Raw genomic sequence first — 57,671 nt, 5'->3', positions numbered from 1 at the left:
AAAAATTAGAACAAAATTTCAGCGGAACAGGAGATTTGTTTACTAGTTTGCTTATAGGATACTTGGAAAAATTCGAAATAGAAAAAGCCCTAGAAAAAACAACAAAAGCTATTCACTTAATAATAAAAGATTCAATTAAAGAAAATGCTTTAAAAAAAGAAGGGGTTCAGATTGAAAAATTTTTAAAAAATACATTTTGAATTTAAATTTCATTAAATTCAATTTTAAAGAATGAGTCGATTTTTAGTACAAAGGAAATATTTGAATTGAAACATATTGCTAAAATAAAATGTACAAAAAATTTATTACAAAGCGTATGCTTTATTATTTTTATGAGTAAAAAAATATATGTCAAATAAAAAAATAATATTTTTTACAGGAGGGGGAACTGGGGGTCACGTATTTCCAGGAATATCCATAATACAGACATTAAAAGAACTTGACAATGAAATTGAATTTTTTTGGATAGGCAAAAAAAAATCTATAGAAGAAAAATTAATAAAAGAACAAAATAATATTAAATTTATTTCGATTCCATGTGGCAAACTTAGGCGGTATTTTTCTTTTCAAAACTTTACTGACTTTTTCAAAGTAATACTTGGAATAATAAAAAGCTTCTATATTTTACAAAAATATAAACCTCAGATTATCTATGCAACTGGGGGATTTGTTTCAACCCCTGCAATTATTGCATCTAGCTTGCTAAAAATAAAAAGAATAACCCACGAAATGGATCTAGACCCCGGACTTGCAACAAAAATTAATTCTAAATTCGCAAATAAAATACACATAAGCTTTAAAGAAAGCGAAAAATACTTCAAAAGCCACAAAAACATTGTCTACACAGGATCTCCCATAAGAAGAGAATTTTTAACTCCAAACCCCAAAATCATCAAACAATTAACACAAAACACTGACAAGCCAATTATTAGCATACTTGGGGGATCTCTTGGGGCTAATGCTTTAAACACCATTGCACTCTGTATTAAAAGGGACATTGGAATATATTTCATTCATCAATCGGGGAAAAACTTAAATGACTTAAGAGAAGACAATTATCTGAGAAGACAATTTTTTGGCGCAGAAGAAATGGCAAGCATAGTTAAATTTTCCAATATAATAATAAGCAGAGCTGGAGCCGGAGCAATAAAAGAATTTGCAAATGCTGGCACATGTGTAATTTTGATTCCATTTAAAAAAGGTTCTAGAGGAGACCAAATTAAAAATGCAAAACTACTAGAAAATCAAAATGCTTGCATTTATATAGATGAAGATGAAATTTTAAATACAAATATTTTAAAAATCATAAAAGAAACTTTAAAAGATAAAGAAAAAATCAACTCTCTCAAAGAAAATATCAAAAAATTCAACAATAAGCATTCTTCAACTTTAATAGCCAAATTACTAATAAAAGATATTAAGGAGACAAAATCTAAATGATAACAAACGATCCTGTAAAAATAACCGGAATAGTAGACATACTAATAATAATAATTTTTACATCTTTAGGATTTAGAGGATTTTTAAGAGGATTTATTAAAGAAATTAGTGGATTTGCTGAAGTTTTTGTTTTAATACTACTGCTTTACAAAAAAACCGAAGAGTTTAGAAAGCTGATTGAGCCTATTGTTGAACTATCCTACATTCAAGCACTACTTGTATTTTTTCTGCTCATACATATAGGATTTTTAATCCTACAGGCATTAATAGAGTCAATAATAAGTCAACTTAAATTATTATTCTTTAATAGAATACTGGGCCTAGTACTTGGCCTACTTGAAGCTTTTGGAATAATTGCAATAGTGGTTTACATAATACACTCACAACAAATATTTAAACCCGAATATTTCCTAAAAGAAAGCAAGCTACTTGATTATTTAAATCCTGGAATAAACTATCTCTTTAAAATTTCAAAAACAAACTAAGGAGCCAAAAATGACAATGCTTCCAAAAATTGCTCAAGACATAATAAACGCATATGATCAAAAACTATTGCCAAATGCAATTCTTTTATTAGGAGAAAAATTTTCATCAAAAAAAATCAGCGCTATTGAGATTGCAAAAAAAATATTAAACGGGAAAAACTTAACAAACCCCAATTTACTCATTTTCTCAAATTTAGATACAGTAGAAGCAAAAGCGCATCTTTCTACAAATTCACACCAAATAGCAAATAAATACTTAGAGTACATTAAAACTGTAATCTTTACCAAATGTAATTTCAGTAATGAAAAAAATTTGAAAAAAATAGAGAAAAATATCAACTATATTAATTCTGTTTATTATGAAAAAGAATACAATGAAAACATAAAAAATGGGCTTATAAAAAATATAGAAAATATAAACAAAGAAATAAATCATAGTATTACTGTTCATGATGTAAAAAAAATTCAAACTTGGATTTTTTCTGAAAAAGAAAAACCAAAGGTAATATACATAAACGAAATCGAAAATTTATCATTCAACGTACATAATTCACTTTTAAAAATACTAGAAGAGCCACCTTCAAATATTTACTTTATCTTAGCAGCAAGAAATAAAAACAAAATACCAAAAACAATACTTTCAAGACTTAGAGTTTACAATTTCACAAAATCAGAAAGAAACTTAGAAATTCAAAAATTCAAGGAAAGCTTTCTAATAAATAAAGATATAACAATTGAGGAGTATTTTGCCTCATTTTACAAAGAAGAAAGCAAAAAAATAAAAAAAGAATTGATAAAAATTCTAAATATAATAAAAGAAAAAAAATCCATATTTAATCTTGAAGAAAGCGAATTTATAAAAGATGATCAAAGCTTTAAAATATTTTTAAACGAACTTGCATTTAACATTAGAAAAGATTTTTTAGAAAAAAAAATAAACATAAATCAATATCTCAAATATACACAGCATTTGAAAAATATTTACAAATATCGCCCTTATAATCAAAATAAAAAATTAATAATAGAAAACTTGATGCTAAATTATGAGGAGATATGAATAATTTTTTCAAAAAAGCTTTAACAAAGCTAAACAAATTATCTAATGAAGAAAAAACTAAATTTATTGAACAAATTTACAAAAAAATAGAAATATATGACGGAATATTTGCATCAATTAATGAAGGCATCATTGTGCTTGACAAACAAAACAATATAATCTACTCAAACAAGATTTTATACCAAATTTTAGCTTTAACGTCTAAATTAAAAATAGAAATTCTTGATGATATTCAAATTCCAATCTTAATAAATTTAATAAAAGAACTAGTTAGAACAGAAGATAAAATAATAGGATTAGAAGTTCCAATCTCAAGCAGCATATATATTAAAATTTCATTTATGCCCTATGTAAAAGAAAAAAAACTTGAAGGCAATATTATTTTAATCGAAGACATTAAAGAAAAAAAAAAGAAAGAAGAACTGTTTAGAAGAGTTGAGGCTTTAGCCTCTTTTACAAGACATGCAAGAAATATTGCCCATGAAATCAAAAACCCACTTGGAGCAATAGATATAAATTTACAACTACTAAAAAAGGAAATTGAAAAAGAAAAAATAAAAAATAGCAAAGCTGAAAATTATTTTAAAGTAATAAAAGAAGAAATAAACAGAGTAGATAAAATAGTAACAGAATTTTTATTAACCGTAAGGCCAATAAAAATTAACTTACAAGAAAAAGACATTAAACAAGTAATAGGCGGTGTGTGTGAATTGTTAAATCCTGGATTAGAAAACAAAAACATAAAACTATTGCTTAATTTAAACAAAACAAGCAATATTCTCATTGATGAGAAACTGTTAAAACAAGTTATTATAAATATAGTTAAAAATGCAGAAGAAGCACTACTTGAAACAAAAAAAGAAATAAAAAAAATAGAAATTTTTCTCTTCGAAAAAGACAATAAAATACATATCAACATAAAAGATAATGGAAATGGAATAAAAGATGATGTAAAAGAGGAAATATTTAAACCTCAATTTAGCACAAAAGAAAAAGGAAGTGGAATAGGCCTTACTATTTCCTATAAAATAATAAAAGAGCTTGGGGGTGAAATTTTTGTGGAAAGCAAAGAAGGCAAAGGCACTATTTTTACAATTACACTTCCTAAACTAAATAAAAAAAATATTTTAATTGAAGGGTATTGAAAATGAGCAAAATACTTGTAGCTGATGACGAAAAGAATATTAGAGAAGGAATTGCCACTTATCTTGAGGATGAGGGTTATTTTGTTTTCACTGCTAGTGACGGAGAAGAAGCTCTTGAAACAATTGAAAATGAAAATCTTGATGTAATAATATCTGACCTGAGAATGCCTCAGATATCTGGAGAAAAATTGCTCAAAATAGTTAAAGAAAAAAACCTGGGAATCCCTTTTATTATTCTAACTGCCCACGGAACAGTTGATTCTGCCGTGGATGCCATGAGAGAAGGTGCTTACGATTTTTTAACAAAACCCTTAGACCTTGAAAGACTTTTACTAATAATAAAAAGATCACTAAATAAAAAAGAAAATAACGCTGATAAAAATGCCAATTTACAAAATATACTAATAAGAAAAGACCTAAAATACTATGAAAAAATTATGGGAAAATCACTATTAATGCAAAAAATTTTTGAACTTGTAATAAAAATAGCAAAATCAAATGCATCTATTCTTATAACAGGCGAAAGCGGTGTTGGCAAAGAAATAATAGCGGATGCTATTTTCGATCTTTCAAATAGAAATGACAAACCATTTATAAAAGTAAATTGCGCTGCACTTTCTGAAAGCATTCTTGAAAGCGAACTTTTTGGCCATGAAAAAGGAGCATTCACTGGAGCAATTTCCCAAAAAAAGGGTAGATTTGAACTTGCAAACAAAGGCACAATTTTCCTTGATGAGATAGCAGAAATTTCGCCTGAAATTCAAGTTAAACTTTTAAGAGTGCTGCAAAACAAAACCTTTGAACGTGTCGGGGGGGAAACTACAATTAAAGTTGATATCAGACTTCTGGCTGCAACAAACAAAAACATTGAAGAGGAAATTAAAAAGGGAAAATTTAGAGAAGATTTATTTTATAGATTAAATATTATTAATATAAACATACCACCTTTAAGAGAGAGAAAAGATGATATATCTTATTTGACAAACATACTAATAAAAGACGTTGCAAAAGAAAACAACAGAGAAGAAAAAACTCTTTCTAATGATGCAATGAAAGCTCTCTATTATTACGATTGGCCAGGAAATATTAGAGAATTAAAAAATGTACTTGAAAGCGCATTAATATTATCAAAAGGTAAACAAATCACTAAAGAAGATTTACCAGTAAAAATCAAAAATAATGAAAATCTTATATTTAAAATAACACTACCAATAGGAATTAGCCTAAAAGAGGCAGAAAAAGAAATAATAAAACAAACGCTTTTTCATTCTAAAAATAACAAGAGCAAATGCGCTAAAATACTAAAAATAGGAAGAAAAACTTTACACAATAAAATAATCGAATATAACATTGATCAATAATATTTCTTTTAAACGATTATTATATTATTAAATTATAATAAATACAAAAAAATAATATTGCTTTAAATTAAATGTATAGTTTTGAAACCAAAAAATTTTTTAATACCAATAATTATATTAAAATGAAACACTTTCTTTTAAAATCTTGGTATAAAAGTGTAAAAATATTTTTATCAAACAAATAATTATACATCATTATTTATTAATAATCAATACAATTTGATAATATCATATATTTAGCTGGCTTGCAACCAGCTTTACTTTAAAACCTTCAAGGGATTAATGGGAATATTTTTTTTTAATATTTCAAAGTGTAAATGGGGCCCCGTTGAACGCCCTGTTTGCCCTACTCTTCCAAGAAATTCACCCGATTTAACAAAATCCCCTATCTTTACAGAATATGAATTTAAATGCCCATAAAGAGATTTAATATTATTTTTATGACCAACTACAACAAAATTACCATAAAGATCATTGTATCCAGCTTCAATGACTACTCCAGAAGAAGAAGAATACACTTCCGTATTCATTGGAGCTGCAAGATCTATTCCCGTATGAAAACTTTTATTACCGGTGAAAGGATCATTTCTAAATCCAAAATCAGAACTAACAATAAATTTTTTTAAAGGAAAAATAAAGTTGGCATTTAAGAAAAAAAGCAACTCTGTGCCTGAAAAAAGTCCAAAATCCGGATTCTTGACAAAATCAAAAAAATAAAATTCATAAACTCTGTCATTCCTTTTAATTTTTACCTTTTCAGCTTTAGTAAGATCTCTTGTTGCTAAAAGTAAATTATTAAACCTGTAATCCTTACTATCAAAAACAAAAACTCCCTTTTTGCTAGGAATAATAATCTCTTGTCCAACACTCACAACGGGGGAATCTAATAAATTAACAGTAGCAATGCCAGACTGCCATCCATTTATTTTATTGGCAATTTTAAAAAAAGTATCTCCTTTTTTAACTTTATACAAGTAAAAAAACAAGGGAATATGCTGTTTTTTGTTATATTTTAAAACTTTAATTTTAAGATCAGAAAAAACAGGATCTTTTCTTGAAAAATTCTTTATTTCTGGATAAGAAAAAACACAAATTATATTTAAAAAAATGAAACCTATTTTAAATATTAAAAAAGTTTTACTCATTCATACCAAATTCTTTTACTATTAATTAATCAAATATAATAAAAAACAAAAAAAAAATAAATCATGTTTGGACTTGCAAATAATACTAAACTGTAATAAACTTTCTCTCAACATGGAGCTAAACGAATACCAAGAAAAAGCAAAAAAAACTGCTAAATATAAAAATAAAAAAGAAGAATTAATTTTAACAACACTTGGTCTTGCTGGTGAAACTGGAGAAGTTGTTGAAAAAATAAAAAAATTAGGAAGAGACAAAAATTACATTATTGATGATGAGTATTTAATATCAATTAAAAAAGAACTTGGGGACGTATTATGGTACTTATCAAGTTTAAGCAATAATTTGGGCATTACGCTTGAAGATGTTGCTCTTACAAACCTAAGAAAAATACAAAAGCGACATGAAAATGGAACAATAAATGGCGAAGGCGACGACAGAGAAGACATTTAAATTAAAAATATTAAAAACCTAAAATAAAAATGCTTAATATTTATATCAAGGGAATCTTGCTTGGAATTGCAAACATAATTCCGGGGGTTTCTGGGGGAACACTGGCCTTAATATTAAAAATTTATTACAAAATAATAAACTCTATCTCAGAAATCTTAAAGCTCAAAGAAATTAAAAAAAATTTAATGTTTTTAACTATTTTGGCAACAGGAATGCTAACCTCAATATTATTAACTGCAAAAATATTTAAAGCTTATGCTTTTGATAATGGAATAATGGAAGCGCTGCTAATAACATTTTTCATAGGATTAACATTTGGGAATATAATAACACTAAAAACAGAAATATCTATAGAGATAAATAGTAATACAAAAATATTAAATAATTTATTGTTTTTTATTGGCATGAGCATTATTGTACTCTTGTTAATAATCAAAGAATCAAATATACAATTGCAAAGTACAATACCTAAAGACAAAAGCTCAATAAAATATTACTTATTATTGATATCTTCTGGAACAATAAGCGGAGCATCAATGATCTTACCGGGGATCTCGGGATCTGCAATGCTTTTGCTACTTGGCTTTTATAAAGAAATAATACTTATTATATCTGAATTTAACATTACACTTATTACAATATTTGCAACAGCTGCAACAATAGGAATAATTACATCAATATTAATAATAAAGAAAATAATAGATAATAACTTAAATAAGTTTATTTATTTATCAAAAGGCTTAATTTTTGGATCAGTTCTACAAATGATATTAATTGTATTAAAATTGAACTTTAAAATCGACTTTGCATCTTTTACATCTTTAGGAGCATTATTTACACTGGGAATCTTTATAAACAAAAAATTGGCTGAAAAATATCAATAAAAAATTTAAAAATACCGAAGACCGGACTTGAACCGGTACGGAGCTTCCTCCTCAGGATTTTAAGTCCTGTGTGTCTACCAATTCCACCACTTCGGCATAGAATAATATATTAAATAATAATATATTGCAATGTCAAGCTAAATAATAAAATAAATATAAAAATTCAATTGATAACTATTTTTTGAGGAAAATTTTCAATAACATAATTGCTGTGCAAATAATCTTCAATTACAAACATAAATGAATATAAAGAAACCCTAGCAAAAAAATTAGAAAAAACTCTAAAATCAATTTTATTTGCTAACATTGAAATATTGTTTGAATCATTTATTAAGCTAAAAAATCCATTTTTGATCAATAAATCAAAAATAACAAATTCAGATTCATCTAAAATAAAAATTAATTTATCTATTTGGGCTTTTAAATATAAAATTTGCTCATTAATTTGCAAACTAACGGGATTTTTAATAAAATCCTTGCTTAAATTATAAATAACAATACCATAGTGATTGCTCTTAAATTTAAAATCCACAAGCAATCCTAATTTTAAATTACAAGAATCTTGAATTACACTTAAAACTTTAATATTTATTTGGTGCTTAGAAAGAATGCTAACAGAAAGTCCCTTGCCTTGATCAATAAAATAAGCATTCTTAAAAGTTCCAAATAAAACTCTATTATTAATTAAATCAAGCACATTTTTATTCTCAAGATTCTTAATAATTATTAAATCAAAACTTTGATTTAAAATATTATAAGCAGAATCGAGCAACCCTTGAGAAGGGTCATCATTTAAATCAAAATTTGCAACCTTAAGCTCCAAAACACTAAAATCTGTATCTACAAAATTGCAGGAAAAAAATAAAACATTAAGAAGAAATAAACTCTTCAAGTTGGCATTTTGTCTCAACAACTTCAAATACAAGTCCATACTTTTTTGCAGCGTCACTGTCTAACCAAAAATCTCTATCGGTATCCTTTTCTATTTTAGAAATTTTTTGACCTGTTTCTTTTGAAATAATATTATTAAGTTCTTTTTTAACTTTATTTAACTCATTAGTGTAAATCTCAATATCTGTAGCAACTCCTTTAAATCCACTCAAAGGCTGGTGCAATAAATACCTGGCAAAAGGTAGTGAAAATCTATTTTCTAATTTTGCAGCCAAAAAAATTAAAGCGGCAGCACTGGCTACAAGCCCTACTCCAACTGTAAAAACTTTAGGCTTAACAAAACGAATCATATTAAAAATAGCAAATCCAGCATCAATATCGCCTCCTTCTGAATCAATGTACACAAATATGGGCTTTTTAAAATCCAAAGTCTCTAACAATAATATTTTTTCCTGGAAAAGCCTAGAAACATCCTTAGTAATCTCACCAGCAATAACTATTGATCTACTCTTTAAAACTAATTTCAATGATTTATCATGCAAAATACAAGCATCATTATCTTCTTTCCCGGTCATAAAACATCCCTTATACAAAAACATAATGATATATTATAATTGAAAATAAAAGGTTTTTAAATGATAAAAAAGCACAAAAATTAAACAATTGCACTTACTTTATAAAAAGAAAAAGACTAATAAATCTTTAATCAAACTTCATCAAAGCCAAAAAATACTCTAAATTTTACAAATAAGTAAAATTCAAAAAGGAGTTTATAATGCATTATGAATTTGCAGTTATTGGGGGAGGAATAGCAGGAAGCACTGTTACTTACGAACTGCTTAAAAGAAATAAAAAAGTAATTCTTTTTGACAATGAAGATACAAAAGCAACAATAGTAGCGGGCGGACTTATTAATCCTATTATGGGTAGGAAAATGAACATTGCCTGGAGAGAGCCAAATATTTTTGAATTTGCAAAAAACTACTATCAAGAAATTGAAAAAACCATTAAATCTAATTTTTTTATAGAAAAAAATATTTTTAGACCTTTTACTACTGAAAATCAAAAAAATGAACTGATTGATAAACTTCAAAATGATAAAAACATAAAAAACTTTATTTTAAAAATACAAGATGGAAAAATTTACAATTTCTCAAACGACTCTAACGGCGGAATGATAATAAAAGGCGCCAGAATTAATACAAAAATCTACATAAAAAATATTAAAAAATATATAATCAAAAAAAATTCATATATAAACAAAAATATAGACGAAAATCAAATTAATCTTGAAGAAAGTTCTTTCAAAATAGAAGATTTCAAATTTGAAAAATTAATATTTGCAAAAGGATATAAAGAAAAACTCAAAGGATTTTTTTCTTATCTCCCATTTGAGCCTGCAAAAGGAGAAATCATTATATTAGAATGTAACAAATTAAATTTTAAAGAGGTTTACAATAGACACGTATCTTTAATTCACTTAAAGGGCAATAAATTTTACCTTGGGGGCACTTACGAATGGAACACTTGGAATACGCTTACAAATGAATGGGCAAAATTAGAATTATTGGGAAAATTTAAAAAAATAACAAATCTAAAATGCAAAGTTATTGATCAAAAAGCCCACATAAGACCTTCAACCCTTGACAGAGAGCCTTTCTTAGGAGAACACCCCAAGTATAAAAATATCTTCATATTAAATGGGTTTGGAACAAGGGGCATATCAATGGCACCATACTTATCTAATTTATTGATTAATAATATTGAAAAAATTGACAAAATTCCAAATCATTATAATATTAAAAGATATGAAAAATACTATAATATTTTGGATCATTCTTAAAATCAAAATTTTCAAATTTATGCTAATACACGATTATATCTCTTAATATTTCTAAATTCAAAAAAAAATAATATAATGTTTAAGTTAAGCTAAAATAATTCTTATCCAAAGAGAAACTAGAAAGTGAGGCAAAATTTAACAAACCAATTAAAATTAATTAATACTTTCAGAACAAACCAGGAGAATAATCTTTGGGATTCAATATTAATATTATAGGGACTGGGGGAACAAGGCCGCTCCATAACAGATATTTGTCGTCCGTGCTAATCGAATACAATGGGGATAATTTTTTATTCGATTGTGGAGAAGGAGCTCAAATGTCTTTAAGAAAGCAAAAAATATCTTGGCAAAAAATAAAAATGATTTGTATTACACATTTGCATGCTGATCACATCACAGGACTACTCGGAATAGTGATGCTGATGTCACAAAGTGGAGAAACAAGAAAAGACCCATTAATAATTGCTGGGCCTGTTGGAATAAAAAACTATACAAAAGCCAATATAAATATGCTTAAAATATATAAAAACTATGAAATAATTTATAAAGAAATAATCATAGATAAAACCGACAAAATAATATATGAGGATAAAACAAAAAAAATTGAATACACCAAACTAAAACATTCAATAGAATGTGTTGGATATTTATTCATAGAAAAAGATAAACCTGGGAAATTCAATACAGAAAAAGCAGAAGAGTTAAATATTCCTAAAGGGCCTATTAGAAAAGCCCTGCAAGATGGAAAAGAAATATTGGTAAACGGAAAAATTATAAAGCCATTAGAAATACTTGGGAAATCTAAAAAAGGACTAAAAGTTGCATACCTTACAGATACTGGTTATTTTAAAGAACTAATACAACAAATCAAAAATTTTAACCTTGTAATAATTGAGAGCACATTTAAAAATGAGCTAAAAAAAGAAGCAGATAAAAAACTTCACTTAACAGCTGGTGAAGCTGCAAATATTGTCAAGCAAGCAAAAGTTTTACAAACAGGCCTTATTCATTTTAGCGAAAGATATACATTAAGAAAAGATCTTGAAAACTTACTAAAGGAGGCAAAATTGGAATATCCAGACGGAGAAATTTTTTTAACAAGAGATGGGATGAGACTTGAAGCAAACAAAAATAACTTTATTATTAAATAGGAGGATATATGATAAATGTAGAAAAAGTTACTAAAATGTATGGGCCATTTACAGCACTATTTAATGTTAGCTTTAGGGTTGAAGAAGGCGAAGTACTTGGCATACTTGGCCCAAACGGAGCCGGAAAGTCCACATTAATCAAAATCTTAACATCATTTCATTATCCAAGCAAAGGTAATGTAAAAATTTTTGGGAAAGACATTGTAGAGCATTCAAAAGAAATACTACAACAAATAGGATATGTTCCTGAAAAACTAGCTCTTTATCCAGAACTTTCTGTTAAGGAATATTTAAAGTTCATATCAGAAATAAAAGGTGTTAAAAAATTAAAAAAAGAAATTGATAAAGTAGTAAGCATATTCAAATTAAAAGAAGTTGAAGATAAGCTGATTTCTCAACTCTCAAAAGGATTTAAACAAAGAGTAGGAATAGCTGGCGCTTTAATAAACAATCCTAAACTTGTAATACTTGATGAGCCAACAAATGGTCTTGATCCAAATCAAATAATTGAATTTAAAGAATTTTTAAGAGAACTTGCAAAAGAAAGTACAATATTATTCTCTTCACACATACTAAGTGAAGTAGAATCTATTTGTAAAAGAATAATTATTGTCAACAACGGAGTAATTGTTGCTGATGACACAAAAGAAAATATTATTAAAAATAAACTTAAAGAGATTGAAATAGAATTAATAGTTTTAAAAAAATCTGAAAATGAAAAAAAAATTTTCAATAACAAAAATGATATTTTTACATTAATAAAGCTTGAAGAACACGAAAAAGACTTAAATATTTCATTAAAAATATCTCAAGGCAAAACAGAAGAAGATCTCTTTAGCTACATAGTAAAAAATAATATAATCTTAAAAGCAATGATCCCAAAACATGAAAGCCTTGAAAAGATATTTAGCAAATTAACCAAGGAGAGAGAAAAATGAAAATAGATTTAAAGAAATCTTTATCGCTTTCTAAAAAAGAACTAAAAATATTATTTGGAACTCCAACTGCATACGTTGTGATGCTATTTTTTTTAATATTCATAAACTTTTCATTTATTTTTTTATCAGGATTTTTTATTAAAGACAATGCGTCTCTTACCTCTTATTTCTCTTCAATGCCTATTATTTTAATGTTGGTACTGCCAGCACTTAGCATGGGAGTATTCTCAGAAGAACACAAAACAGGAAGCATTGAACTTCTTTATGCTTTACCGCTAAGCCCTCAAGAGATAGTCTTAGGTAAATTTATTACTCTTAAAATATTTACCTTAATATTATTCTCACTTACCTTACCTCTTACAATAATGACAATTTTCATGGGCGAATTTGATCTTGGGATAATATTTCTTCAATACCTAGGAATAATTCTTTATTCTCTCTCAGTGCTAAGCATGGGAACATTTATATCCTCTATTACAAAAAGCCAAATAGTCTCTTACATTCTAACCGTATTTACACTGATATTAGTACTATTTTCTGGAAAATTGGTTATGATCTTTGGAAAAGAAAATATAATAGGAGAAATGCTTAATTTTGTTTCAATAACTAATCACTTTAGCTATTTTAATATGGGCATATTAAACTTATCAGACTTTATTTATTTTATTACATTCACAATCACATTTCTAATACTAAGCACACACAGCATAACGCTAAAAAAATGGAGATAAATTTATGAAAAATAAAGAAAATGAAGTTTTAAACCTAACACTGAACCTTACAATAATCTTTTTGATTTTTTGTAATATATCTATTTTCATTTTTAAAATAGACTTTACAAAACACAAAGCTTTTACAATATCTAAAGTTACAAAAAATTTGTTCTCAAGTGCAAATGAAACAATATATATAACATATTACAATTCGGGAAGCCTTGAAAACTATTTTGCTTTTCCAAGCCAAATAAAAAATTTTTTAATAAGTTTTTCTGATGCTTCAAAAGGTAAGGTAATTTATAAAGAACTTGACGCTGATAAAATTTCAACGCCATTAGAGCACATTGGCATTCCTTCTCAGCAAATCGATTTAAGAGATATTAATCAGCTCTCAATACTTAAAATATACTCAGGAATTGAGATTATTTACGAGGGAAAAAGAGAAGTAATACCGGTTGTAACAGAAATTAGTAATTTAGAATATGACCTTGCAAATGTACTTGACAAGCTAATAAACAATACAAAAAAAGTTCTAGGGCTTGCTTTTGGAGACAGCACTTTAAAAGAAGCACACAAAAACTTTTCAGAAATAATGAAAAAAGCATTTGGAATTGAAATAAAAGAAATAGATTTAAAAACTGAAAAATTAGAAGACATTAGAAAAGATATAAATGGATTATTCATTATTGGCGCTAAAGAAATTGATAAAGAAATTGCAAAAAAAATTGACGATTTTGTTGTCAATGATGGAAAAATATTTGTTGCAACAAGCTCAATTGACTACAATCCTCAAAATCCATATGGCATAACTCCTATTAAATCCAGCCTATTTGATCTATTTGAAAGTTATGGTATAAAATACAACGAAAATATTATTCTTGATAAAAGAGCTCCCACAATCTTTTTGGGCGGCAATTTCCAAACTTACTATCCATGGATTTTAATAGATAAAAGCAATATTGTAAAAAAAGATATGCCATTACTTAAAAATTTTTATACAGCTACAATTCCTTGGAGCAGCTCATTAGAACTTATAAAAAAGGACGAAACAGAAGTAAAATTTTTACCTCTATTTGCAAGCTCCAAACAATCATGGCAAGTTAAAGAGCCTAATCTTTCAAACATATCTTTGAATGCATTTGAAATTCCAAATAAATTTGAAGAGAATAAAATTAAAATACTAGGATATGCAATTGAAGGGAAAATTAAAAGTCCTTATAAAGATCAATATTCCAAAAATTCTAAAATAATCCTAACAGGATCAAGCATGATATTTAGTGATTATATGTACAACGGTTCTCCATCAAACTTTGAACTATCAGGAAGAATTTCAGATTATTTAATGCAAAAGGAAGAATTTTTTAATATTAAGTCCAGAGAAGTACGAGCTAAATTAAAATTTGCAAGCTCTTCAAACGAAATGGTCAATGCAAAGTTTTCATTAATAGTTGTTAACTTAATTATTCTTCCAACAATAATATTAATATTTGGACTTGTTAGATTTACTAGAAAAAGAAAAGCAAATTAATAAGAACAAAGGAGTATTTATGACAAAACCAAAAATATTCTCAGTCAATAAAGAAAAAATAAAAATATTAATAATAGTAGTGTTAACATCTACATTCTTATTGGGAATAATTTTTTCAAATGAAAATAAAGTAGCAAGAATCCTGGAAGAAAAATTTTTTGATTTTGACTTTAATTCAATTTCTAAAATTGAAACAGAGCTTGAAGGAACACTAACAAAACTTGGCAAAGATTGGATGCTAACATACAATAAACAAAATATTCCTGTTGACAATAAAAAAGTTAACTCTCTAATCAAAGCATTAGACGAGCTTCAAAAAAACAAACTTGTAAGCAGAGATCAAAAAAAACACAAAGAACTGGGCATTGGAGAAAACCCAAGTTTTAAATTATTTGACAATAATAATAAACTGTTAACAGAAATTTTTGTTGGAAAATCAGGAGAAGGCGATTCAAGACTAGCATACATTAAAGGCAGCGATGAAAATGTTTACTTAACAAAAAACATTTTCTTATCATATAAAGGAAATTCTTACAATACATTCTCAGATACTACATTATTCCAAGAAAAAAACACAAAATTAGAAACTTTATCATTTGAAATAATAAGAAAATTAAACAAAGAAAATGAAAATAATATAAATAATAACTATGAAATTACCACTAAAGATGGTCTTTATTTTTTAAATAACCAAAAAATGGTAAAGGAAAGACCTTTAAATATTATTGCTGAATTTAAAGCTGATGGACTTGAAATTGATAAATCTAAAATAGATGACTATAATCTTCAATACAAGATTCAAGCCCAATGGAGCAATAAAAGTGTCAATAATATTGAAGTTTATTTTAATAAAAAAGAAGAAAATGACAAAGACATATTAATCAAAAAAGATAAAGATGAATATTACTACACTACTAGCAAATGGACTTTTTTTGATGTATTTGACTTAGAAAAAAAATTATTAGAAAAAGACAATACTTCTAGCAATGATAATCAAGAAGATCATCATGAACATCACGAAAATGCAGATTGATCTTGCTATATATAAAAAATATAAAAATAAATAGAATTAAAATGTAACCATAACAAAAACAACATTTTATCTTTTTTGATAAAATGTTGTTTGGCTTTGCTGATAATATCTTTTAAATTTAACTTAATAAGTTAGAACAAAAACATCCCGATATCAAAAATTAATTTAAAAATTAAGAATTTTTGTAAAAAATAGAATTTAAACGAATAGATTTTTAACCTTTGGCAAGCAAAAATTTAACTTTTTTTAAAACTTCATACTCTTGTTTAATTTTAAAAATATTTCTATTAGGATTTAATTCAAGCTCACTTTCTACTCTATCAATAAAATTTATTAATATAGCTTTTTCATCACTACTTAGCGCAACATTATTTAAAGATTCTTGAGCATTAAATTTACTCACAACCTTTTCAACATCATTAAAATTAAAATTAGAAGGATCCTTGGTTATGCTTTGAGAGCTGGGCTTTTCATAATTAGCAAAATCATTGCTTTGGTTTTGATTTACTTCATCACTCAAATTATCATACAAATTTTTCTCCCCATCATTAGGGAAAGAACCCTCGGCAACCTTAGAATCTAAGTCCTCTTTTAAAATATTTTCAAAGTCATCAAATTCTTTTAGCTCAAAACGTTCACCAGAGCTCTCAAGAATCGCACAATTGCTACCATTTTCATCAATCAAATCTAAACGTTGCTTATTATCTACAAAGCTCTCCAATTTTTCACTGTGATCGTTATTATTATTTAAATCAATATTTTCTGTGGACACATTATCACTGCCAACATCAATATCTTCTTTTTTTAAAATATTATTATTAGACAAATTATCAGCCACATGAAAATTGCTAATCAAGCTTAAATCTTTATCTCTATTAAAGTTAACATCGTGCTGAACTTCTTCATTTTCTTTTGGGGCATAATTGATACCTTCAAGAAGCGCATCTAATTCTTCCTGACCAATAGAAATATTGGGCAAATTATCTTCTTTTTTGGAAAAAAAGTCATCTGAGACAGATGACTTTTTTTCCAAAGCCTTCGAATCATAAGAAATAAAATCCCTTTGAACAGGCTTAAGACTATTATCAAGCATTTCTTTTTCAACTCTCTCAACACGAAGCTCAACGTCCTTTAAGCAATTAATCAACTCGCCATGTCTTTCTTTTAATATTTTATCGAGTTTTAACAGCTTTTCGTCTAAAAAAGTTTTAAGATTATCTGAAGTTGTGGGAATAATATCAACAGACTCACCTCTTAAAAATACCTTTTCAATATCAAAATTAACTTCCTTGGGACCTTCCTTGATAAAAAAAATACTTTCCTTCATGCCAAATTTGCTCTCCAAAACTACTAACAAAACTACAATCTAAACCAACTTTAACTACTTGTAAATATAGTATATTAAGAATATAATTACAAGCTATATGACCGTTTATAAAAAAATTGCAATGTCTTTTTACTCGGGAATACTGAGCTATTTTATAATAGCTCCCATATTTGGAGAAAGAGGATTTGTTAATTATCAAAAATTGGATAACAACTTAATATTAATAAAAAATCACATCGAAAAACTAAAAGAAATTCAAAAAGAATTAAAAGCAAGATATATTAACCTGCAGGTATCTAAATCAGAAATTCTAAAAGAAGCTAAAAAATTGGGCTACTACCCAAAAAACTCAACAGTAATAAAAACTAACAACAATAAAGATCAATATAACCAAGGGCAAATATTAACCTTACAAAAACCCCTTTCCAAGAATCAAAATTTTTACCTTATATCAATCGCAATAGGTTTAATTTATTATTTTTTATCAAGCTGCATTATCCAAACCAAAAAAAATACAAAAAGCAATAAATGTGCTTCCAACAACCCTAAGGATTAGTCTTTATTGAAAATATTTATTTTAAATAATACAATATATTTATTAATTAATTTAATTTTTGCATCATTTTTTTGCGTATCCTTAGTAAATTTTTTTTCAAATGAACATCAGTATAATCCTTTTGTTAAAACAAATATCCTAAAAAATTACTTACAATATATTGGAATATATAAAAGCATAGAAAGATACTACCTGATACATAACCTTAATCCTAAATCAAAATTAGCAAAAGATTGCTTTTTAAGGCATATAGCCGGCAATTCATATATAATATACAAAACAAAAAATCAAGGAATACTATGGGGTGATCATCGATACTCTTTGCTGAGCAAAGGAAAGCCAACTACTAAAATAATTTTTCAAAAAATATTCAATACTTTAAAAGTTTCAATTCCGGGCGCCCTGCTCTCTTATATTGCAGCAATAGTCCTTATTATAATTTGGAAAATTTACATAAAAAACACCCTAATAAATAATATTCTAGAATATTTAATGTTATTACTCCACTCCATGCCAAGAAACTTAACAGTATTTTTAATATTGTCTTTAATATATTACCTTAATTTAAATCCAAAAAATTTAATAATAGGTGGATTTGCATGGTTTTTTTCATTCTTTATATTTAATTCTGTAATCTTTAAACAATCTCTTGACAAAACTTTATCAGAATTTTACATAAAAGCCGCAAAATCAAGGGGAATAAATAAACTTCAAATAATCTTAAAACATGCGTTAATTCCATCAATAACGCCACTGCTCACTAACATGAGACCTATTCTTACAACCGCTTTTTTTGGGGCCTCAATGATTGAATCAATGTTTGAAATTGATGGAGTTGGAGCCTTATATTTAAATGCTTTGAAATTCAATGATTACGCTATTTCTAAAGATTTGATTTTTATTGGCGTTTTCATTATGCTCATTCCAAATATAATAACAGATATTCTAATTTACAAAATCAACCCATATAAGGACACTCTAAGCTAATGAAACCAGATACAATAATAAAAAAAATTTATATCGCACTCTTTACAATATTTATTGTATTGCTAATTATTACTCCATCACTGGTTAATGAAAATTCAAAAATTGCAATCTATAAAAAAGATCCAAATAAAGTTTATTTAAAACCCATTAAAAACATGCCTATGACACCCACAAAAGACAACCCACTGGGAATCGACAAAATGGGAAGAGATATTATGGCAAGACTAATACTTGCAACCAGAAATTCTATTTTACTTTCACTAAGCTACGCAACAATTTCTGCAATAATTGGAATCTTTATTGGGACAATAATTGGCATGTTTAGTTTTGAAATTTGCATGCTAATTTCAAAACCAATCGAAACATTGCAAACATTACCTTTTTTTTACATTGTGTCTCTGGTTTTTTATTACTTTTTAAAACAAAAAACTTACAATATGCTTCAAACAGCAACACTATTGGCCTTGATTCATGGATGGATTAGATTTGCTTTCATTGCAAGAAACAATACATTAATAATAAAAAATTTGGATTATGTCAAAGCCAGTGAAGCTATGGGAGCAAGCAAAATTCGAATAATATTGCATCATATTTTTCCAGAAGTATTCTCATCAATATCATCTATAATCCCACTGCAAATGGGCAGAAGTCTTACTACTTTTGAAGTAGTAAGCTTTCTGCAAAAACAAGACAAAAATCTATATCCGAGTCTTGGAGAACTACTAAACTATATGCAAATGGGCAATGAATATCTATGGATATGGATCAATCCCCTACTCATATTAATAGGCATTAACATAATACTAGCAATGATAAATTTTCAGCTGAGAAAAAAAATGAAACATTTAATATCATCTTAAATAAAAAATTAACAAACTCTTGGGGCAAATTTTTCTAAAAAACAATTATTACAACTTACACTCCTAGAAGTACAAATTTCTCTTGCATGCTTATTAATAGCCATAGAAAATCTATACTGCTTACAAGGATTTATTCTTCTCTTTAGATCCAACTCAATCTTAATAGGAGAATTTTCCAAAGAAAGAGCATGTCTTGTAACAACTCTACTAAAATGAGTATCTACAATAATTGCAGGTTTATTGTAAACAGATCCAAGAATAACATTTGCTGTTTTTCGACCTACTCCAGGCAGCTTAACAAGATCAAAAATATTATTTGGAATAACACCATTAAATTTTTCTAAAATATCAATAGAGCAATTTATAATATTTTTAGCTTTCCTTGAATAAAAACCAGTCTTATAAATTAATTTTTCAACATCTCTCACATTTGCTCTTGATAAACTTTCAAAATTCTCATACCTTTCAAAAAGGTGTGGAGAAATTTTATTCACCAAATTATCTGTTGTTCTTGCACTTAAAATAACCATTATTAAAAGTTCATAATTGTTTTTATAATTTAAAAAAGGTTTAACATCAGGATATCTAAGCAAAGCTTCATCAACAATCAAATCAAGATTAATCATAAAAAAATTATAAAACATTATAACCAAAACAAAAATAAAAAATATACAAAGTAAAGGTATCTAGACTTTATTGACAAGGATTTTTCAAAATGATATACTCATCATTAGATTTTAAAATGCACCAATAGCTCAATTGGATAGAGCAACAGACTTCTAATCTGTAGGTTTTAGGTTCGAGTCCTAATTGGTGCGCTTTATTCGGGATGTGGCCTAGTGGCTAAGGCACCTGCTTTGGGAGCAGGGGATCGTGAGTTCGAATCCCACCATCCCGAAAAAATGTTAAAGAAGCTAAAAACAAAAGTTTTTAGCTTCTTTAGTTTTTTAACAATTTACAAAAATTAAATCAACCTGTAAAATTATTTAACTTTCTTTAAAGTATTTAAATCTAAAATAACTAAATTTTTAAGCTCATCTTGCAAATAAATAAAATTTTTTCTCACAGAAAAGCTAGTAAAAGGCAAAATTTTATTCTCTGAAAGAATAAACTCATCTAAATTTTTAGGAGAAAATTTAGCCAATCTCCAAGCATTGCTATCATCCTTATCCTTAACAGCTACTAAAATCATTTTAGAGTCAACATAAAGAGATGAATTTTTATTTATCTCAAAATTAGACTCTGATACCACTTTCAAATTTTCAAGCTTATTAAGTATCTGAAGCTTGGCTTTTCCTGAATCCATTTTAATAACGACCAAATCTTTTTCACGTTCATAAATTCCATACCGCTGAATGCCTTGCTGAGTGCTTTCTTTAAGCCTAATACCGGTATTTAAATCAATAAGCTGCAAGGTTCCTAAATTTGTAATAGGATCAATAACCTCTAGAAATACAGGTCTGCTGGAATCTATAGACGTAGTAGACAAATCTTCATTCAAAGAAGTAAAAGCGGTTTGATCTTTAACTTGGAGCTCAGTCTTTTGCAAATCAACATCTTTATTATCTACCCCCTCTTTTGAATCAATGTCATCATAAGAAGGCTTATCTAACGGTGATAATTTGTCAACCTCATTGTTATTAGACTTGGAAATCTTATCTAATTTTTTAACCTCAGAAACAGGTTTAAATTCTTTTTTACTATCTAATTTGCTATCCAATTTTTTATCTTCAGGTAATTTTTGATCTTCTGGCAACATAAGGTTTTTATCATTATTCAAATCGCCTAATCTTGCCCGTGATTTACCTTTGGTTATTTCTTCTTCCTTGACCTTACTTTTTTCTTTACTAGAAGCTTTGGATAATTCTCGATCAAGATCTAATGCTTCATAATCTTTACTTACTTTGCCATCTTTACTTTTTAAAAGTTCTTTGTCCCTTTTTTTGATTTCAATTTGCTTTTCAATTTCTTTTTTTTGATTTTCATCACCAGCTTCTTTAAGCTGCTCCTGCAAATCTTCTAGACTCTCTTTTATTTGCAATTGCTTATCAACTTTAGGAGAACTCACATCACCAGGTTTTGGTAAATTCTTTTCTTTATTAATCTCGTTAATATCCTCTTGAATTTTCTCTCTAACAGTATCTCTTTGAACATCTAAATTATCTTCAGCAGAATCTAATTTTTGCTGAGCTTTATCAAGATTAATTGCCTTTTTATCTAGCTCTTCCTTTTCTTTCTTTTTAGCATCCACCTGACTTTCAATCTCTTTTTTATGCTCTTCATCTGTAGCTTTTTCAAGCTGATCCCTTAAATTTTCAATAGTTTCTGTTATATTGGAATCGCTTTCATGGATATTGTCTAATTCAGTATCAATCTTATCTTGATCTACCTTATGAGTTTCACCTTGAATATCTGTAATATCTCTTGCAAAGTTAACACCTGCTTCATTTTCACTTAAAAGAGCTGCTATCACCTTATCTGTAACCAAACTGTCAATATCAATGTCAGATTCAATATTTCCAGACAAAATATCCTTTTTAAGAGGAATAAATATTTGTGTCTTTCCAGCCCACTGACTGTAAACTCTAGAAAGACCTGCGTTTTCTTTAGTTAAAGACTTCAAAGCAGGCTCAATATAAAACCCTTTATAATAATCCAAATCTCCCCTATAAACAGCATTATATATTGTAATAACCTTAGCAATTAATTCTGCACTAGACCTGTCATAATCGAAAGACTTTATTATATACCCTGTAAGAATTCTTCTTAAATTCAATATACTGTCAAGCTCTGATTTGCTGCTTATAGAAAAAACATCAACACTTGCTTTTTTATCTTGATCATCAATAAATCTATTAATAAAATATTTACCATAATAACTTGAGTTGCTATTGGAATTGGTTAGCGGTCTTGCTAAAAACTCTCCAATACCAACTATTTGTTCATACGTATTTGTAGAATCATAAGGACCTTTATAATTTACAAACTCAAGATCCATATTAACAAAATCCTTTAATTTTTCCTTATCAACTTTCCTTGCATTAAGAGGAAATCCATTCAAAAAAATAAGAAAAAAACTAAAGATTAGTAACATTTTTTTCATAAAAGAAATTCTCCTATATTTAATTATAATCTACCTTACCAACTAAATTCACCAATTTAAACCTAATTTTAACACAATCAGATTTATATGCAAAACAGCTAATTCAATCTTGCGGCGTGCTTGAAATATCTTGAATGCTTGAAATAATTTCATTAATGTACTTGTTAATATTTTCAGAAAAATTTTGACGCTTCATAAACATTAATAGCTTTATATACTTATGCTTACAAAGGCTAAGAAGTTCGGCTGTTGAATTTAAAATTATATTTCTCAAATTTAAAATCACAGAATAAGCTATTTCTAAATTGCCTTGATAATTTAACACTATATTTTGGATGTAATTGTATATAATACAGTCTTGCCCATAATAACTTTCAAATTTAGTAATAGTTTGTACTATGGTAATTATATTATTAATATCTCTCTCTCTCATTGCCAAATTAATAAAACTCTTAATTGAAGCCTCATCATTAACATATACAAAATATCTATAAAGTTTGCCTCTTGAAGCAATTCTATCAAACTTCTTTTCTGACAAAAGCCACACATTAAAAGCTTTTTCATATAAATTTAAATATTTTGGGGGAAAATTTCCATGTTTAGCTGCAAGAAAATCCAAAATCTCTAAAAATTTATTATAAGCAACATCACTATAATTGGAATTAAGGATCTCCTCAAGAAGTAAATAATTTTTATCATAATCTACAAAACGTTTTTCTTTTAAATCTATTCTGCCTTGATTATATTTATTACCTTCAAAATGGTTCCAAACACTAACATCAAGCTCTTTCTCGTATTCGTAATAATAAGTACTAAGAACCCAATCACCTCCCCCTAAGACAATAATACCTGAATTAGCACTAAGCCCTGACAAGCCCTTAAGTTTAGCATCTGAAAAAGATATATTAAAATCTTCTTCAAAAGACAAAATTCCATTTGATTTTGTTGAAATTAAAAGATTTCTATTATTATAAAGAACAGCTTTCTCAATCTCAAATTTCATTTTTTTTTTGTTTTTAAGCTTGAAGTTTCTATTCAAATCAAAAAACATCCCAACACTTGAAATTGCAACATATTCACCATTAAACTTTTCAAACAAAAAATTAATAGGAAAGTCTAACTTAATAGAGTCAACAATTTCCCCAAAATCTCTCCCATAAGCAACAATATGGCCCGACTTATGCCCAACAACTATCTCTTTTTTTGTATTTATAATTAACAAAAAAGGGAAAGCAACCAGCCTGGAAAACCATTTCTTATTGCCCAAAGAATCAAACAAAAATATTTCATCATTTTCACTTGCAATACAAAAATCTCCATTATCAAAAACTACAGGAGAAGTAGCAGGCCTGCCGCCTATGTCAACCTCAAACATTTTTTTCCCACTATTTAAATCAATAGAAACAACCTTTTCATTAACAAGGGGAACTAAAATGCTATCATTTCCTATAGCAGGAGAGATCAAAGGTGAAAAATCAAGCTTGTGCTTCCAAACAAGCTTTCCTCTTCTAATCTTTTGGACTTCATTTCTAACTGTAATAACATAATACCCATTATCAAAATCTTTCAAAAGAAAAGAATATGGCATTCTATTTAGTCTATAAGAATATTTTTTCTCAAGTGACATTGTATAAGTAGTTAGCCATCTATCTTTTGTTAAAACCGTAATAGTATCACGTTTTTCATCAATAATTGGATTGCCTGCAACTTTACCAGTTAATGCTTTTTGAAAATATAAATTAATGCCAGGATATAGCCTTGAAAAAGAAGCTGAAAACACAAATATGAAAAGTAGACCTCTCAAAATAAAAAACCTTTTGAGCTTCTAAAAACCTGTTACTAAAGCCTAAAGCCAGCATTATTACCATAAAGATTGTTTCTCAGATCTCTAATCTTAGCATCATCAACATACTCAGAAAAAGTCATATATCGATCAATTATTCCGATTGGAGTAAACTCGATAATTCTATTAGCAACAGTATCTATAAATTGATGATCATGTGATGTAAAAAGAACAACCCCTTTAAACTCTTTAAGACCAGCATTTAAAGATGTAATTGCTTCAAGATCTAAGTGATTTGTGGGCTGGTCCAGTATTAAAACATTAGCTCCACTAAGCATAGCCTTAGCAAGCATGCATCTTACTTTTTCTCCTCCTGAGAGAACATTTACCTTCTTTAAAGCCTCATCTTGACTGAAAAGCATTCGACCTAAAAATCCTCTAATATAAGTTTCATCTTGTTCTTTTGAATACTGGCGCAACCAATCAACCAAATTTAAATCTAAATCAAAGTATTTCCCATTATCTTTATTAAAATATGAAAAATTAACAGTAGATCCCCATTCATAATGACCTTTATAATTTCTATCTTCATTTGTAATAATATCAAACAAAAAAGTTGCAAACATGGGATTTCCCAAAAACACAATCTTTTGCTGAGGTTCAATAATAATACTAAATTTATTTAAAATTAAATTGCCTTCAAATTCTTTTATTAAATTTTTAATTGTAAGAACATTCTTGCCAAGTTCTCTTTCGATTTTAAAATTAACATAAGGGAACTTCCTTGAAGAAGGTTTTAAATCTTCAACCCTTATTTTTTCAATTAACTTTTTCCTTGATGTTGCTTGCCTAGACTTAGATGCATTACTAGAAAATCTTTGAATAAATGTCTTAAGTTCAGCAATTTTATCTTCAGATCGCTTTTTAGCATCTTTTAGTTGCTTGTTTAAAATCTGGCTTGTTTCATACCAAAAATCATAATTTCCAAGATATACTTGAATCTTTCCATAATCAATGTCAACAATATGAGTACAAACTTGATTTAAAAAATGTCTATCATGAGATACAACAATAACCGTATTTTCAAAATTAATTAAAAACTCTTCTAGCCATTTAACAGATTGTAAATCAAGGTTATTGGTAGGCTCATCAAGAAGCAATATATCAGGATCGCCAAAAAGTGCTTGAGCTAAAAGAACTCTAACTTTTAAAGCCCCTTCAACATCACTCATTAAATTATTATGAATTGCCTCATCTATTCCAAGCCCTTTAAGAAGAACCGCTGCATCAGATTCGGCCTCGTATCCTCCAAGCTCTGAAAATTCTCCTTCAAGCTCTCCGGCCCTAATCCCATCCTCATCAGTAAAATCAAGTTTATTGTAAATTTCATCTTTTTCTTTTTGAACAGAATAAAGTCTTTTGTGCCCCATAATAACAGTATCGATAACCTTATATGCATCATAGGCAAATTGATCTTGTTCAAGAGCTGCTACTCTTTGATTTTTAGGGATAGATATTTCACCCTTACTAGCTTCAATCGTTCCCCCTAACACTTTTAAAAAGGTGCTTTTTCCTGCCCCATTAGCACCAATTATTCCATAACAATTTCCAGAAGAAAATTTAATATTCACATCTTTGAATAAAACTCTCTCCCCAAATGCAACTTCTAAATTACTTACAGTTATCAAACCATTACCCTGCCTAAAATTGATATTCTAATATCAAAATTATCTTGAAAATTAAATTAATTTTCAAGCACCATATAAATATATTGACTCAACTCTCAATTTTTTCGTATATTTAATATTATTAACATAAGGAGATGTTTGAAATGAAAAATATTAAGCCATTAGCTGATAGAGTTTTAATAAAAATCAAAGAAGCTGAGAGTAAAACAATCTCAGGACTTTACATACCAGAAAATGCAAAAGAAAAAACAAACATTGGAACAGTTGTAGCTGTTGGTTCCAACAAAGAAGAGATCACTGTAAAAGTTGGTGATACTGTACTTTATGAAAAGTACGCAGGAGCTGCTGTAAAAATCGAGAATAAAGAACATTTAATACTAAAAGCAAAAGAAATAGTTGCAATAATAGAAGAGTAAAAAGCTAAGTTTAGCTACTTAGCTTTAATTTTTATAAAATAATTTTATAAAAATTATTGAAAAATAAGGATATAGTTTTAGTATGAATAAAAAAAGTTACAATAACTTAAAGAGAAAGTAGAAGTGGTAGAAAGTTTTGTATTCTTAAAAGAAGAATTACTAAAATTTACAAATATTTATAAATCAAAAATTTTTTTAAAACTTACAATATTTAATAAAAATTACAAATTTATACATAAAAACTTATTATTCTGATCAATCAAATTAAAAATTTCAAGCTTACAAAATTTTGTAAGCTTGAAAAAATAAAATTAAATGAAAAAACCAATTTTTAAAGAAAAAACAATATATTCAAGCAAATTCGATGACATCTATTACAATCCAAAGTATGGAATTGAAGAGAGTTTTTATACATTTATTAAAGGCTGCAATCTAGATTTAGAATTAAAAACAAAAGAAAATCTTTTAATAGCAGAGTTAGGATTTGGAACAGGATTAAACTTTATATGTCTCTTAAAATTCATAAAAGAAAACAACATAACTTCAAAAATTAATTATTATTCTATAGAAAAATTTCCACTCGAAAAAAAAACAATAATACAAATTTCAAAGTTCTTCATTAAAGAAACCGATTATTTTAAGTTAATGTTAAAAAATTATCCTAAAATTCCAAAAAAAAATTTAAAACTAAAAATAACAGAAAACGTCAATTTAAAAATTTTAATTGGAGACGCTAAAATGAAAATCAAAGAAATTCCAAAAAATGTAGAATACTGGTTTTTAGATGGATTTAATCCGAAAAAGAATCCTGAAATGTGGAACAATCAAATTTTCAATTTAATTTCTGAAAAAAGCAGTACAGAATGTAAGCTTTCAACATTTTCCTCTGCAAGAATTGTAAAAGATGGCTTAAAACTTGCTAATTTCAAATACATTGACATAGAAAAAGGATTTGGAAATAAAAGACATATGATAAAAGCTCAAAAAAATTGAAAATTCACTTTCAATAAAAGCCTTTAAAAAACAATTCAAACAAATATGATATACTATCAATAACACAAGGAGAATTTTAATGACAAGAAAAATGTTTGTTATGGCCTTAATCTTTTTAATATCTAATAATTATATTTTTGCAAAAGAAACAATTAAAGATTTGTTTTTTATAAAAGATATACTAATAAAAAAAGAAAAATATTCCGAAGTTCTAAATAATGCAAGCCTTGAGGGCATTATTGAAATTGAACATAGTGGACCACACATTAAAGATCACGATTCAGAAGTTAAACTTATACTAAAAGAAAGCGGATATAGAAGGAATTTCAGCTTTTTCAATCTCTTAAATACTAGCAATATAATCAAAAGTCTAAGCTTATTTGATAGCAAACCAAAAAACATTAAAGAAAATGAAATCATATTATTAGAAACAAAAATGATCAAAGAAAATCCCTATAAACGATACAAAGACGATGATGATTTTGAATTCAAGCTAAGCGTAACTCGAAAAAGTAATCAAATTTATTTAATTCTTGATTTCGATTTTATCTTTGACCAAAGAAAAACTTTTCCATCAATTTACATTAAAGAAGAAGATGTATCAACAATAATAAACAGCTTCATGAAACTACAAGATTCAAACTTTCTATCTTCTCAAATATTAAATAATAATTAAAGATTCAAAATGCTATTTATAATAGCATTTTGCTGAAAAGTTAATCATAAACAATTCCATTGCATAATAATTTTTAATGTTTTTTTACAAATTTTTTAAATTAATAATATAACTATTTATTTTATTAATTAAAGAAGAAAATTCTATAAATTTTAATTTTTCAGATTCAATAATTTCCTTAGGAGCATTCATTAAAAAATTTTTATTTTCAAGTTTCTTTGAAACAGAAATATTGAGCATTTTATATTTTTCAAGCTGCTTTTCAAGCCTTATCAACTCTTTAGCTTTATCTATCAATGACTTAACATCTGCATAAATTTCAAAACCAACAGCAGCTACACCAAGCTTGCCATCAAAATTTTCATTGTAAAATATATTCTTAAAATTAATCATTCTTTTTACAATGTTTTGATTAGCCTTAAAATATTCCTCATATTTAAAATCAGCATCAAACTTCAAAGCAACATCAATTTCAATGCTAGCAGGGATATTAAATTCGCTCTTAAGTGTTCTAATAGCTATAATGAAAGTTTTCAATACTTTAAAACTTTCAAATTCTTCTTGAAAATTATTAGCAATATCAAAACTTGGATATTCATTTAAAGCTAAAATATCTTCCTTTTCTGAAAATTCGGAATAAATTTTTTCTGTAACAAAAGGAATAAACGGATGTAAAATTAACAATGCTTTCTTAAGAAAGAATAGCAACTTAGATATAGCCATATTTTGAATATAAATATTTTCGCTATTTAAATTAATTTTGCTAATTTCAATATACCAATCACAAAAATCATTCCAAAAAAACTCATAAACAAATTTTGAAGCTTCATTGTATTTATAATTTGCAAAAGAAGATTCTACACCAAAAATGGTCGAATTTAAGCTTGTAAGCAGCCATTTATCAATGTCGTTAAATTTCAAATCATTTAATATTTCTCTATTTTTTAAATTTAAAAGAATAAATTTAGAAGCATTAAAAACTTTGTTTGCAAACCTAGCTCCAAACATAAAATCTTTAGCGTCAATATTTAAATCTTGACCCTGAACAGATAAAAAGGATAAAGTAAACCGCAAAGAATCACTTCCATACTCATGAATAATATCAAGGGGGTCTATTCCATTGCCCAAGGACTTTGACATTTTTTTGCCTTGTTTGTCACGCAAAAGAGGTGTGATATAAACATCTTTGAAAGGAACTTGCCCTGTAAATTCTAATCCTGCCATCACCATTCTTGCAACCCAAAAAAATATTATATCGTAAGCTGTTATTAGGGTATTTGTTGGATAATAATTTTTAAAATCAACAGTAGCATTGGGCCATCCAAGCGAAGAAAAAGGCCACAACCAAGAAGAAAACCAAGTATCAAGGACATCTGGATCTTGAACAAACCTCTTCCCCACATTCTTTTCATCCAAAGAAGGATCAGTATCACTAACAATAAGTTCAGATGTATCAACATTGTACCAAACCGGGATTCTATGCCCCCAAACAAGCTGTCTTGATATGCACCAATCTCTAATATTTGACAACCAATATTTATATGTATTTTCCCACTTTTTAGGGTAAAATCTTAAATCTCCACTCTCTAAAGCCTTTAAAGCTTTTTCTGCTAAAGGCTTCATTCTTACAAACCACTGAGTAGACAAATAAGGCTCAACAACCTTGCCTGACCTATAACAATGCCCAACCTGTTGTCTATGCTTTTTGACATCTTGCAAAAAACCTTTTTCCATTAATTCTGTCTCAATTTTAAATCTTGCATCCCTCACGCTTAACCCTTGATATTGCAAAGGAACATTTTTATTAAGTTTTCCATCTTGAGTTAAAATATTGACCTTGGAAATATTGTGCCTTTTTGAAATTTCAAAATCATTAGGATCATGCGCAGGGGTAACTTTTAAAGCCCCAGTACCAAAAGCGCTGTCAACATAAAAATCTGCAATAATTTTTATCTTTTTAGTTGTCAAAGGAATTGTAACTTCTTTGCCAATTAAAGACTTATATCTCTCATCATCAGGATTAACAGCAATAGCAGTATCCCCAAACATTGTCTCAGGCCTAGTTGTTGCAATCTCAATAAAAGAAGAGTCATCAATAAAATACTTAATAAAATAAAGTTTCCCATCAACCTCTTTGTATTCGATCTCTTCATCGCTAACAACACTCCCAGATCCAGGATCAAGATTAACAAGATACTCACCCCTATAAATCAAACCTTTAGAATATAGATCCTTAAAAACTTTGTTAACAGCCTTACAAAGGCTCTCATCAAGAGTAAACCTTTCTCTTGAGTGATCATAAGACGCTCCAAGTTTGTTTATCTGATTAACAATTATGCCTCTATGCCTATCTTTTAATTTAAAAATTTCTCTAACAAGCTCTTCTCTTTCAAAATCATCCTTGCTTTTACCAATCTTTTTAAGATATCTTTCAAAAACAGCCTGTGTTGCTATTCCTGCATGATCTGTACCAAAAAGCCACAAAGTATTGTGTCTTTTCATTCTTTTATACCTTACAAGAACATCTTGCAAAACAAAATTAAGAGCATGCCCCATATGCAGCACTCCAGTGACATTAGGAGGAGGCGCAACCATGCTAAATTTTTCAAATAAAGAATTATCTGGTAAAAAAACATTATTTTTAAGCCACTTGGTGTAAATTTCATCTTCAAATGCCTTAGGATCATATTTTTTAAGAGGTCTACAATTCATCGTTTTAAAAATCTCCTGCCATCTCCTCAATAACTTTTAAATTTTCAAAAAGCTCTTCATAAGTCTTTGAATTTATAAGATTTGAGAAATATTTACTCTGTCTTTCCTGCTCAGTAAAATATATTTTAAAATATTTTTTAAGTTTATTAAAATCTTTTTCAAGTCCCCAAGTAGCATGGAAATCCTTTATATGGAATTTTAATATATTTAACCTAAAATTTAAATTACTATCTAAAAAGTGTTTTGAAGAAGGTTTAAATAAATTTAAATTTCCAAAAATTCCACGACCAAACATAATCCCATCAATTGAATATTTGTCAACATAATATCTAGCATCCTTGAGGCTCAAAACATCCCCATTGCCAATAATAAGAGTAGAAGGACTAAGATTATTTCGTAATTTAACAAGTTCATAAAAAATATCAAAATTAACAGGACCTTTGCTCTGATTAACAGCAAGCCTTGGATAAACCGTTAACATATCAATTTTAAGGTCTAACAAAAATCCTAACCAATCATCAACTTCTGGATATGAAAATCCATGCCTGGTCTTAACACTAAGAGGCAAATTAAATCTAGCACAAGCTTCTTTGCTTGCAAGAATTATCTCTTTAGCTAAAAATTTATTATTAATTAAAGCTGAACAAACTCCTTTTTTAATTATTTTACTCTTAGGACAACCCATATTAATATCAATTCCCCAAAACCCCATGCCTCCTAATATTTCTATTGCTCTATAAAATTGCTCAGGAACATTGCCCCAAATTTGAGCAATTAAAGGCCTATTAAGTTCATTGGGTTTTAAAAAAACATGTTGAATAGATTGTTTTGATCCATTTAAAATTCCTTTTGTAGAAATAAATTCAGTAAAATAAATGTGGGGTTCTCCTTCTTCAGATCCTATTAAATGAATTAAATTTCTAAAAACAGTATCGGTAACGTCCTCCATTGGAGCCAAAATCATAATTGGAAGAGGAATATCAAATAAAAACTTCATAATAAACTATATAATAATAAAATACAATACAATTTCAAGCAAAGTAAAACAGCCGCTCAACAAATTTGAATTTCTAAAAATAATATTGCAATTTTTAAAATAAAAAACACCCAAAAAGGAACGACAATAAAGGACATAATCATAAATTTTTTAAAAGTCAACAAATAATTTTAATAAAAAAATAATTTAAAAAATCAATCCATAACAAGGCTCTCGCCTGGAACCTTGGTTTTTCTTATTAAAGTATCTTTATATCCAGCAGATTTAATAAGCTCTACATTTTTTTGAACATCATCAGCATTAGTAGGGATAAAAACAGTATAAAACGGACCATGGGAATTTACTACAACAAAAAGACCCGCTTTTTTCAATATTCGATAAGCCCTATCAGCATAATCTTTTTTTCTATAAGATCCAACTTGTATATAAAAATCTGCTTCTTTGTCAACAGAAACTGAGCGATCTGCTAATAAATCTGAAGATTTATTTTTATCTTCAACAGAAATATTTTCTTCTGATTGCTTGATTTTTTTTTCTTCTTCAATATCGGGAGTATTAAATATTTTTTTAAAGTCACTAGATTTTGATACAGAGGGTCTTTTTTCATTTGCACTAATTACTTCAATTTTTACAGGAGCAACTCCTATTCCCAAAAAATCAAGCTTCTCGGCGGCATGTTTTGACAAATCGATTATTCTATCCTTTCTAAAAGGACCTCTATCATTAATTCTTACAACAACCGACCTATTATTTAAAAGATTTGTAACCCTTACGGTAGTATTAAAAGGCAATTCTTTGTGGGCCGCAGTAAGCGCCATCATATCAAATTTTTCGCCATTAGCAGTAATTTTACCGTGAAAAGCTTCGCCATACCATGAAGCAAGGCCTACTGTGGCAGAATTTAAATGAGAAGCAATAAAAAAAAATACAAAGAGAAAAACAAAGTTTTTATTATCTCTTAAGATGGCATCAATTAAATTTCTCATAATGTTTATTATAATATAAAAACATATTTCAATAAACAATTACGCTTGCAAATTGCTTATTTACATTTTTTTTGATTTAATTATAAAAAGAAAAAAGTCTAAAAATGAAAAAATGATATTAACAGAAATAATCAACAGAAGACAAATACAAAAAGCAGCAAAACTTATCGAAATGGGAGAACTTGTTGTATTCCCAACAGAAACAGTTTACGGAATTGGCGCAAATGCTTACAATGAAGATGCTGTAAAAATGATTTTTTTAGTAAAAAAACGACCTATTAACAATCCTTTAATAGTACACGTTGATACAGTAAAAAAAATAAAAGAATTATCAGAATATATTCCTAAAAGTGCTCTTATGCTAATTAAAAAGTTTAGTCCAGGCCCTTTAACTTATGTTCTTAAAAAATCAATAAAAATCTCCAGATTTGTAAGTGGAAACCTAGACACAGTAGCAATAAGAATTCCTGCAAATAAAACAGCTTTACGCTTAATAAAAGCATCTAAAGTTCCAATAGTAGCCCCGTCTGCAAATATATCAAAAAGACCAAGTTCAACAAATTTCGAAATGGCCTTAAAAGAATTAAATGGCCTTGTAAGGGGAATAATAAAAACAGAAGAGAATAAAGAATTTAATATTGGAATCGAATCAACTGTAATTGAATTTGACCTAAAAGATAACGTACTGATATTAAGACCGGGTGCAATAACAAAAAAAATGATAGAAAATGAACTTCAAGGAAAATATACGGTAAATTACGCAGAAACAAAAATAGAACTAGAAAAATCACCCGGAAACATAATAGAACATTACAAGCCAAAAATTCCCGTCTATTTATTTAAAAGTCAAGATAACATAAGAAGATATTTAAACAAAGATACAAAAATACTTATCACAAAAGATACTCTAAAATCCTATTTATTTAATTTTTTGTGGGATAAAAAAAATATTACAGTATTTAATACTCTTGAAGAATACGCACAAAATCTTTACAAAGAGTTGGTAAATTCTGAAAACAACTATAAACAAATACTTAGTGAATTCTTAAAAGACGAAGAACTTGGATACTCTATAAACAATAGAATTAAAAAAGCCAGTTCAAATAAATTCATTAACAAAAAATGATGATAAATTAGTTATTTTAAAAATTCAAAAAGCAATAAATACAAGCTCAACAAAACAAATAAGACTTAAACTAAGTATTAAAAACAAATTTCGCACAATCACATAAGAAAAATTTAAATCTTTTAGTTAATTGAAATAATCATGGATTAGCATAGTATATTCAAGTGGTATTTTGTCTTCATCAAAAGCAATACCAAGCGCAAAAACCTTTCCACTGGGCGTCTGAATAACGCTTAAGCTTTTTGACTTACCTTCAATAAAAATTTCTTCATCCATAAATTCAAAACTAAAAATCAAATCAATTGCATCTTCCTCGACATCTCCATAATCAAAAGAAGAAATTACTAAAGCACCCCCATAAGATAAATCTTTTATTAAGCATTTATGTTTTGCACCATTAAACTTGATATAAGCTTTATCAGAATCAATTTTTAGTTTTCTAATAGAATCTTTATCGATAATAATCCTCTCATGAATTCTCTGATTTTGCCCAAGTTTTAAATCAAGAAGCTTTCCAACTTTAATAGCAATCTCTTCTGGCGCAGGAGATAAGAATTCTAATGTTAATAAATTGTATTCCTTATTCAGAGAAGAATAAGCAGAAGCACTCAATAGTTTTACAGACAAAAAGGGAAAAAAAGCCGCACTACTCTTAGAATCTGAATTTTTCTTAAGTTGAATAGAGCCTAAATTTTTATTTTTAGCCAAAGCAGGCAATACGGTATCTTCTTGAAAAATAAGCTTAAGAGAATCCATAGAAATAGAATAAATTACTCCAAAAACAGTATAAGAGCCTATTCTCATTTCAATAGTATTGCGAAGATTTAAAAAACTATTTATCTCTGTGCTCATTTTAATCTCTTTACCCCTATACTTAGTCCCATAATCTCTTATTTTTCTAGATAAAAGCATAAACCTCTCCTTTCTCCTTTTTTGAATATAAAAACACTAAATAAAGCTTAAAACTGTTTTAAACGGTCTTACACCAATAAAAAAGTTCAAAACAATTAAACTATAAACGCACTTAATCAACAATCAATAAATTTACTCTTAAAATCAAAAACATACCATCACCCACCCCTCACAGCATTTATTTAATTAACAAAACTTAAAAATGCTTTTTACATAGTGTAAAATTATAACAATAATTTTACACTATAACAATCAACCTATAACATTATTAATTCTTACACACTTATAGTATACTTTAGTAAAAGTATGAGATTAAATAGCCCCAATTTGAAAAAAATAAATACACACAAGCTGCTTATTTATTTAACATATTTCGCAGTTAGCTTTTCTATTATCACGCTCTCATTAGCAATATCTAAGACTATAAACATACAAAAAGATAAAAATTTTGGATATATAAATCCAGCAGTTCCTTCAAGGCTTTTAGATATTAATGGAAAACAAATAACTCAATTTATATCTGATGAGAATAGAGAATTAATGCCCTTAAGGAAAATGCCTGACAATTTAATTAATACACTTTTAATACGAGAAGATATTGGTTTTTTTTCTCATCGAGGTTTTTCCTTGATGGGAATATTTAGAGCCGCATTTAATATTGTTCTTGGCAGATATTTTTCAGGCGGCAGTACATTAACCCAACAACTTACAAAACTTCTCTACACAAATCAAGCAAGAAGATCTATTTTAAGGAAACTACATGAAATCTGGTGGGCAATCCAACTTGAAAAAAAACTCTCAAAATACGAAATACTAGAAAAGTACCTTAATAAAGTTTATTTTGGAAATGGAAACTATGGAATAGTTGCAGCATCAAAATTCTTTTTTGGCAAAAGTGTAAATAAAATAAATACAGCAGAATCTGTGATGATGATAATCCAGCTTCCAAATGCAAAGCTTTATTCACCTCTTTACAATCCAGAATTTTCAAAAAAAATACAACGCGCAGTTTTAAACCAAGTTGTATCAAATGGGATAATCAAAGCTGAAATTGCTGAAAAAGAATTTAATGAATACTGGCAAAACTACGATTGGACCAGGATGGCTGACACATCTGCAATTTCAAACAAAAAAGACCAAGCTCCTTATTTTTCTGAATATATAAGACAGAAAATACTAAAATATTTACCAGATGGTGCAAACATATATAAAGATGGATACTCAATATATTCAACTCTTGACCTTGAGGCACAAAAATATGCAGATAAAGTTACAAACGATATGATTAATAAAGCAAGAACAATGCACAATTTAAACAGATCATCTGAAACAATAATTATTAATTCAGAAATTGTCCCTGTAGTAGATGCAATATCAGATTTATTGGGAATTAAAAATTTAAGAATAAATGGAAGGCAATACAAAAAACTAAGAAAAAGAAAATTTTACGAAGACAATATCGATCTAATTGCAAGTTTTGGAGCTATACTTGGAATTGATAAAATAGATAAGGCAACAAAAGAGTATATTATTAAAAATAAATTAACACCAAAGCTCATTGCACAGCCTGAAGGAGCAATGATAGCAATAGATACAACAAGCGGAGCAATAAGGGCCATGGTTGGAGGAAGCGGACATACTAAAGACAATGAATTTAATCGAGCCACACAAGCAAAAGTCCAGCCTGGAAGTGCATTCAAAGCATTATATTTTGCGGCCGCAATTGATCTAAAAAAAATAACAGCTGCAACAATGTTTTCAGACTCTCCAGTAGCATTTCTAAATAAAAACGGAGAGGTTTATGCTCCGGGAAATTATGGTGGCAAATGGAGGGGTAACGTTTTAACACGCCAAGCATTAGCTTTGTCCTTAAATATTCCGGCATTAAGAATATTGGACAAGTTGGGTTTTGACTCTGCAATTAGCTACTCCTCAAAACTATTAGGAATAACAGATCCAAAAGAAATAGAAAAAACGTTTCCAAAAGTTTATCCACTAGCACTGGGTGTAATATCAGTTTCTCCAATCCAAATGGCAAGAGCCTTTGCAATTTTAGGAAACAGTGGTAACGAAATCGAACCTTATGGAATAAGATACATTGAAGACAGAGCTGGAAGAATAATAACAAATGAAGAAGCAAGCATATTGGCTAAAATAAAAAGCAAAGAACATCAAACTCAAATAGTGTCTCCTCAAACCGCTTATATCATCACAGATATGCTGAAATCAACAATTCAATATGGAACCTTGGCAAATCAAAGATATACAAATCTCAAAAATTTTAAATCTGACATTGCTGGAAAATCGGGAACAACACAAAATTGGGCAGACGGATGGGCAATAGGATACTCTCCTTATATAACAACAGCATTTTGGGTTGGATTTGATAAAAAAGGATATTCACTAGGAATATCTGGAACAGGAACAGGATTAGCAGGACCTAGTTGGGGAGAATTTATGGCGGAATATCATAAAAACTTACCCAAGAAAGTTTTTGTAAAGCCTTCAGGAATAATTAGTATCCCCGTACAAGCAGAAACGGGCCTACTACCAGAAGAAATTGCTGATGAGAAAATAATAAATGAACTATTTATTTCCGGCACCCAGCCAGTTGAAAAATCAAAATATTATGAAAATAAACTAGAATTTAAAAATACAATAGAATTTAACATATATGGAATTGATGAGATTAATAATAACGATGAAATAAATTTTGACACCCCCGAATTTGAATATCTTGATAATCATCTTGAAAGCATTAAAAACAACAATAATGATAATGATAGTGGTGATGATGATATTAATAATCTTGAAAGCTTTAATAATAATGAAGAAAATAAAAATGAAATGGAAATGAACATTAAAGAACCCTTAAATGAAATAGAAAATGAAAACTCACACCAAGATCTAAATAATAATAACCAAGAAATGCTTAGAGAAAACACTAAAGAAATTAAAGAAGAGAGCATTGTTAATGAAACAAACACAGAAGCACAAAGCACAAAAGAATTAAATTCAAACAACAATGAAAATGAAAAAATTAACAATAAAGACGTCAACGGAGAAGATATCCAATTGGATTAAAACAATATGTTAATAGATATCGATCAAATAAAAATAAAAAAAAGAATTAGAAAAAATTTAGGAGACATTGAAACTCTTAAAAACAGCATTATAAAACACGGATTAATTTATCCAATAATAATAGATAAAAATAAAAACTTGATAGCGGGGCTTAGAAGATATCAAGCCTTAAAAGAAATAGGTTATAAAGAAGTTGAAGTAAAGGTAATCTCAATTGAAAACAAAAAAACTTTACTTGAAATTGAACTTGATGAAAATAATGTTAGAAAATCATTTACAAGAAGCGAGGCAAACGAGGGAGAAGCTTACTTAAAAATTTATTCTGAAGGCAATATAATAATAAGATTCCTTAAATTTATTATCTTAAAAATTAAAAACATGTGTAAAAGAAAAAACAGAAAAATTTAAACCATAACAAAGGGGTGTGTTTATGTTAAATTACAAAAATCTTAATGAACTTGAAAATTTTAAAATCCTTGAAGGGATTGCTCCAGAAGTGCTCAAAACGGCATTAACTGGAAAAAGAATAAAAGAATACGACATTACAATAGAAGGAGATAGTGTACATTACAACTATGCTTCAAAGCAAATTAATGATAACCACCTTAAAATTTTTCAAAATTTAAGCGATGAAGCAAATTTAATAGAAAAATACAAAGAAGTGCTTGACGGGGAAAAGATCAATATTAGTGAAAATAGAAAAGTTCTTCATCACCTTACAAGAGGGCAAATTGGCAAAGACGTAATAGAAGATAATAAAGAAAACATGAGAGAGTTTTTCCAATCAGAACTTGAAAAAATATATAATTTTGCAAATCAAATCCATTCTGGGAATATTAAAAGTGCAAATGGTAAAAAGTTTAAAAATGTAGTTCAAATAGGAATTGGTGGATCCAGCCTAGGGCCAAAAGCTCTTTATAGCGCATTAAAAAATTATGCAAAAAAACACAATCTAGCATTAATGAATGGATATTTTATTTCAAACATTGATCCAGACGAATCGGAAGAAGTATTAAGCGACATTAATGTTGATGAAACACTTTTTATTATTGTCTCAAAAAGTGGAAATACATTAGAAACCAAAGCTAATATGCAATTCTTAATAAACAAATTAAAATCAAATGGCATAAAAGAATATAAAAAACAAATGGTCATTATAACATTAAAAGATAGTATGTTAGCACTAAAAGAAAAAGGATATCTTGAATATTTCTTCATGCATGATTCAATAGGTGGAAGATTTTCTCCAACATCAGCAGTTGGACTTACGCTACTTACTCTTTGCTTCACGGAAAAAATTGTAAAAGAAATTATAAAAGGAGCCAACAGGGCCGACAAAAAATCATTAAACAAAAACGTAAAAGACAACGCAACTCTCTTGGCAGCACTAATTAGTATATATGAAAGAAATGTTCTAAACTACGGCAGCAACTGCATCATTGCTTATTCTAAAGCAATGGAAAATTTTTATCTTCACTTACAACAACTTGAAATGGAAAGTAATGGGAAAAGCGTAAACAGATTTAACGAAACAATAAACTACAAAACCGTAAGAATAATTTGGGGAGGCATTGGGACAGACGTTCAACACTCATTCTTTCAAATGCTTCATCAAGGAACAGATATAGTTCCAATGGATTTCATAGGTTTTAATGAAACACAACTTAAAGAAGATGTAATATCTGATAATAGCTCAAGCAATGACAAATTAAAAGCAAATTTAATAGCCCAAATAATAGCATTTTCAAAGGGCAAAGAAAATGATAACAAAAATAAAAATTTTAAAGGCGAGAGACCTTCTGCACTAATATATTCAAAAGAATTAACACCTTATGCAATAGGAGCAATACTCTCCCATTACGAGAATAAAGTAATGTTTGAAGGATTTTTATTAAATATAAACTCATTCGACCAAGAAGGAGTTCAGCTGGGAAAAATTATTGCAAATCAAATTTTAAAAAACAACACTTTTAAAGATGAAATAATAGAATCTTATTCTAAAAAAATTTTAAAACAAGATTAATTAATTTTAAATATATATCCTTAAGTTTAAAAAGAATGCACTAAGCTTATACAAGAGGTAAGAATGGATAAGGTAAGTATATTATATACATTAATTAATATTATAACAATGCTTATTCTAATAAGCATTGTTTATCTTTGTAAAAAGAAAAATGTCTCTTTTACAAAAAGAGTGTTTATATCATTAGCAATAGGAATAGCATTTGGAATGACTATCCAATATTTTTATGGCACAAATTCATCTATAACAAACGAAACTATCAATTGGATAAATATTGTGGGTGATGGGTACGTAAGGCTTCTTAAAATGGTTATAATCCCCTTAATAATAACATCAATAATATCTGCAATAATAAAATTAACCAACAGTAAAGATGTTGGGAGAATGAGCTTGCTTGTAATATTAACACTGGTGTTTACAGCGGGTATTGCTGCCATAATTGGCATTTTCACTGCTTTAATATTTGGGTTAACAGCTGAAGGACTACAAGTGGGAACCAGAGAAATTTTACAAAGCGAAAAATTGCAAAAAGGCCTTGAAATATTAAATCAAACACCAATCACAAAAAAAATCACAGAGCTTATTCCACAAAATATATTTGAAGATTTAGCAGGACTTAGAAAAAACTCAACAATCGGAGTTGTGATATTCTCAGCCATCATAGGAATAGCCGCTCTTAAAACATCTATTAAAAAGCCAGAATCAATAGAATTTTTTAAAAAAATAATATTAACTCTTCAAGACATAATATTAGGAATAGTAACTCTAATTTTAAAACTAACACCCTATGCCATATTAGCTTTAATGACAAAAATTACAGCAACCAGCGAAATCAAAAGCATAATAAAGCTTGGGGAATTTGTAATTGCTTCCTACATTGCCATAGGTCTCACATTTCTTATGCATATGACATTAATTGCAATAAACAAATTAAACCCAATTACTTTTATAAAAAAAATATCTCCAGCACTAACATTTGCATTCATATCTAGGTCTAGTGCCGCAACTATACCTATTAATGTAGAAATTCAAACTAAAACCCTGGGGGTAAGCGAAGGAATAGCAAATTTATCAAGCTCCTTTGGAACATCAATTGGACAAAATGGTTGTGCAGCAATTCACCCCGCTATGCTTGCAATAATGATAGCGCCAACTCAAGGAATAAACCCTACAGATATTTCATTTATACTTACACTTCTTGGATTAATAATAATAACTTCATTTGGATCTGCTGGCGCTGGCGGAGGCGCAACAACAGCTTCATTAATGGTACTCTCAGCAATGAACTTCCCAGTGGGATTGGTAGGACTTGTAATATCTGTTGAACCTTTAATTGACATGGGAAGAACAGCTGTTAATGTGGGCGGCTCAATGCTTGCGGGCGTCATATCTGCCAAACAACTTAAACAATTCAACCATAATATATACAACCAAAAAGAGCTTGTAAACAAATAAATAGGAAAACAATGATGAAAATAATAATTATTGGGGGCACATCAGCAGGAACTACTGCCGCGGCTAAAGCAAACCGCTTAAACAAAAAGCTAGACATTACTATCTATGAAAAAACAAATATTGTATCTTTTGGAACCTGTGGCCTGCCCTACTTTGTAGGAGGATTTTTTGACAATCCAAATACAATGATCTCAAGAACAAAGGAAGAATTCGAAAAAACTGGAATCTCTGTTAAAACTAACCATGAAGTTATCAAAGTAGATGCAAAAAACAATATAATTGCAGTAAAAAATCAAAAAACAGGGAACATTTTTAACAATACTTACGACCAACTTATGATAGCAACTGGTGCAAAACCTATTATCCCACCAATCAATAATATCAATCTAAAAAATTTTCATACACTGAGAAATCTAGAAGACGGTCAAAAAATAAAAAATTTAATGGATAAAGAAGAGATTAAAAATATAGTAATAATTGGTGCTGGATACATTGGAATTGAAATGGTAGAAGCAGCAAAAAATAAAAGAAAAAATGTAAGATTAATTCAACTAGACAAACACATACTCATAGATTCCTTTGACGAAGAAATAGTTACAATAATGGAAGAAGAGCTAATAAAAAAGGGGGTTGATCTTCACACAAATGAGTTTGTAAAAAGTTTAATAGGAGAAAAAAGGGTAGAAGGAGTAGTAACGAACAAAAATACTTATCAAGCTGATGCTGTTATACTTGCTACCGGAATAAAACCTGTTACTGAATTTTTAGAAAATCAGCTTAAAACTACTGAAAATGGAGCAATAATTGTAAATGAGTATGGCGAAACTAGCATAAAAAATATTTTTTCTGCAGGGGATTGTGCAACCATTTATAATATAGTAAGTAAAAAAAATGAATACATACCCCTGGCAACAACAGCAAACAAACTTGGAAGAATAATTGGTGAAAATTTAGCTGGCAATCGCATAGCATTTAAAGGCACATTGGGCTCAGCTTCAATCAAAATACTATCTTTAGAAGCTGCAAGAACAGGACTTACAGAAAAAGATGCAAAAAAGCTTCAAATAAACTATAAAACGATTTTTGTAAAGGATAAAAATCATACAAATTATTATCCCGGCCAAGAAGATCTTTATATTAAATTAATTTATGAGGAAAATACCAAAATAATACTTGGAGCACAAGCAATAGGGAAAAATGGAGCCGTAATAAGAATTCATGCTTTAGCAATTGCAATCTATTCAAAACTTACAACAAATGAGTTGGGAATGATGGATTTCTCATATTCTCCTCCCTTCTCAAGAACTTGGGATATATTAAATATTGCTGGAAATACTGCCAAATAGAAAGAATTAAATCAATTTAATTTTTAATTAATTAATTAATTAATTCTTCATGCTAATTGGTTGCCCTGTACTTGAAAGAACATCTCTCCAAAAAGAACCATTTGGATTAACCTTATTTCTGTCAATTACTGCCATCTTAATCGGTATGTGCACAAATTTTGTACTCCACAAACTAATCAACATTTTTGTTTTACCAGCCATTGCAGCATGCACAGCATTCGACCCAAGCCTAGCACAATAAAGCGAATCACTAGCATTAGCAGGTGAACTTCTAATAATATAGCTAGGATCAATGTATTTAAGAGTAAATTGTATGTTTTTTGATTTAAAATATTCTGTAATTTTATCTTTAATATAAAGCCCAATATCCTCATAAAGCAAATTCCCAGAATCGTCTTTCTTTTTGGGGAAATGGTCAAAATATTTTTGACCTGCTCCTTCTGCTATCAATATTACTGCATGAGGAATCTCTTCTAAGCTTTCTTTTTCTAAAAGTCGTCTTTCAAGATGAACAAGAAATCCATTAGGCCCTTCTATATCAAAATCAAGCTCCGGAATTAAACAAAAATTAACATCATTAGAAGAAAGCGCGGTATGAGCAGCAATAAAACCAGAATCTCGTCCCATAACCTTAACAAGACCAATGCCATTATATGCACTATTAGCTTCAAAATGAGCACCAGCAACAGCTGCAACGGCTTGCTCTACAGCGGTTTCAAATCCAAAAGATTTTTGAACAAACATAAAATCATTGTCTACTGTTTTAGGAATGCCCACAACTGCTATTTTTAAATTTCTTTTTTCTATCTCCTCGGCAATAAGAAGAGATCCCTTTTGAGTACCATCCCCACCAATGTTAAAAATCATATTAATGTTCATTCTCTCTAAAGTATCAACTATTTCCACAGGTTTAATACCACCCCTTGAAGAGCCAAGAATAGTGCCTCCAAATTTATTAATATCATCAACAACATCTGGATTAAGATTAATAAAAGGTGAATTTGACTCAGGAAGAAGCCCTTGATATCCAAACTTTACTCCATAAATATTTCGAACTCCATAAATTTTCCATAAAGTCCTCACAATAGAACGAATAACGTCATTAAAACCGGGACAAAGCCCACCGCAAGTAGTAATAGCAGCTTTAACATGCCTGGGCACAAAATAAATTTTTTCTCTAGGTCCGGCTTTTTCTAAAAGAACATCTTCATACTTATCTCCCTCATCCTCATTCCTATATACACTAAACTTGATTTTATTTTTTTCATTAACAAAATGTGAAGAACCCTCACTAGCATAAAAATCAATCAAAGGATTGTTTTGCTTGCATTCTCCTAAACTATCTATTTTAAAATCCAAATTTTCATTTTTAATCCTATACACCAAATACTCCTTTATAGAATTATAACTTAATTATTTTCTAATAAATCGACTTTGATCTTTAATCATATCGTATATGTCATCATAAATATAAGGAGACCCTTCAATAGGAGATTTAATTAAATTACCAGCTATGAATTCAAAATATTTATTCAATTTTGAACTTTTCTCAAAATCAATAAATGGCACTCTATTATTAATAGCCTCTCTAAAACTTTTTGCAAAAGGCACAAAACCTATAAACTCTATTGGTATATTAATATTGTTCTTAACAACATTAATCAAATTTTCACACATAGCAATCTCTTCGCTAGTTTCTATTCTATTTAACACCACTCTAGGATAAAAATTGTTCATCATCCTCTTAACTTTCAAAGAAGAACTCAAAGAAATAAGCTCAATCCCAACAACCAAATCTTTAAATCCAAGGTTTGTCCCTTCAATCTTATCTTTAAAAAAATTACCAATATAATCTCTTTCAGGACTTTTTTGCGGAAATCCTAAATATAAAAGACGATAAAGAGCATTCTTTAAAAAAGAATAAGCATTAAGTATAGAAGGGGTTTCTGGGATTGTAACAATTACACCGCTATAAGATGCCAAATAAAAATCTATTGTATTATAAGAAGTTCCAGATCCTAAATCTAAAAAAATAAAATCAGCAATAAGATCTTTTTGAATGGATTCTATAATCTTTTTCTTAATAGAAAAAGGAAGATTGGCTGTTCCTGTATAAAGGGCATCACCTGGAATAAGGTAAAGTTTATCATAAGATGTTTTGCACACTAAATCTGAAAAACTTTTATTTTTTTTATTAATAAAAGAACCAATGCCCACACCCTTATTTTTAACTCCCAAACACGTATGTAGATTAGAGCCACCAAGATCAAGGTCAACAAGTATTACGGTTTTACCCAAACTAGAAAGCTTATAACCAACATTTGCAACAAAAGATGTTTTTCCAACACCACCTTTGCCACTTGCTACAGGAATAATTTTAGTCATTCTTAAACCCTAATTATCCTTATGATCTTTTTTAAAAATTTTCATAAAATTAAAAATCCCCAAAAATCTCGATTTCTTCTCAGCATCTTTATTTAAATTTTCATCCTCTTTAGAGCCTGAGATTAAATCTTTAATTAAATCTTTATTGTTTGTAAAATTTTCAATACTATCTGGTTTTCCGCAAATTACAATTTTATCATCTTTTAAAAAAAAATAATCACCATCAACAAATTCATACCTAGAATTACTTAAATTTCTAACAGCAATAACTGTAATCCCACACTCTCTTCTCAGATCGGCTTCAAAAAGAGTTTTGCCAACATATTCTTTGGGAATAACAGTTTCAGCAACAATAATATCATACCCAATAATATTATAAGTTGAAAGATTCGGAGATACTAATAATGGAGTTAATCTTCTTGCAGCATCTTTACTTGGAAATATAATTTTTGTTGCACCAAGAGTTTTTAATATTTCAGCATCATCCCTATTTTCTGTTTTAACACATATTTCTTTCAAACCTAAAAGATTGCAATAGTGCGTAACAAGGGCACTTTTGCCAAGATCATCATCAAAGTCAATAACAACAGCGTCTGTATCTACTGGAATTATTTTTTTCAAAGCATTTTTAGTAAATTGCTCAACAACAAAGCTTTCTGTAGATATCACGTCATATTCTTCAATAAGCTCTTTAGATGTATCTATAATAATAATTTGACAATCAAGCCTGCTTAAATCTTCAAGCAAGTGAATCCCTAAATTACTAAGTCCAATAATAACAAATGTTTTCATATGCTTCAACCAACCAAAATATCTTGCCTTGGCCTTGTAAATTCTTCAAAACGCGACTTTCTTGAAACAAAAACAGCCATTGAAAAAAGCCCTATTCGTCCTGCAAACATAGTAAAAATTATAATGACTTTCCCCAAAAATGACAAATCCTGAGTTACTCCAACTGAAAGACCAACCGTTCCAAAAGCAGAAAATACTTCATAACCCAAATCAATAACTTTCCATTTGCCAGATCCTCCCTCAAAAAAAAGCAACATAAAAAAGGAAAAACTCAAAATAAAAATAGCTCTTGCAAAAAATAAAAGCGCAAATCTTATGCTATCTATTGAAACCTTGTAAGACCCAATAATATATCCATTGCCATTTTGATTTTTAACAACAGCTAATACAATTAAAAAAAATGTTGTAATCTTAATTCCTCCTGCAGTTGATCCGGGCGCACCACCAATAAACATGAATGGTAGAGAAATTATTTGAGTTCTTCCACTTATTAAAGAATTATCAAGATAATTAAAACCAGCTGTTCTAGTGCTAATCGAATAAAAAATTGAATTAAATATTAGAGTACTCATTGAATAACCAGCTTTTAATTTATGCATCTCTGTAAAAAAAAATAAAATTGCACCAATTACAATTAAAAAAAAACTTAAAGAAAAAACTATTTTGGCGTGAAGCGATAGCTTTTTTTTATTCTTAATAGTATTTTTTACATCTCTATAGACCATAAACCCAAGACCACCACAAATTATTAAAATAGAAACCACAACTATAGCTTCAGGAACATCTCGCCATGCATAAATACTCTCAGAGTGCATGGAAAAACCCGCATTGCAAAACGCAGAAATTGTCGTAAATAAAGCCTCTAAGAATGAAATATTAACTCCCCTAAGTTTAAAAAAAATAAGTATTAATATTAAACCAATCATTTCAATTGAAAAAGTTATAAATAATATGCTTTTTAAAATTCTAATAGGATTATATTCTATATTTGAAAGGGAGTACTGTTTTATTATTCTTGCATCTGTTAAATTCATTTTCTTTTTAGGTATAAGCAAATAAAAAGTAGTAATACTTATAAATCCAAGTCCCCCAAGCTGGATTAGCAACATTATCAAAATAAATCCAAAAGTAGAAAAACCTTCCATTTTAACCGTTATAAGACCTGTAATGCTTACAGCAGAAACAGCAGTAAAAAGAGCATCAATGTATGCTAATTTGCCATCCCCTTGCCAAGAAATAGGCAGCATCAATAAAAGAGAGCCTATAAACATAATTAAAACAAAATAACTAAAAAGTAAAAACCTGTCGCTAAATTCAAATTTCAACATATAACACAAAAAGTTGTTTAAATTATTAAAAATCTATCATAGCATAATATTTTAACATTGAAATATTATCATAATTACATTATTTTTAATATATGTTTGAAATAGAATCAAAAGCATTTATTCCTCCAAAAGAGTTAAAAAGAATTATCAAGTTAGCAAATAAAAAATTTAAATTTATTAAAGAAGAAATAAAAACTGACATCTATTACTCAAACCAAAAAAAAATTATAAGAATAAGAAAATTAAATACTTTAGAAAAAATTGTTACATTTAAAAAAAAAATATTAGATAACAACAATGCTACAGAAATTAATAAAGAGATAGAATTCAAAATAGATAATATGAACAATTTTTTAACCCTTATAAAAGAGCTTAAATTTAAAAAGCTATACAAAAAGATAAAAAAAAGTCTAATTTATCAAACTAATAATTTAAATGTAGAGATAAACGAAATAAAAAATCTCGGATTTTTTTTAGAAATAGAAAAAATAATTAACAATCAAAATGATATAGACTTGGCAAAAAAAGAAATTGATAACATCATCGATCAATTTGGATTAAAAGAAAACCTTGAAACTAGACCTTACTCTGAATTACTCTCATTGGCAAACCAAAGTAAAAAATAATTCATTGGAATTAGAACTTAAAGTAGAAACCACAATCCCTTGATTGCCATAAATTCCAATCTGAGGACTACGAACATCACTTTTAAAATTCTCCAATTTATTTAAAAAGTACCAATTTTTATTATTAAAATAAATTAATTTAACATTATTATTGTTTTCAAAAGCTAAAAACAAAGTATTTTTATAAAACCCAATGTCAGTACTTGAACCTTCCATTTCAACATTAGGACTTATATTAATCCATCTATTACTTTTCAAAGGACAAATGTTTACAATAGGTCTATTTTCAGAAACAAAACTCATAATTATTTGATTAAAATTAGAGTCAAAAAAGCCTTTAATAAAATTAGCCATATAAACAGAAGGAATATTCGCATTTACCCAAGTATTCTCGTTGTTTATAACAAACTCAGATTTAATCTCATTATTTGACCTATAATTATAAAAAATGCCCAAAAAAGGTTCAGATATTAGCCCAATGTTTGATGAATTAACATTAGAATCACCTTTGCTTAAATAAGCATGTATTACATCAGTCCAAATGCTTCCGTAGCCCATATTTGAGATTAAATTTATTTTATACTCCCCTCCAATTTCTCTTAAATATGCTAAATACAGCCTATCTTTTAAATCAATGCTAATATTTAATAAAGATCCAAAATTTTCTATGTGGCCAGGACTAATATCAATCCATTTTCTACTATTAAATTTTTTAACTATAAGCTCACTTGCAAAATCAGGTCCCGATTTCGTAACAAAAGCAATATATAAATTTCCTTTCGAATTAATTGAAAAATCAAAATTAACTATATTTGTAATATTCCCATTAACAGATGCATCAAGATTAAACCAACCAACATCCTCAATAAATTCAGCAACTTTAATATCATCGCTATTTTCTAGCTGATAGGCAATATAAATATTGCTTTTATAAATCCTTAATACATACTTTTTAAGCTTGGCGGTTAAATTCAAAACAGGTAAATCTTTTAAAGTAAAAAATAAATCTTCTTTTTCAATCTTAGATGTTTTAGCTTTCAGGGAATTGCCACTTAAAATTGAAAAATCTAAATCTGTAAGCGAAAACTTTATGCTTTCATTTTTAGTGCCAACATATATTATTGCATAAAGAGAATTTTTATCTAATCTTATTTTAAAATCTCTTCTTTTTATTTTATCAGTTATATATTTTTTATTAGAAATATCATAAATTTTAAAAACAAAATCGGAATTTGAACTCTTATCTAGGGTTAAAATATAATCAGAAGATTTGCTGACTTTTAAATAAACACTTCCTTTTCCATTTTTACTTAAAACACTTAAGGGACTAATTTCTGTTAATATTTGATTTACTTGAGCCTGAATAAAAGAAAGTTTTGTAAATAAAAATAGCAAAATTAATGTCTTATTTATTTTCATATTTTTTTACATTCAAAAATATTAACACATATTCTAAAAATGATAAAATTGCAAAAAAAGCAGCACAAACATATATCATTTGAACAACAAATAAAAATTTAAATTCAAAAGTTAGAATGTAGCTAATAAAATTTTGAACGGGTTCTGTAAAGTTGAGTTGATTTAAAGTATAAAATAAAAGGCTTGCAAAAGTGCAAACAGCATAAAGAAGTGACTTTAATTTTCCCAAAAATTTTGCTTGTTGAACTACATTAAACTGAATAATCAAATTTCTAACAAACCCAATAGAAATTTCACGATAAATAAATATTACAAAAAAATAATAAGGGGTAATGCCTTTGTAAAAGAAAAAAACAAAATATGTTAAATGTTGCAAAACATCCGCATAAGGATCTAAAATTTTACCTACATTGCTAACAAGATCATATTTCCTTGCAATATACCCATCAATAAAATCAGTAAATTCATTAAAAATGATTAAAAACCAAATAATTCCAAAAAACAAATACGAAAAAAATATATTTTCCAAAAAAAATAAAATTAATATGATAAAGGAAAGCATAATCCTCACTAATGTTATTTTATTAGGGGTAATGACCTTGATTAAATTATTCAATTTATCAAATCTCCTTATCTCTTATTTTAAATAAGATAAAATTAAGAGCTTCATCAAGTTTAATTCCATTTATTTGCTCATTTGTTCTTGTTCTAATAGATATTCTCTCTTCTGCTGCCTCTCTCTCACCAATTATAAACATATAAGGTGTTTTTTTAGCCTGATATTCTCTAATTTTAGCATTCATTCTTGAGGAGCTATTATCAAATTTTATTCTAATCCCCTCATTTTTAAATTTATTAAAAACCTTAATAGCATAATCTTCTACAATATTGTTAACAGGAATGATTACTACTTGAACAGGAGATAACCATAAAGGAAACGCCCCACCATAGTGTTCTACAAGAATTCCAAAAAATCTTTCAATAGACCCCAGCAAAGCTCGATGAATCATGAATGGTCTTTTTTCTTTACCATCCTCAGCAGTATAAGCCATATTAAACCTCTCAGGGAGATTAAAATCAAATTGAATTGTACTCATCTGCCACTCTCTCTCAAGCGAATCGACTATCTTAAGATCAATTTTGGGCCCATAAAAAGCACCTCCCCCCTTATCAATTTCATAAGGAACTTTAAAATCGCTTAAAGTCTCTTCAAGAACTTTTAAAGACATTTCCCAATCAGCATCATTTCCAACAGATTTTTCAGGCTTTGTAGAAAGATACGCCTTTAGGTTGCTAAAGCCAAATTTACTCCACATATAAATAGCAAACCTAAGAACCTCTTTAATCTCATCTAAAACTTGAGAATGGGTGCATATAATATGAGCATCGTCTTGGGTAAACCCTCTGGCTCTCATCACGCCATGCAAAGCGCCTATCTTTTCATAACGATACACAGTGCCAAGTTCGGCCCATCTAAATGGTAAATCTCTATAAGAATGCTTACCTGTATTGTAAATTGCAATATGAAAAGGACAATTCATGGGCTTAAGATAATAATCACTTTTATCCATTTCTATTTTTTCAAACATGCTATCCTTATAAAAGTCTAAATGACCAGAAGTTTGCCAAAGCCAAGATTTACCAATATGAGGAGTAAAAAGAATATCATATCCATTTTTAGAGTGCTCTTCTCTCCAAAAATCTTCTATTAAAGCTCTTATTTTAGCACCATTGGGATGAAAAAAAACAAGCCCTGGACCAATCTCTTCATGAATAGAAAATAAATCAAGCTCTTTTCCAAGTTTTCTATGATCTCTTTTTTTTATTTCCTCTCTCAAATTAAGATAAGATCTTAGCTCTTTTTCATTATTCCACAAAGTTCCATAAATTCTGGTAAGCATTGGATTTTTTTCATTGCCCCGCCAATAAGCTCCAGCAATACTAGTAAGTTTAAATGCCTTTGGATCAATTTTATTCATGTTCTCAACATGAGGACCCCTACAAAGATCAATAAAATTGTGACTCTTGTAAATAGAAACTTCATTTTGTAAATCAAAATTTTTAATCAAATCAATCTTATAAGGTTCATCTTTAAAAATTTCAAAAGCCTGTTCTATACTTATTATCTCTTTTTCAAAAGAACTCCCGGTCTTTAAAATTTCTCTCATTCTATTTTCTATATCTAAAAGAGAATCTTCTGTAATTTGCTTTTTAAATTCAAAATCATAATAAAAACCATCCTTAATAGGGGGCCCTATTGCAATCTTAGTATTTGGAAATAAATCGCGAACAGCTTCTGCCATAACATGAGCTATTGAGTGTCTTTTTTTGTAAAGAATATCTTCTTTGTCTAAATCTTTGCTCACAACAATACCCTTGAACTTTCGATTTTTATTAAAAAATTAAAATTCACATTCATCACTCTTACGTAAAAACACGCACCTTAAATATTTATAATTACTAAATTAAAATATACAAAAAAATTTTCTAAAAAAATAGAGACAAGAAAATAAAAAACTTAAAATAAATTCTCAATCCATAGCAACTATTGATTCAATATTAAAATAAAAAGACATTGCTAAAAAAAATGTAATAGTAGAAGAACCTCCATAAGAGAGAAAAGGGAATGGAATCCCAGTAATAGGAAGAACCCCTAAAGACATTCCAACATTAAAAGAAGTATGAAAAAATAAAAGTCCAAAAATTCCAGATATTACTAAGGCCATATACCTATCTTGACTTTTATTCATTATTATCAAAAATTTTAAAAAAAGAAAAAAAAATAATATTAAAATAGTGCTAACACCCAAAAACCCAAACTCTTCAGCAAGAATAGAAAAAATAAAATCTGTGCTTTGAGATGGCACATAATTAGCATGAGTATAAGGCCCCTTTAAAAATCCTTTTCCAAAAAGACCTCCAGAACCAATTGCTATTTTAACCTGATTCAAATTCCAACCAGCACCCTTAGCATCAATAGCCGGGTCTAAAAATACCAAAAACCGTTTAATCTGATAAGTCTTCATTAACTTTGAAAGGACCCTTGAAAGCACTATTGAAACCAATAAAATAGAACTTGCAAAAAATACATAAAAATAAATTATTTTAATACTCAAACCATATTTAGAAATAAAAAATCCTAAAACAGAAATCAAAAGTATTAAAAGCAGCACTCCCATTATTACTCTAAAATAAAAAGGATTTGAGAAAATAAGATAAAATACATTGCCCATATTCACCTTATATTCATACCAAACTGGCAAAATTGCAAAAACAAAAGAACAAAACCCTATCAACGCAAATGCTAAAACATAATGCAAATCTATTCCTGCAAAAAAAGAAATAAATATAAAAATGGTTAAATATACTATTGCTGTCCCAAAATCGGGCTGCAACAATATAAGAATCACCGATGGAAAAATTAATAAAAATGCAGCAATAAAGGTAAAAAATTCATTATAACCCCTTTTTTCAGTATAAAATTTTGAAAGAGTCAAAATAATAATAACTTTACCAAATTCAGAAGGCTGTCCTCCAAGTTTCCATATACCAATCCAAGACTTTGCTCCGTTTACAGTCATTCCAAAAAATGCAGTAAAAATTAAAGCCAATATTAATAAAAAATACAAAGGATATACTATGCTATATACAAATTTTAAATCATATTTACCCACTATAAAAATTAAAAAAAATCCAATAATTACCCAAAAGGTTTGTTTTATATATTCATTCTTAGTTAAAGATCCATTAATATTATAATCGCTAGAATAAATCAACAATATGCCAACAAAAGAAACTATAAGTAAGCTTATTAAAGCCAAATAATCATAATTTTTTCTAAAAACCATTAATCTACCTAATATACCATGGCCTATAACCCTTAAGAATATCTTCATAACTTTGATTTGCAAAAATACCTTGCATTATTAAATCTGTAGATTTTGCAGGCCACCAATCCACATTACTTTTTGCCTCAACCAAACTAAAAACAATAATTTGATTATCAGCTGAACCGTTATAAGGGGCAAGTCCAATAAAAGAACTATTTTCAAAACCATCTATACCAGTTTGACCAGTACCTGTTTTCCCCCCAACCTTAACAGCTTTTGTAATAACTGCATATCTTGCTGTACCATAAGTTACAACACTTCTCATGTATTTTTTCAGAAGTTTAAATGTGTTTTTACTAATAAGATTTGTCTTTCTTAATATTTCTGGTTTATTCTCAAGAATAACTTTATTAGTACCACCCTTTAAAATTTTATTTACAATTTTAGGTTTATATACAACACCTTCATTTGCAATCATAGCAACCATATTAACAATCTGCATAGGAGTAGCATTTAAAAATCCTTGACCTATTGAAAAATTTACAGTATCTCCTCCTACCCAAGGCTGATTAAAAGTTTTTTCTTTCCACTCAGGACTAGGAAGAAGGCCAGCTACTTCATTTGGCAAATCAATCCCTGTTTTTTCTCCAAAACCAAATTCTTTTGCATATTTTCTAATCCTATCAACCCCAAGATACTTAAGTCCAAGTGTATAAAAATACACATTAGAAGAATGTGCAATTGCCTCTTCTAAATTAACATACCCATGCCCACCAGGCTTCCAACAATGAAAAATTCTATTTCCAACTTTAAAATGTCCAGGACAATAAATCTTACGATCTTTATCTATAACTCTCTCCTCAAGAATTGCAGCAGCAACGACTAATTTAAAAATAGACGCAGGCGGATAAACAGATTGAATTGCTTTATTTAAAAAAGAGTAATCTTCCTTATTATCTTTATTGTAAACATCTCTCATAGAATAATAAGGATAATTATGAAGAGCAAGAACAGCCCCTGTTGATGGTTTTAATACTACAATAGAACCATACCTTTTGCCTAAAGCATTCTTAGCAAGATCTTGAATATTTTTATTAATATTAAGCACAACATCATTACCTGGAACCATATTTCTTATAATAGAACCATCGTCTATTCTTCTCTCCTTAGAGTCTACTTTGTATTTTATTAATCCCTCTTGCCCTCTAATGTAATTATCATAAACTTGCTCAATGCCTAACTTTCCTATCGTAGAAGTATTATCATACCCACTAACATTATAAAACGTTCTAAGTTCTCTTTGATTTATTTGACCAACATAACCGATTGAATGTGAATATGAATCGTCAACTAAATAGTTGCGCTTAAAAGAATAGGTCCATAAAAGAGCTGGATAATAAAACTTTTTTTCAGAAATTTTAAATAACATCTTTGGAGTAAGTTCAATTATTTCAACATCTTTAAGATACCCACCAGGTTCTTGAAGCTTAGATAAAATAATTGACTTATCAATATCTAGAGTGCTTGATAAAAAATCTATCATCTCAATTCTAGTAGCAACAGGCATATTATAATACTGTTGTAAACTTATCTTTAAAATAAACATAGTTAAATTATTTGCCAAAATATTGGAATTAGAATCTAAAATCTCACCCCTTGAAGCATTGATTTTTTCCAATCTCGATAAAAAAACATTGGCTTCTCTGTCGTAAAATAAATGCTTGCCAATTTGCATTTGAAATAAAATTGCCAAATAAAGCAACATAATTGCTATCAAAAAAAATATGCCGAACTTGTATCTAAAATTTGTTATAACGCCCACTAATAATCCTCTTTAAAAGAATAAAAATTTCTAGTAAAATAATTTTGAATTGGATATAAAAAGTTAATAGACATTATATTTACAACAAGATCAAGGTTAAAAATTGAATAATTAAAAGATTTTAAATCTATAAAATCATAAAACACAATAGTTAGAAACCATAATATAACTTTTGAAAGAATAAAAAATATTGTCATGCTAAGCATATTTTTAGGCATGAATAACTTTATTTTATTGTTAAAATAAAATATTATTGTATACCCAAAAACAAAAAACCCAAGTGGCAACCCTGTAAATAATCCATAAGAAGCCCATATAAAATACTAGATAATAATCCCACATTAAAAATAAAATTTAAAGAATTAAAAACTAGAAAAATTAAAAAAATATCTATTGAAAAATAAAAATAAGTTGCAAAATAATGTTGAAAAATTTTACCTAAAAATGCACTAGAAATAAAATATGTAAAAAATGCTGCCATTATTCACCAATCTCTTTGTTATTCTTAACAAGAAAAACATACTCAAGCTTATCTAAAACTATAGCTGGCTCTACTTCTATTTTTAAAAGAGAATTATAATCAAGAATATGAAAATTTGTAATCTTTCCAATATAAATACCAACTGGATATTCACTAAATCCAGCAGTAACAATAGAGTCTCCTATCTTTAAATCTTTTTCAGCAAGTCTATTAACGTAATTCATTTCAAGTTTTTTACCATAACCATTACCTTCTATAAGACCTATAAACCTACTACTTTGAATCCTTGCGGACACAAAATTTTCATAATTAGTTAAAGGCAAAATTTTAGCAGTATTAGAATAGACCTTTACAACTTTACCTACAAGGCCACTAAATCCATCTTGATATGCAACTGCTATCATATCCTTTTCTATCCCATCATTGAATCCTTTATTAATAGCCATTAAAGTCGATATGTTTGAATAGTTTAGATATATAATCTCTGCTGAAATAAAATCACTAGAGCTTGACGAATAAAAATTTAATTGCTCTTTAAGACGAACATTCTCTTGCCTTAATGACTGTATATTCTGAGTTACTATTTCAAGCTGCTGTATTCTTTTTTTATAAAATTCTATCTTGTCCTTGTAATTTTTGTATTCATTTACAGTTTTAAAAACATTGGAAATAAAACTAAAAATCCCATGCATTCTGCTTTGAATATAAGAATTAAGAGTAAAAAACAAAAAATTATCAGTTTTTCTCTTTTGAATACTGCTTGAATCATAAATCATAAAAACAAGAGAAACTATCAATACTAAAAGTACTTTGATAAAATTCTTGAATTTGACAAGAAAATTCATAACTTATTCATTGATAAAACTGTAAATATTCTTACTAATATCTATTCTATTGGCATAATCATAAAATAAACCAGCACCAACAGCTACAGAGAGAAGCGGATTATCTGCAACATAAACAGGAACTCCGGTCTCTTTTGAAAGAAGCCTATTTAAACCCTTAAGAAGGGCCCCTCCGCCTGTCAAAATGATACCACGCTCAACAATGTCTGTAGCAAGCTCTGGAGGCGTTGCACCAAGAGTGCGCTTAACTTCATCCACAACAACATTTATAGGTTCTTGTAAAGACTCCCTTACTTCCATAGAATCAACAAGCTGCTTTCTAGGAAGACCAGTTACAGCATCTGTACCCTTAATATCTATTTTTTCTACCCTTAAATTTTGAATATCAGGATATACATTTCCTATCTTAATTTTCAATTTTTCTGCTGTCTGCTGACCAATTATAATATTATGAGAATTTCTCATATACTTTATTATGCTCTCATCAAATTCGTCACCACCGGTTCTAATTGCTCTACTTACAACCATGCCGCCAAGAGAAATGACAGATATTTCTGTAGTTCCACCTCCAATATCACACACCATGTGACCTGTAGGTTCAAAAATAGGAATATCAGATCCAATAGCAGCTGCAAGGGATTCTTCTATTACTTTAACTTCTCTTGCACCAGCATTCATTGCGCTCTCTTTTACAGCTCTTCTTTCAACCTCTGTAATACAAGTGGGAACGCCTATTACCATTCTTGGCTTAAAAAACAATTTTTTACGAGAAAAAATTTGATTAATAAAATATTTGATCATCTTCTCTGTATTCTCAATGTCAGCAATAACCCCATCTCTAAGTGGGCGCACAGCTTTGATATTTTCTGGAGTTTTCCAAAGCATCTTTTTAGCATTTCTGCCAACCGCAACGACCTTATTGCCTTTGGTAACATCTATTGCAACAACAGAAGGCTCGCTCATAACCACACCATAATCTTTAATATAAACCAATGTATTACATGTTCCAAGATCAATACCAATATCTATCAAAAAAGACTTAAAC

At 28.4% G+C, this 57,671-nt stretch carries 50 protein-coding genes, 3 tRNA genes and 1 pseudogene (2 of these 54 running past the window's edge); 29 read left to right on the top strand and 25 right to left on the bottom strand.

Annotated elements, in window-relative coordinates; all coding sequences use genetic code 11:
- The 6 genes from BBIDN127_RS03840 to BBIDN127_RS03815 form a co-directional block, all read left to right on the top strand.
- A protein-coding gene (locus BBIDN127_RS03840) for a PfkB family carbohydrate kinase (RefSeq protein ID WP_014023975.1) crosses the window boundary here: on the top strand, positions 1–200 show its 3' end. 595 nt of this gene lie to the left of the window's left edge; 200 of the gene's 795 nt are visible here — the last part of the coding sequence; the start codon falls outside the window, past its left edge; the stop codon is at positions 198–200.
- 148 nt (positions 201–348) lie between these two features.
- Positions 349–1,440, top strand: coding sequence for an undecaprenyldiphospho-muramoylpentapeptide beta-N-acetylglucosaminyltransferase (gene murG, locus BBIDN127_RS03835; protein ID WP_014023974.1), 1,092 nt, complete (start codon positions 349–351; stop codon positions 1,438–1,440).
- The gene (locus tag BBIDN127_RS03830; RefSeq protein WP_014023973.1) at positions 1,437–1,925 is read left to right on the top strand and encodes a CvpA family protein; all 489 of its coding nucleotides are present in this window, start codon (positions 1,437–1,439) and stop codon (positions 1,923–1,925) included. The genes murG and BBIDN127_RS03830 overlap by 4 nt, the downstream gene beginning before the upstream one ends.
- Positions 1,926–1,935: 10 nt before the next feature.
- Positions 1,936–2,982 carry an AAA family ATPase gene (locus BBIDN127_RS03825; RefSeq protein ID WP_014023972.1) on the top strand — a complete coding sequence of 349 codons (1,047 nt, stop codon included), beginning with the start codon at positions 1,936–1,938 and terminating at the stop codon, positions 2,980–2,982.
- Complete coding sequence (locus BBIDN127_RS03820; protein ID WP_014023971.1) at positions 2,979–4,127, top strand: two-component system sensor histidine kinase NtrB; 1,149 nt, start codon at positions 2,979–2,981, stop codon at positions 4,125–4,127. Before BBIDN127_RS03825 ends, BBIDN127_RS03820 begins: the two co-directional genes overlap by 4 nt.
- A 2-nt stretch (positions 4,128–4,129) precedes the next feature.
- On the top strand, positions 4,130–5,488 hold the full coding sequence (locus BBIDN127_RS03815; protein WP_014023970.1) for a sigma-54-dependent transcriptional regulator: 1,359 nt from the start codon (positions 4,130–4,132) through the stop codon (positions 5,486–5,488).
- Between the two features lie 257 nt (positions 5,489–5,745).
- Here BBIDN127_RS03815 and BBIDN127_RS03810 read toward each other — a convergent pair whose 3' ends face one another.
- Positions 5,746–6,633, bottom strand: a complete 888-nt coding sequence (locus tag BBIDN127_RS03810; protein ID WP_014023968.1) for a LysM peptidoglycan-binding domain-containing M23 family metallopeptidase — start codon at positions 6,631–6,633, stop codon at positions 5,746–5,748.
- 112 nt (positions 6,634–6,745) lie between these two features.
- Between BBIDN127_RS03810 and BBIDN127_RS03805 the strand changes: the two genes are divergently transcribed.
- Together BBIDN127_RS03805 and BBIDN127_RS03800 are read left to right on the top strand one after the other, a co-directional pair.
- Positions 6,746–7,084: a nucleoside triphosphate pyrophosphohydrolase family protein gene (locus tag BBIDN127_RS03805; RefSeq protein WP_014023967.1), complete on the top strand. Its 339-nt coding sequence runs from the start codon at positions 6,746–6,748 to the stop codon at positions 7,082–7,084.
- A gap of 29 nt (positions 7,085–7,113) precedes the next feature.
- The gene (locus tag BBIDN127_RS03800; RefSeq protein WP_044054980.1) at positions 7,114–7,968 is read left to right on the top strand and encodes a DUF368 domain-containing protein; all 855 of its coding nucleotides are present in this window, start codon (positions 7,114–7,116) and stop codon (positions 7,966–7,968) included.
- A 12-nt stretch (positions 7,969–7,980) separates the two neighbouring features.
- On the opposite strand, the gene BBIDN127_RS03795 is transcribed toward BBIDN127_RS03800, so the two are convergent.
- The 3 genes from BBIDN127_RS03795 to BBIDN127_RS03785 all read right to left on the bottom strand — a co-directional run bounded on the left by BBIDN127_RS03795 (position 7,981) and on the right by BBIDN127_RS03785 (position 9,434).
- Positions 7,981–8,064 (bottom strand) — tRNA-Leu (locus tag BBIDN127_RS03795).
- Positions 8,065–8,131: 67 nt separating this feature from the next.
- Positions 8,132–8,791 carry a hypothetical protein gene (locus BBIDN127_RS03790; RefSeq protein WP_014023965.1) on the bottom strand — a complete coding sequence of 220 codons (660 nt, stop codon included), beginning with the start codon at positions 8,789–8,791 and terminating at the stop codon, positions 8,132–8,134.
- Positions 8,792–8,837: 46 nt separating this feature from the next.
- Positions 8,838–9,434, bottom strand: coding sequence for an ATP-dependent Clp protease proteolytic subunit (locus tag BBIDN127_RS03785; RefSeq protein ID WP_014023964.1), 597 nt, complete (start codon positions 9,432–9,434; stop codon positions 8,838–8,840).
- 200 nt (positions 9,435–9,634) lie between these two features.
- On the opposite strand from BBIDN127_RS03785, the gene BBIDN127_RS03780 reads away from it, so the two are divergent.
- From BBIDN127_RS03780 to BBIDN127_RS03755, 6 genes are all read left to right on the top strand, one after another.
- Complete coding sequence (locus tag BBIDN127_RS03780; protein ID WP_014023963.1) at positions 9,635–10,702, top strand: NAD(P)/FAD-dependent oxidoreductase; 1,068 nt, start codon at positions 9,635–9,637, stop codon at positions 10,700–10,702.
- A gap of 191 nt (positions 10,703–10,893) precedes the next feature.
- Positions 10,894–11,853 (top strand): ribonuclease Z, encoded by a 960-nt coding sequence (locus tag BBIDN127_RS03775; protein ID WP_014023962.1) that lies wholly within the window; start codon positions 10,894–10,896, stop codon positions 11,851–11,853.
- Positions 11,854–11,861: 8 nt separating this feature from the next.
- Positions 11,862–12,791: an ABC transporter ATP-binding protein gene (locus tag BBIDN127_RS03770; RefSeq protein ID WP_014023961.1), complete on the top strand. Its 930-nt coding sequence runs from the start codon at positions 11,862–11,864 to the stop codon at positions 12,789–12,791.
- On the top strand, positions 12,788–13,522 hold the full coding sequence (locus tag BBIDN127_RS03765; protein ID WP_014023960.1) for an ABC transporter permease: 735 nt from the start codon (positions 12,788–12,790) through the stop codon (positions 13,520–13,522). Before BBIDN127_RS03770 ends, BBIDN127_RS03765 begins: the two co-directional genes overlap by 4 nt.
- Positions 13,523–13,526: 4 nt before the next feature.
- Positions 13,527–15,035: a GldG family protein gene (locus BBIDN127_RS03760; protein WP_014023959.1), complete on the top strand. Its 1,509-nt coding sequence runs from the start codon at positions 13,527–13,529 to the stop codon at positions 15,033–15,035.
- Positions 15,036–15,054: 19 nt separating this feature from the next.
- On the top strand, positions 15,055–16,068 hold the full coding sequence (locus BBIDN127_RS03755) for a DUF4340 domain-containing protein (RefSeq protein WP_014023958.1): 1,014 nt from the start codon (positions 15,055–15,057) through the stop codon (positions 16,066–16,068).
- Between the two features lie 214 nt (positions 16,069–16,282).
- Here BBIDN127_RS03755 and BBIDN127_RS03750 read toward each other — a convergent pair whose 3' ends face one another.
- Positions 16,283–17,395: a hypothetical protein gene (locus BBIDN127_RS03750; protein ID WP_014023957.1), complete on the bottom strand. Its 1,113-nt coding sequence runs from the start codon at positions 17,393–17,395 to the stop codon at positions 16,283–16,285.
- 97 nt (positions 17,396–17,492) lie between these two features.
- Here BBIDN127_RS03750 and BBIDN127_RS03745 point away from each other — a divergent pair, with 97 nt between their 5' ends.
- From BBIDN127_RS03745 to BBIDN127_RS03735, 3 genes are read left to right on the top strand one after another with little or no spacing between them, the layout of a single operon-like run.
- On the top strand, positions 17,493–17,951 hold the full coding sequence (locus tag BBIDN127_RS03745; protein WP_014023956.1) for a septum formation initiator family protein: 459 nt from the start codon (positions 17,493–17,495) through the stop codon (positions 17,949–17,951).
- A gap of 6 nt (positions 17,952–17,957) precedes the next feature.
- Positions 17,958–18,938: an ABC transporter permease subunit gene (locus BBIDN127_RS03740; RefSeq protein WP_014023955.1), complete on the top strand. Its 981-nt coding sequence runs from the start codon at positions 17,958–17,960 to the stop codon at positions 18,936–18,938.
- The gene (locus tag BBIDN127_RS03735) at positions 18,938–19,798 is read left to right on the top strand and encodes an ABC transporter permease subunit (protein ID WP_014023954.1); all 861 of its coding nucleotides are present in this window, start codon (positions 18,938–18,940) and stop codon (positions 19,796–19,798) included. Before BBIDN127_RS03740 ends, BBIDN127_RS03735 begins: the two co-directional genes overlap by 1 nt.
- 8 nt (positions 19,799–19,806) lie before the next feature.
- Here the strand turns inward: BBIDN127_RS03735 and BBIDN127_RS03730 are convergent, their stop codons facing one another.
- The gene (locus BBIDN127_RS03730; protein ID WP_014023953.1) at positions 19,807–20,442 is read right to left on the bottom strand and encodes an endonuclease III domain-containing protein; all 636 of its coding nucleotides are present in this window, start codon (positions 20,440–20,442) and stop codon (positions 19,807–19,809) included.
- A gap of 100 nt (positions 20,443–20,542) precedes the next feature.
- Here BBIDN127_RS03730 and BBIDN127_RS03725 point away from each other — a divergent pair.
- Together BBIDN127_RS03725 and BBIDN127_RS03720 are read left to right on the top strand one after the other, a co-directional pair.
- A tRNA-Arg gene (locus BBIDN127_RS03725) sits at positions 20,543–20,616 on the top strand.
- Between the two features lie 7 nt (positions 20,617–20,623).
- Positions 20,624–20,696, top strand: a tRNA-Pro gene (locus BBIDN127_RS03720).
- Between the two features lie 84 nt (positions 20,697–20,780).
- On the opposite strand, the gene BBIDN127_RS03715 is transcribed toward BBIDN127_RS03720, so the two are convergent.
- From BBIDN127_RS03715 to BBIDN127_RS03705, 3 genes are all read right to left on the bottom strand, one after another.
- Positions 20,781–22,901, bottom strand: coding sequence for a P83/100 family protein (locus BBIDN127_RS03715; RefSeq protein ID WP_014023952.1), 2,121 nt, complete (start codon positions 22,899–22,901; stop codon positions 20,781–20,783).
- 103 nt (positions 22,902–23,004) lie between these two features.
- The gene (locus tag BBIDN127_RS03710) at positions 23,005–24,705 is read right to left on the bottom strand and encodes a PQQ-binding-like beta-propeller repeat protein (protein ID WP_014023951.1); all 1,701 of its coding nucleotides are present in this window, start codon (positions 24,703–24,705) and stop codon (positions 23,005–23,007) included.
- Positions 24,706–24,740: 35 nt separating this feature from the next.
- Entirely contained in the window at positions 24,741–26,372 is a 1,632-nt protein-coding gene (locus BBIDN127_RS03705; protein WP_014023950.1) for an ABC-F family ATP-binding cassette domain-containing protein, read from the bottom strand.
- 143 nt (positions 26,373–26,515) lie between these two features.
- Here BBIDN127_RS03705 and groES point away from each other — a divergent pair, with 143 nt between their 5' ends.
- The 3 genes from groES (at position 26,516) to BBIDN127_RS03690 (ending at position 28,457) form a co-directional block, all read left to right on the top strand.
- The gene (gene groES, locus BBIDN127_RS03700; protein WP_014023949.1) at positions 26,516–26,788 is read left to right on the top strand and encodes a co-chaperone GroES; all 273 of its coding nucleotides are present in this window, start codon (positions 26,516–26,518) and stop codon (positions 26,786–26,788) included.
- 315 nt (positions 26,789–27,103) lie between these two features.
- Complete coding sequence (gene mnmD / locus BBIDN127_RS03695) at positions 27,104–27,781, top strand: tRNA (5-methylaminomethyl-2-thiouridine)(34)-methyltransferase MnmD (RefSeq protein ID WP_014023947.1); 678 nt, start codon at positions 27,104–27,106, stop codon at positions 27,779–27,781.
- A gap of 79 nt (positions 27,782–27,860) precedes the next feature.
- Positions 27,861–28,457 carry a hypothetical protein gene (locus tag BBIDN127_RS03690; protein ID WP_014023946.1) on the top strand — a complete coding sequence of 199 codons (597 nt, stop codon included), beginning with the start codon at positions 27,861–27,863 and terminating at the stop codon, positions 28,455–28,457.
- An 84-nt stretch (positions 28,458–28,541) separates the two neighbouring features.
- On the opposite strand, the gene valS is transcribed toward BBIDN127_RS03690, so the two are convergent.
- The 3 genes from valS to BBIDN127_RS03675 all read right to left on the bottom strand — a co-directional run bounded on the left by valS (position 28,542) and on the right by BBIDN127_RS03675 (position 33,152).
- Complete coding sequence (valS, locus tag BBIDN127_RS03685; protein ID WP_014023945.1) at positions 28,542–31,169, bottom strand: valine--tRNA ligase; 2,628 nt, start codon at positions 31,167–31,169, stop codon at positions 28,542–28,544.
- A gap of 4 nt (positions 31,170–31,173) precedes the next feature.
- Positions 31,174–32,166, bottom strand: a complete 993-nt coding sequence (locus BBIDN127_RS03680; RefSeq protein ID WP_014023944.1) for a tRNA dihydrouridine synthase — start codon at positions 32,164–32,166, stop codon at positions 31,174–31,176.
- A 194-nt stretch (positions 32,167–32,360) separates the two neighbouring features.
- Positions 32,361–33,152 carry a septal ring lytic transglycosylase RlpA family protein gene (locus tag BBIDN127_RS03675; protein ID WP_014023943.1) on the bottom strand — a complete coding sequence of 264 codons (792 nt, stop codon included), beginning with the start codon at positions 33,150–33,152 and terminating at the stop codon, positions 32,361–32,363.
- A gap of 112 nt (positions 33,153–33,264) precedes the next feature.
- On the opposite strand from BBIDN127_RS03675, the gene BBIDN127_RS03670 reads away from it, so the two are divergent.
- Positions 33,265–34,278, top strand: a complete 1,014-nt coding sequence (locus tag BBIDN127_RS03670) for an L-threonylcarbamoyladenylate synthase (RefSeq protein ID WP_014023942.1) — start codon at positions 33,265–33,267, stop codon at positions 34,276–34,278.
- A 126-nt stretch (positions 34,279–34,404) separates the two neighbouring features.
- Here the strand turns inward: BBIDN127_RS03670 and plzA are convergent, their stop codons facing one another.
- A complete protein-coding gene (gene plzA / locus BBIDN127_RS03665) occupies positions 34,405–35,190 on the bottom strand; it encodes a c-di-GMP-binding receptor PlzA (RefSeq protein ID WP_014023941.1) in 786 nt (261 codons plus the stop codon).
- Positions 35,191–35,496: 306 nt separating this feature from the next.
- Here plzA and BBIDN127_RS03660 point away from each other — a divergent pair, with 306 nt between their 5' ends.
- The 5 genes from BBIDN127_RS03660 to BBIDN127_RS03640 all read left to right on the top strand — a co-directional run bounded on the left by BBIDN127_RS03660 (position 35,497) and on the right by BBIDN127_RS03640 (position 43,098).
- A complete protein-coding gene (locus tag BBIDN127_RS03660) occupies positions 35,497–38,274 on the top strand; it encodes a penicillin-binding protein 1A (protein ID WP_014023940.1) in 2,778 nt (925 codons plus the stop codon).
- Positions 38,275–38,280: 6 nt separating this feature from the next.
- Entirely contained in the window at positions 38,281–38,682 is a 402-nt protein-coding gene (locus tag BBIDN127_RS03655) for a ParB N-terminal domain-containing protein (protein ID WP_014023939.1), read from the top strand.
- A gap of 22 nt (positions 38,683–38,704) precedes the next feature.
- A complete protein-coding gene (locus BBIDN127_RS03650; RefSeq protein WP_014023938.1) occupies positions 38,705–40,297 on the top strand; it encodes a glucose-6-phosphate isomerase in 1,593 nt (530 codons plus the stop codon).
- 63 nt (positions 40,298–40,360) lie between these two features.
- Positions 40,361–41,752 carry an L-cystine transporter gene (locus tag BBIDN127_RS03645; RefSeq protein ID WP_044054979.1) on the top strand — a complete coding sequence of 464 codons (1,392 nt, stop codon included), beginning with the start codon at positions 40,361–40,363 and terminating at the stop codon, positions 41,750–41,752.
- A gap of 14 nt (positions 41,753–41,766) precedes the next feature.
- Positions 41,767–43,098 (top strand): CoA-disulfide reductase, encoded by a 1,332-nt coding sequence (locus BBIDN127_RS03640; RefSeq protein ID WP_014023936.1) that lies wholly within the window; start codon positions 41,767–41,769, stop codon positions 43,096–43,098.
- A gap of 39 nt (positions 43,099–43,137) precedes the next feature.
- Here the strand turns inward: BBIDN127_RS03640 and BBIDN127_RS03635 are convergent, their stop codons facing one another.
- From BBIDN127_RS03635 to BBIDN127_RS03620, 4 genes are read right to left on the bottom strand one after another with little or no spacing between them, the layout of a single operon-like run.
- Positions 43,138–44,481: an ATP-dependent 6-phosphofructokinase gene (locus BBIDN127_RS03635; RefSeq protein ID WP_014023935.1), complete on the bottom strand. Its 1,344-nt coding sequence runs from the start codon at positions 44,479–44,481 to the stop codon at positions 43,138–43,140.
- A gap of 30 nt (positions 44,482–44,511) precedes the next feature.
- A complete protein-coding gene (locus BBIDN127_RS03630) occupies positions 44,512–45,483 on the bottom strand; it encodes a MinD/ParA family protein (RefSeq protein ID WP_014023934.1) in 972 nt (323 codons plus the stop codon).
- 9 nt (positions 45,484–45,492) lie between these two features.
- Positions 45,493–46,275 carry a potassium channel family protein gene (locus BBIDN127_RS03625; protein WP_014023933.1) on the bottom strand — a complete coding sequence of 261 codons (783 nt, stop codon included), beginning with the start codon at positions 46,273–46,275 and terminating at the stop codon, positions 45,493–45,495.
- Positions 46,276–46,280: 5 nt separating this feature from the next.
- On the bottom strand, positions 46,281–47,603 hold the full coding sequence (locus tag BBIDN127_RS03620) for a TrkH family potassium uptake protein (protein ID WP_014023932.1): 1,323 nt from the start codon (positions 47,601–47,603) through the stop codon (positions 46,281–46,283).
- A gap of 92 nt (positions 47,604–47,695) precedes the next feature.
- Between BBIDN127_RS03620 and cyaB the strand changes: the two genes are divergently transcribed.
- Positions 47,696–48,229, top strand: coding sequence for a class IV adenylate cyclase (gene cyaB, locus BBIDN127_RS03615; protein ID WP_014023931.1), 534 nt, complete (start codon positions 47,696–47,698; stop codon positions 48,227–48,229).
- Here the strand turns inward: cyaB and BBIDN127_RS03610 are convergent.
- The 8 genes and pseudogenes from BBIDN127_RS03610 to BBIDN127_RS03575 all read right to left on the bottom strand — a co-directional run.
- Positions 48,203–49,648 (bottom strand): hypothetical protein, encoded by a 1,446-nt coding sequence (locus tag BBIDN127_RS03610; RefSeq protein WP_044054978.1) that lies wholly within the window; start codon positions 49,646–49,648, stop codon positions 48,203–48,205. The two genes, cyaB and BBIDN127_RS03610, sit on opposite strands and share 27 nt — an antisense overlap.
- A complete protein-coding gene (pgsA, locus tag BBIDN127_RS03605; RefSeq protein WP_014023929.1) occupies positions 49,635–50,264 on the bottom strand; it encodes a CDP-diacylglycerol--glycerol-3-phosphate 3-phosphatidyltransferase in 630 nt (209 codons plus the stop codon). Before pgsA ends, BBIDN127_RS03610 begins: the two co-directional genes overlap by 14 nt.
- A 4-nt stretch (positions 50,265–50,268) precedes the next feature.
- Positions 50,269–52,014 (bottom strand): threonine--tRNA ligase, encoded by a 1,746-nt coding sequence (thrS, locus tag BBIDN127_RS03600; protein ID WP_014023928.1) that lies wholly within the window; start codon positions 52,012–52,014, stop codon positions 50,269–50,271.
- Positions 52,015–52,179: 165 nt separating this feature from the next.
- A complete protein-coding gene (gene rodA, locus BBIDN127_RS03595) occupies positions 52,180–53,496 on the bottom strand; it encodes a rod shape-determining protein RodA (RefSeq protein WP_014023927.1) in 1,317 nt (438 codons plus the stop codon).
- 4 nt (positions 53,497–53,500) lie between these two features.
- Positions 53,501–55,300 (bottom strand): penicillin-binding protein 2, encoded by a 1,800-nt coding sequence (gene mrdA, locus BBIDN127_RS03590; protein WP_044054977.1) that lies wholly within the window; start codon positions 55,298–55,300, stop codon positions 53,501–53,503.
- Positions 55,300–55,781: pseudogene (gene mreD / locus BBIDN127_RS03585) on the bottom strand (rod shape-determining protein MreD). Before mreD ends, mrdA begins: the two are co-directional and overlap by 1 nt.
- Positions 55,781–56,626, bottom strand: a complete 846-nt coding sequence (mreC, locus tag BBIDN127_RS03580; RefSeq protein WP_044054976.1) for a rod shape-determining protein MreC — start codon at positions 56,624–56,626, stop codon at positions 55,781–55,783. Before mreC ends, mreD begins: the two are co-directional and overlap by 1 nt.
- A gap of 3 nt (positions 56,627–56,629) precedes the next feature.
- On the bottom strand, positions 56,630–57,671 hold the 3' portion of the coding sequence (locus tag BBIDN127_RS03575; protein ID WP_044054999.1) for a rod shape-determining protein. It continues 8 nt past the right edge of the window; 1,042 of the gene's 1,050 nt are visible here — the last part of the coding sequence; its start codon lies beyond the right edge, outside the window; it ends in the stop codon at positions 56,630–56,632.

The sequence above is a fragment of the Borreliella bissettiae DN127 genome, assembly GCF_000222305.1.
GTDB lineage: Bacteria > Spirochaetota > Spirochaetia > Borreliales > Borreliaceae > Borreliella > Borreliella carolinensis.
Note: the sequence above shows the minus strand (reverse complement) of the source record. Positions and strands in the feature narration are given on the sequence as shown.

Coding starts and splice junctions, on each gene's coding strand:
- murG (WP_014023974.1), top strand. CDS start 349: ATGTCAAATAAAAAAATAATATTTTTTACAGGAGGGGGAACTGGGGGT.
- BBIDN127_RS03830 (WP_014023973.1), top strand. CDS start 1,437: ATGATAACAAACGATCCTGTAAAAATAACCGGAATAGTAGACATACTA.
- BBIDN127_RS03825 (WP_014023972.1), top strand. CDS start 1,936: ATGACAATGCTTCCAAAAATTGCTCAAGACATAATAAACGCATATGAT.
- BBIDN127_RS03820 (WP_014023971.1), top strand. CDS start 2,979: ATGAATAATTTTTTCAAAAAAGCTTTAACAAAGCTAAACAAATTATCT.
- BBIDN127_RS03815 (WP_014023970.1), top strand. CDS start 4,130: ATGAGCAAAATACTTGTAGCTGATGACGAAAAGAATATTAGAGAAGGA.
- BBIDN127_RS03810 (WP_014023968.1), bottom strand. CDS start 6,633: ATGAGTAAAACTTTTTTAATATTTAAAATAGGTTTCATTTTTTTAAAT.
- BBIDN127_RS03805 (WP_014023967.1), top strand. CDS start 6,746: ATGGAGCTAAACGAATACCAAGAAAAAGCAAAAAAAACTGCTAAATAT.
- BBIDN127_RS03800 (WP_044054980.1), top strand. CDS start 7,114: ATGCTTAATATTTATATCAAGGGAATCTTGCTTGGAATTGCAAACATA.
- BBIDN127_RS03785 (WP_014023964.1), bottom strand. CDS start 9,434: ATGACCGGGAAAGAAGATAATGATGCTTGTATTTTGCATGATAAATCA.
- BBIDN127_RS03780 (WP_014023963.1), top strand. CDS start 9,635: ATGCATTATGAATTTGCAGTTATTGGGGGAGGAATAGCAGGAAGCACT.
- BBIDN127_RS03770 (WP_014023961.1), top strand. CDS start 11,862: ATGATAAATGTAGAAAAAGTTACTAAAATGTATGGGCCATTTACAGCA.
- BBIDN127_RS03765 (WP_014023960.1), top strand. CDS start 12,788: ATGAAAATAGATTTAAAGAAATCTTTATCGCTTTCTAAAAAAGAACTA.
- BBIDN127_RS03760 (WP_014023959.1), top strand. CDS start 13,527: ATGAAAAATAAAGAAAATGAAGTTTTAAACCTAACACTGAACCTTACA.
- BBIDN127_RS03755 (WP_014023958.1), top strand. CDS start 15,055: ATGACAAAACCAAAAATATTCTCAGTCAATAAAGAAAAAATAAAAATA.
- BBIDN127_RS03750 (WP_014023957.1), bottom strand. CDS start 17,395: ATGAAGGAAAGTATTTTTTTTATCAAGGAAGGTCCCAAGGAAGTTAAT.
- BBIDN127_RS03745 (WP_014023956.1), top strand. CDS start 17,493: ATGACCGTTTATAAAAAAATTGCAATGTCTTTTTACTCGGGAATACTG.
- BBIDN127_RS03735 (WP_014023954.1), top strand. CDS start 18,938: ATGAAACCAGATACAATAATAAAAAAAATTTATATCGCACTCTTTACA.
- BBIDN127_RS03730 (WP_014023953.1), bottom strand. CDS start 20,442: ATGTTTTATAATTTTTTTATGATTAATCTTGATTTGATTGTTGATGAA.
- BBIDN127_RS03715 (WP_014023952.1), bottom strand. CDS start 22,901: ATGAAAAAAATGTTACTAATCTTTAGTTTTTTTCTTATTTTTTTGAAT.
- groES (WP_014023949.1), top strand. CDS start 26,516: ATGAAAAATATTAAGCCATTAGCTGATAGAGTTTTAATAAAAATCAAA.
- mnmD (WP_014023947.1), top strand. CDS start 27,104: ATGAAAAAACCAATTTTTAAAGAAAAAACAATATATTCAAGCAAATTC.
- BBIDN127_RS03690 (WP_014023946.1), top strand. CDS start 27,861: ATGACAAGAAAAATGTTTGTTATGGCCTTAATCTTTTTAATATCTAAT.
- valS (WP_014023945.1), bottom strand. CDS start 31,169: ATGAATTGTAGACCTCTTAAAAAATATGATCCTAAGGCATTTGAAGAT.
- BBIDN127_RS03680 (WP_014023944.1), bottom strand. CDS start 32,166: ATGAAGTTTTTATTTGATATTCCTCTTCCAATTATGATTTTGGCTCCA.
- BBIDN127_RS03675 (WP_014023943.1), bottom strand. CDS start 33,152: ATGAGAAATTTAATTGATGCCATCTTAAGAGATAATAAAAACTTTGTT.
- BBIDN127_RS03670 (WP_014023942.1), top strand. CDS start 33,265: ATGATATTAACAGAAATAATCAACAGAAGACAAATACAAAAAGCAGCA.
- plzA (WP_014023941.1), bottom strand. CDS start 35,190: ATGCTTTTATCTAGAAAAATAAGAGATTATGGGACTAAGTATAGGGGT.
- BBIDN127_RS03660 (WP_014023940.1), top strand. CDS start 35,497: ATGAGATTAAATAGCCCCAATTTGAAAAAAATAAATACACACAAGCTG.
- BBIDN127_RS03655 (WP_014023939.1), top strand. CDS start 38,281: ATGTTAATAGATATCGATCAAATAAAAATAAAAAAAAGAATTAGAAAA.
- BBIDN127_RS03650 (WP_014023938.1), top strand. CDS start 38,705: ATGTTAAATTACAAAAATCTTAATGAACTTGAAAATTTTAAAATCCTT.
- BBIDN127_RS03645 (WP_044054979.1), top strand. CDS start 40,361: ATGGATAAGGTAAGTATATTATATACATTAATTAATATTATAACAATG.
- BBIDN127_RS03640 (WP_014023936.1), top strand. CDS start 41,767: ATGAAAATAATAATTATTGGGGGCACATCAGCAGGAACTACTGCCGCG.
- BBIDN127_RS03630 (WP_014023934.1), bottom strand. CDS start 45,483: ATGACTAAAATTATTCCTGTAGCAAGTGGCAAAGGTGGTGTTGGAAAA.
- BBIDN127_RS03625 (WP_014023933.1), bottom strand. CDS start 46,275: ATGAAAACATTTGTTATTATTGGACTTAGTAATTTAGGGATTCACTTG.
- BBIDN127_RS03620 (WP_014023932.1), bottom strand. CDS start 47,603: ATGTTGAAATTTGAATTTAGCGACAGGTTTTTACTTTTTAGTTATTTT.
- cyaB (WP_014023931.1), top strand. CDS start 47,696: ATGTTTGAAATAGAATCAAAAGCATTTATTCCTCCAAAAGAGTTAAAA.
- BBIDN127_RS03610 (WP_044054978.1), bottom strand. CDS start 49,648: ATGAAAATAAATAAGACATTAATTTTGCTATTTTTATTTACAAAACTT.
- rodA (WP_014023927.1), bottom strand. CDS start 53,496: ATGGTTTTTAGAAAAAATTATGATTATTTGGCTTTAATAAGCTTACTT.
- mreC (WP_044054976.1), bottom strand. CDS start 56,626: ATGAATTTTCTTGTCAAATTCAAGAATTTTATCAAAGTACTTTTAGTA.